48 protein-coding genes, 1 tRNA gene and 1 pseudogene (1 of these 50 running past the window's edge) are annotated in these 57,671 nt (G+C 56.4%); 15 read left to right on the top strand and 35 right to left on the bottom strand.

Annotation, left to right across the window (positions count from 1 at the left end; all coding sequences use genetic code 11):
• From BN1117_RS12770 to BN1117_RS19105, 3 genes are all read right to left on the bottom strand, one after another.
• Positions 1 to 1,134, bottom strand: partial view of a D-amino acid dehydrogenase gene (locus BN1117_RS12770; protein ID WP_280136004.1) — the 5' portion only. Its footprint begins 174 nt before the window's first position; only the first 1,134 of its 1,308 coding nucleotides appear in the window; the start codon lies at positions 1,132 to 1,134; its stop codon lies beyond the left edge, outside the window.
• A 157-nt stretch (positions 1,135 to 1,291) separates the two neighbouring features.
• A complete protein-coding gene (locus BN1117_RS12765; protein ID WP_040097911.1) occupies positions 1,292 to 2,812 on the bottom strand; it encodes a cryptochrome/photolyase family protein in 1,521 nt (506 codons plus the stop codon).
• Positions 2,812 to 2,976, bottom strand: coding sequence for a DUF2256 domain-containing protein (locus BN1117_RS19105; protein ID WP_082032602.1), 165 nt, complete (start codon positions 2,974 to 2,976; stop codon positions 2,812 to 2,814). The genes BN1117_RS12765 and BN1117_RS19105 overlap by 1 nt, the downstream gene beginning before the upstream one ends.
• Before the next feature lie 474 nt (positions 2,977 to 3,450).
• On the opposite strand from BN1117_RS19105, the gene BN1117_RS12760 reads away from it, so the two are divergent.
• A complete protein-coding gene (locus tag BN1117_RS12760) occupies positions 3,451 to 4,836 on the top strand; it encodes a tryptophanase (RefSeq protein ID WP_040097909.1) in 1,386 nt (461 codons plus the stop codon).
• 131 nt (positions 4,837 to 4,967) lie between these two features.
• Here BN1117_RS12760 and cdd read toward each other — a convergent pair whose 3' ends face one another.
• The 3 genes from cdd to BN1117_RS12745 form a co-directional block, all read right to left on the bottom strand.
• Complete coding sequence (cdd, locus tag BN1117_RS12755) at positions 4,968 to 5,852, bottom strand: cytidine deaminase (protein ID WP_040097908.1); 885 nt, start codon at positions 5,850 to 5,852, stop codon at positions 4,968 to 4,970.
• 185 nt (positions 5,853 to 6,037) lie between these two features.
• Positions 6,038 to 6,724, bottom strand: a complete 687-nt coding sequence (locus BN1117_RS12750) for an LrgB family protein (RefSeq protein ID WP_040097906.1) — start codon at positions 6,722 to 6,724, stop codon at positions 6,038 to 6,040.
• A complete protein-coding gene (locus BN1117_RS12745; RefSeq protein WP_040097905.1) occupies positions 6,721 to 7,077 on the bottom strand; it encodes a CidA/LrgA family protein in 357 nt (118 codons plus the stop codon). The genes BN1117_RS12750 and BN1117_RS12745 overlap by 4 nt, the downstream gene beginning before the upstream one ends.
• 176 nt (positions 7,078 to 7,253) lie before the next feature.
• On the opposite strand from BN1117_RS12745, the gene BN1117_RS12740 reads away from it, so the two are divergent.
• The gene (locus BN1117_RS12740; RefSeq protein ID WP_040097903.1) at positions 7,254 to 8,963 is read left to right on the top strand and encodes a glycoside hydrolase family 36 protein; all 1,710 of its coding nucleotides are present in this window, start codon (positions 7,254 to 7,256) and stop codon (positions 8,961 to 8,963) included.
• 90 nt (positions 8,964 to 9,053) lie between these two features.
• Here the strand turns inward: BN1117_RS12740 and BN1117_RS12735 are convergent, their stop codons facing one another.
• Together BN1117_RS12735 and sbcB are read right to left on the bottom strand one after the other, a co-directional pair.
• Positions 9,054 to 9,554: a hypothetical protein gene (locus tag BN1117_RS12735; RefSeq protein ID WP_040097929.1), complete on the bottom strand. Its 501-nt coding sequence runs from the start codon at positions 9,552 to 9,554 to the stop codon at positions 9,054 to 9,056.
• Between the two features lie 155 nt (positions 9,555 to 9,709).
• Complete coding sequence (sbcB, locus tag BN1117_RS12730) at positions 9,710 to 11,137, bottom strand: exodeoxyribonuclease I (RefSeq protein ID WP_040097927.1); 1,428 nt, start codon at positions 11,135 to 11,137, stop codon at positions 9,710 to 9,712.
• 262 nt (positions 11,138 to 11,399) lie between these two features.
• Between sbcB and BN1117_RS12725 the strand changes: the two genes are divergently transcribed.
• The 3 genes from BN1117_RS12725 to BN1117_RS19880 all read left to right on the top strand — a co-directional run bounded on the left by BN1117_RS12725 (position 11,400) and on the right by BN1117_RS19880 (position 14,483).
• Complete coding sequence (locus BN1117_RS12725) at positions 11,400 to 11,846, top strand: phage virion morphogenesis protein (protein WP_040097901.1); 447 nt, start codon at positions 11,400 to 11,402, stop codon at positions 11,844 to 11,846.
• Positions 11,847 to 12,871: 1,025 nt separating this feature from the next.
• A complete protein-coding gene (locus tag BN1117_RS19100) occupies positions 12,872 to 13,837 on the top strand; it encodes a reverse transcriptase family protein (RefSeq protein ID WP_082032601.1) in 966 nt (321 codons plus the stop codon).
• Positions 13,838 to 14,351: 514 nt separating this feature from the next.
• The gene (locus tag BN1117_RS19880; RefSeq protein ID WP_244463547.1) at positions 14,352 to 14,483 is read left to right on the top strand and encodes a hypothetical protein; all 132 of its coding nucleotides are present in this window, start codon (positions 14,352 to 14,354) and stop codon (positions 14,481 to 14,483) included.
• Positions 14,484 to 14,555: 72 nt separating this feature from the next.
• Here BN1117_RS19880 and BN1117_RS12710 read toward each other — a convergent pair whose 3' ends face one another.
• Positions 14,556 to 15,476: a BrxR family helix-turn-helix transcriptional regulator gene (locus BN1117_RS12710; protein ID WP_040097897.1), complete on the bottom strand. Its 921-nt coding sequence runs from the start codon at positions 15,474 to 15,476 to the stop codon at positions 14,556 to 14,558.
• Between the two features lie 100 nt (positions 15,477 to 15,576).
• Here BN1117_RS12710 and BN1117_RS12705 point away from each other — a divergent pair, with 100 nt between their 5' ends.
• On the top strand, positions 15,577 to 15,867 hold the full coding sequence (locus tag BN1117_RS12705; RefSeq protein ID WP_040097896.1) for a hypothetical protein: 291 nt from the start codon (positions 15,577 to 15,579) through the stop codon (positions 15,865 to 15,867).
• Positions 15,868 to 15,873: 6 nt separating this feature from the next.
• Positions 15,874 to 16,512, top strand: coding sequence for an ADP-ribosylglycohydrolase (locus BN1117_RS19875; RefSeq protein WP_244463546.1), 639 nt, complete (start codon positions 15,874 to 15,876; stop codon positions 16,510 to 16,512).
• Between the two features lie 39 nt (positions 16,513 to 16,551).
• On the opposite strand, the gene BN1117_RS12695 is transcribed toward BN1117_RS19875, so the two are convergent.
• Positions 16,552 to 17,208 (bottom strand): HEPN domain-containing protein, encoded by a 657-nt coding sequence (locus tag BN1117_RS12695; protein ID WP_040097894.1) that lies wholly within the window; start codon positions 17,206 to 17,208, stop codon positions 16,552 to 16,554.
• A 120-nt stretch (positions 17,209 to 17,328) separates the two neighbouring features.
• Positions 17,329 to 17,532 carry a hypothetical protein gene (locus tag BN1117_RS19505; RefSeq protein ID WP_156129983.1) on the bottom strand — a complete coding sequence of 68 codons (204 nt, stop codon included), beginning with the start codon at positions 17,530 to 17,532 and terminating at the stop codon, positions 17,329 to 17,331.
• A 229-nt stretch (positions 17,533 to 17,761) separates the two neighbouring features.
• Here BN1117_RS19505 and BN1117_RS12690 point away from each other — a divergent pair, with 229 nt between their 5' ends.
• From BN1117_RS12690 to hhe, 4 genes are all read left to right on the top strand, one after another.
• Positions 17,762 to 18,169 (top strand): hypothetical protein, encoded by a 408-nt coding sequence (locus BN1117_RS12690; protein ID WP_052441518.1) that lies wholly within the window; start codon positions 17,762 to 17,764, stop codon positions 18,167 to 18,169.
• Positions 18,170 to 18,455: 286 nt separating this feature from the next.
• Positions 18,456 to 19,907: a DUF262 domain-containing protein gene (locus tag BN1117_RS12685; protein ID WP_040097892.1), complete on the top strand. Its 1,452-nt coding sequence runs from the start codon at positions 18,456 to 18,458 to the stop codon at positions 19,905 to 19,907.
• Positions 19,900 to 21,942: a DUF262 domain-containing protein gene (locus tag BN1117_RS12680; protein WP_040097890.1), complete on the top strand. Its 2,043-nt coding sequence runs from the start codon at positions 19,900 to 19,902 to the stop codon at positions 21,940 to 21,942. The genes BN1117_RS12685 and BN1117_RS12680 overlap by 8 nt, the downstream gene beginning before the upstream one ends.
• Before the next feature lie 182 nt (positions 21,943 to 22,124).
• Entirely contained in the window at positions 22,125 to 27,860 is a 5,736-nt protein-coding gene (gene hhe / locus BN1117_RS12675) for a DUF4011 domain-containing anti-phage protein Hhe (protein WP_040097888.1), read from the top strand.
• 162 nt (positions 27,861 to 28,022) lie between these two features.
• On the opposite strand, the gene BN1117_RS12670 is transcribed toward hhe, so the two are convergent.
• The 3 genes from BN1117_RS12670 to selD are packed head-to-tail and all read right to left on the bottom strand — an operon-like array spanning position 28,023 to position 30,841.
• Positions 28,023 to 28,667 carry an MBL fold metallo-hydrolase gene (locus tag BN1117_RS12670; RefSeq protein WP_040097886.1) on the bottom strand — a complete coding sequence of 215 codons (645 nt, stop codon included), beginning with the start codon at positions 28,665 to 28,667 and terminating at the stop codon, positions 28,023 to 28,025.
• 21 nt (positions 28,668 to 28,688) lie between these two features.
• Entirely contained in the window at positions 28,689 to 29,804 is a 1,116-nt protein-coding gene (mnmH, locus tag BN1117_RS12665) for a tRNA 2-selenouridine(34) synthase MnmH (RefSeq protein ID WP_040097884.1), read from the bottom strand.
• Positions 29,801 to 30,841, bottom strand: a complete 1,041-nt coding sequence (gene selD / locus BN1117_RS12660) for a selenide, water dikinase SelD (protein ID WP_280136003.1) — start codon at positions 30,839 to 30,841, stop codon at positions 29,801 to 29,803. Before selD ends, mnmH begins: the two co-directional genes overlap by 4 nt.
• A gap of 205 nt (positions 30,842 to 31,046) precedes the next feature.
• Between selD and BN1117_RS12655 the strand changes: the two genes are divergently transcribed.
• On the top strand, positions 31,047 to 31,766 hold the full coding sequence (locus BN1117_RS12655; protein WP_040097881.1) for a transporter substrate-binding domain-containing protein: 720 nt from the start codon (positions 31,047 to 31,049) through the stop codon (positions 31,764 to 31,766).
• A gap of 130 nt (positions 31,767 to 31,896) precedes the next feature.
• On the opposite strand, the gene BN1117_RS12650 is transcribed toward BN1117_RS12655, so the two are convergent.
• Both BN1117_RS12650 and BN1117_RS12645 read right to left on the bottom strand, forming a co-directional pair.
• Positions 31,897 to 33,090 carry a class I SAM-dependent methyltransferase gene (locus tag BN1117_RS12650; protein ID WP_040097880.1) on the bottom strand — a complete coding sequence of 398 codons (1,194 nt, stop codon included), beginning with the start codon at positions 33,088 to 33,090 and terminating at the stop codon, positions 31,897 to 31,899.
• A gap of 109 nt (positions 33,091 to 33,199) precedes the next feature.
• The gene (locus BN1117_RS12645; protein ID WP_040097878.1) at positions 33,200 to 34,630 is read right to left on the bottom strand and encodes a methyl-accepting chemotaxis protein; all 1,431 of its coding nucleotides are present in this window, start codon (positions 34,628 to 34,630) and stop codon (positions 33,200 to 33,202) included.
• A gap of 82 nt (positions 34,631 to 34,712) precedes the next feature.
• Here BN1117_RS12645 and BN1117_RS12640 point away from each other — a divergent pair, with 82 nt between their 5' ends.
• A complete protein-coding gene (locus tag BN1117_RS12640; RefSeq protein ID WP_040097876.1) occupies positions 34,713 to 34,985 on the top strand; it encodes an acylphosphatase in 273 nt (90 codons plus the stop codon).
• A 27-nt stretch (positions 34,986 to 35,012) separates the two neighbouring features.
• A complete protein-coding gene (locus BN1117_RS12635) occupies positions 35,013 to 35,288 on the top strand; it encodes a hypothetical protein (protein ID WP_244463545.1) in 276 nt (91 codons plus the stop codon).
• A gap of 11 nt (positions 35,289 to 35,299) precedes the next feature.
• On the opposite strand, the pseudogene BN1117_RS19500 reads toward BN1117_RS12635, so the two are convergent.
• From BN1117_RS19500 to BN1117_RS12595, 8 genes and pseudogenes are all read right to left on the bottom strand, one after another.
• Positions 35,300 to 35,491: pseudogene (locus BN1117_RS19500) on the bottom strand (IS4 family transposase); the annotation flags it as partial.
• Positions 35,492 to 35,778: 287 nt separating this feature from the next.
• Positions 35,779 to 36,348 (bottom strand): Lcl C-terminal domain-containing protein, encoded by a 570-nt coding sequence (locus tag BN1117_RS12630; RefSeq protein WP_040097872.1) that lies wholly within the window; start codon positions 36,346 to 36,348, stop codon positions 35,779 to 35,781.
• Positions 36,349 to 36,361: 13 nt separating this feature from the next.
• Positions 36,362 to 37,801, bottom strand: coding sequence for an Lcl C-terminal domain-containing protein (locus BN1117_RS12625; protein WP_040097870.1), 1,440 nt, complete (start codon positions 37,799 to 37,801; stop codon positions 36,362 to 36,364).
• Between the two features lie 59 nt (positions 37,802 to 37,860).
• Positions 37,861 to 40,308 carry a proprotein convertase P-domain-containing protein gene (locus tag BN1117_RS12620; RefSeq protein ID WP_082032599.1) on the bottom strand — a complete coding sequence of 816 codons (2,448 nt, stop codon included), beginning with the start codon at positions 40,306 to 40,308 and terminating at the stop codon, positions 37,861 to 37,863.
• Positions 40,305 to 42,311 carry a prolyl oligopeptidase family serine peptidase gene (locus tag BN1117_RS12615; RefSeq protein ID WP_040097867.1) on the bottom strand — a complete coding sequence of 669 codons (2,007 nt, stop codon included), beginning with the start codon at positions 42,309 to 42,311 and terminating at the stop codon, positions 40,305 to 40,307. Before BN1117_RS12615 ends, BN1117_RS12620 begins: the two co-directional genes overlap by 4 nt.
• On the bottom strand, positions 42,311 to 44,449 hold the full coding sequence (locus BN1117_RS12610; protein ID WP_040097865.1) for a TonB-dependent hemoglobin/transferrin/lactoferrin family receptor: 2,139 nt from the start codon (positions 44,447 to 44,449) through the stop codon (positions 42,311 to 42,313). Before BN1117_RS12610 ends, BN1117_RS12615 begins: the two co-directional genes overlap by 1 nt.
• 883 nt (positions 44,450 to 45,332) lie before the next feature.
• The gene (locus BN1117_RS12600) at positions 45,333 to 46,787 is read right to left on the bottom strand and encodes a UvrD-helicase domain-containing protein (protein ID WP_040097862.1); all 1,455 of its coding nucleotides are present in this window, start codon (positions 46,785 to 46,787) and stop codon (positions 45,333 to 45,335) included.
• Positions 46,784 to 47,389: a TOPRIM nucleotidyl transferase/hydrolase domain-containing protein gene (locus tag BN1117_RS12595; protein WP_209435242.1), complete on the bottom strand. Its 606-nt coding sequence runs from the start codon at positions 47,387 to 47,389 to the stop codon at positions 46,784 to 46,786. The genes BN1117_RS12600 and BN1117_RS12595 overlap by 4 nt, the downstream gene beginning before the upstream one ends.
• Before the next feature lie 132 nt (positions 47,390 to 47,521).
• Between BN1117_RS12595 and BN1117_RS12585 the strand changes: the two genes are divergently transcribed.
• A protein-coding gene (locus tag BN1117_RS12585; protein WP_156129982.1) for an IS3 family transposase occupies positions 47,522 to 48,609 on the top strand; the annotation gives its coding sequence in 2 pieces (ribosomal slippage) (positions 47,522 to 47,774 and positions 47,774 to 48,609; 1,089 coding nt in all).
• A gap of 3 nt (positions 48,610 to 48,612) precedes the next feature.
• Here BN1117_RS12585 and BN1117_RS12580 read toward each other — a convergent pair.
• From BN1117_RS12580 to BN1117_RS12530, 11 genes are all read right to left on the bottom strand, one after another.
• Positions 48,613 to 49,695, bottom strand: coding sequence for an AAA family ATPase (locus BN1117_RS12580; RefSeq protein ID WP_209435241.1), 1,083 nt, complete (start codon positions 49,693 to 49,695; stop codon positions 48,613 to 48,615).
• A 108-nt stretch (positions 49,696 to 49,803) separates the two neighbouring features.
• Positions 49,804 to 50,313 (bottom strand): IS200/IS605 family transposase, encoded by a 510-nt coding sequence (gene tnpA, locus BN1117_RS18760; RefSeq protein ID WP_052441516.1) that lies wholly within the window; start codon positions 50,311 to 50,313, stop codon positions 49,804 to 49,806.
• 823 nt (positions 50,314 to 51,136) lie between these two features.
• The gene (locus BN1117_RS12570) at positions 51,137 to 51,376 is read right to left on the bottom strand and encodes a hypothetical protein (protein WP_040097854.1); all 240 of its coding nucleotides are present in this window, start codon (positions 51,374 to 51,376) and stop codon (positions 51,137 to 51,139) included.
• A 580-nt stretch (positions 51,377 to 51,956) separates the two neighbouring features.
• Positions 51,957 to 52,044 (bottom strand) — tRNA-Ser (locus tag BN1117_RS12565).
• A gap of 268 nt (positions 52,045 to 52,312) precedes the next feature.
• Positions 52,313 to 52,930 carry a TPM domain-containing protein gene (locus BN1117_RS12560; protein ID WP_005337196.1) on the bottom strand — a complete coding sequence of 206 codons (618 nt, stop codon included), beginning with the start codon at positions 52,928 to 52,930 and terminating at the stop codon, positions 52,313 to 52,315.
• A 20-nt stretch (positions 52,931 to 52,950) separates the two neighbouring features.
• Positions 52,951 to 53,676 carry a TPM domain-containing protein gene (locus tag BN1117_RS12555; protein WP_040097852.1) on the bottom strand — a complete coding sequence of 242 codons (726 nt, stop codon included), beginning with the start codon at positions 53,674 to 53,676 and terminating at the stop codon, positions 52,951 to 52,953.
• Positions 53,673 to 54,263 (bottom strand): LemA family protein, encoded by a 591-nt coding sequence (locus BN1117_RS12550; protein WP_005351129.1) that lies wholly within the window; start codon positions 54,261 to 54,263, stop codon positions 53,673 to 53,675. Before BN1117_RS12550 ends, BN1117_RS12555 begins: the two co-directional genes overlap by 4 nt.
• 85 nt (positions 54,264 to 54,348) lie before the next feature.
• A complete protein-coding gene (gene mepA / locus BN1117_RS12545) occupies positions 54,349 to 55,086 on the bottom strand; it encodes a penicillin-insensitive murein endopeptidase (protein WP_040097850.1) in 738 nt (245 codons plus the stop codon).
• Entirely contained in the window at positions 55,086 to 55,985 is a 900-nt protein-coding gene (locus BN1117_RS12540) for an amino acid ABC transporter permease (RefSeq protein ID WP_052441514.1), read from the bottom strand. The genes mepA and BN1117_RS12540 overlap by 1 nt, the downstream gene beginning before the upstream one ends.
• Positions 55,985 to 56,806 carry a transporter substrate-binding domain-containing protein gene (locus BN1117_RS12535; protein ID WP_040097848.1) on the bottom strand — a complete coding sequence of 274 codons (822 nt, stop codon included), beginning with the start codon at positions 56,804 to 56,806 and terminating at the stop codon, positions 55,985 to 55,987. The genes BN1117_RS12540 and BN1117_RS12535 overlap by 1 nt, the downstream gene beginning before the upstream one ends.
• A 2-nt stretch (positions 56,807 to 56,808) precedes the next feature.
• On the bottom strand, positions 56,809 to 57,606 hold the full coding sequence (locus BN1117_RS12530; protein ID WP_040097847.1) for an amino acid ABC transporter permease: 798 nt from the start codon (positions 57,604 to 57,606) through the stop codon (positions 56,809 to 56,811).
• Between the last annotated feature and the right edge of the window lie 65 nt (positions 57,607 to 57,671).

Genomic DNA, 57,671 nt, shown 5'->3' with positions numbered 1-57,671 from the left:
CGGCGTCATGGGGCGCAGGCCGGTCCAGAACTGGGCCTGGCTGATATCGCCCCCTTGGGGGAAGAGATCCCCCACCACCATCGCCAGGGTGTCGTGACGTCTCGGATTCAAGGCGAGGTTGTAGCCCGACAGCTCCGCCATGCCGCCGACCCGGATCCGCTCATCAAAGCGGGTGATGGCCACCTTGTAGGTCTCGTCGAGCACGGTGCTGCGCGGTGCGGCCTCGGCGTTGATCATCGGCAGGGTGAGGGAGTAGCCCTTGACCGGATAGACCGGCAGCTCCAGCCCGAGCGGGCGCAGCAGCGGCCGTAAAAAACCGGTGGCATAGCTGCCGAGCGCACAGACGATGGCATCGGCGCGATAGCGTTGCTCGCCCGCCCGCACCGCCACGGCGCGGCCGCGGGCTTGCTCAATCTCGTCGATATCGCAGTTGAAGACAAACTTGACCCCGAGCTTCTCGGCTGCAAGAGCAAGGGCTTTGGTGAAGCGGAAGCAGTCGCCGGTCTCGTCGCCGGGTAGACGCAAGCCGCCGACGATTTTGCCGCGCACCCTTGCCAGCGCAGGCTCTGCCCCTTCGCAGCCGCTGGCATCCAGCGACTGGTAGGGGACGCCATACTCCTCCAGCACCTCGATATCGCGCTGACTGGCATCGAGTTGGGACTGGCTGCGAAACAGCTGCAGAGTGCCGAGCTGGCGCCCTTCGTAATCTATGTTCAGCTCATCGCGCAGTACTTTCATACAGTCCCGGCTGTATTCGGCCAGGCGCACCATGCGCCCCTTGTTGGTGGCATAGGCGCTCGGGGTGCAGTTGGCCAGCATCTTCAGCATCCAGCGCAGCTGGAAGGGGTCGGCGGTGGGGCAGACGGTGAAGGGGGCATGTTTTTGCAACATCCACTTGGCGGCCTTGAGGGGAATGCCGGGGGCCGCCCAGGGGGCCGCATAGCCGGGGGATATCTGCCCGGCGTTGGCATGGCTGGTTTCAAGGGCAACGCCCCCTTGCCGCTCCAGCAGGGTCACCTGGTGACCCGCTTTGGCCAGATACCAGGCGCTGGTTACCCCAATTACGCCGCCCCCGAGAACCACTATCTCCATATCGTCTTTCCTTGACTGATCTCCTGATGTGGCCACCACCATAATCAGCCGCCACAGGATATTCAACCGCTCTGCACAGGATTGGGATCTCCGTCTGCCTGCCGGTCACAGGCTGGTGTTTGGTGCGATGGTGAGCCTGATTGCCAGCGTAAATCGCTGCGCTGTTGTCAGTGTGAATGCGCCTGGGGACATGGCCCGCTTACAACTGCTCCAGCTTGATCAGGTACTGCTCCGCCGTCGCCAGAATGGCCTGCTGCTGCGCTGCGGCTTGGCCATCCCAGTTGGCATAGGGGAGGGCGAGGCGAGGGTTGTTGCCGAGCTTGTCCCGATTGCGCCAGAGAAAGTGCCAGTAGAGGCTGTTGAAGGGACAGCTCCCGTTGCCGTGGCGGGCTTTGACCTGATAGTGACACCCCTTGCAGTAGTGGCCCATCCGCTCGAGATAGGCGCCGCTGCTGGCGTAGGGCTTGCTGCCCATCAGGCCGCCATCGGCAAACTGGCTCATGCCGCGGGTGTTGGGCAGCTCCACCCACTCGATGGCATCCACATAGATGCCGAGATACCAGGCATCCACCTCGTCAGGATCGATCCCCGCCAGCAGGGCAAAGTTGCCAGTCACCATCAGCCGCTGGATATGGTGGGCGTAACCATGCTCAAGAGATTGCTTTATGGCGTGGCGCACGCAGGCCATCCTGGTTTCTCCACTCCAGAAGAAGCCGGGCAGCGGCCGGTTGGCCCCGAGAAAATTGCTCTGCTGGTAGTCGGGCATCTTCTCCCAGTAAAGGGCGCGCACAAACTCGCGCCAGCCGAGGATCTGGCGAATAAACCCCTCCACCTGCGCCAGCGTGATGGTGGCCTGATTGGCCTGCCAGTGGGCTTCGGCGGCCCGGATCAGCTCAAGGGGATGAAGCATCTTGCTGTTGAGGGAAAACGACAGGCGGCTGTGAAACAGGCTCCAGCCCCGCTCGCTCAGGGCATCCTGATAGCGGCCAAAGTGAGGCAGACAGTGGGTCAGAAAATGGACCAGCAGCTCGCGGCTCTGGCGCCTTGTGATGGGCCACGGCAGTCTGCTGGCATCCGCCTCGCCGATGGTACTGACCCCATGGCGGGTCAGCATGGCATCAATCTCGCTCACCTCGTTGGCAAAGGTGAGGGGTGCCGGAATTGGCTGGCTCGCCGGCAGCTTGGCGCGGTTCTCGCCATCAAAATTCCAGCGCCCGCCAAGGGGTTGGCCGCGCTCATCGAGCAGCACTTGGTATTGCTTGCGCAGGGCGCGGTAGAAGAACTCCATCCGGCTGTGGGGGTAGCGCTGCCAGCCATCGCGGGGAGTGAGAAAATGCTCGCTCTCCACCTCGGTGGCAGGGATGGCAAGGCCCGCTGCCCAGCTTTTCAACTGGCTGGCGAGGCGCCACTCGTCCGGGCTCTGCCAGGCAACGCTGTCGGCCTGATGTGCTTCGAGCTGAGCCTCCAGCAAGCCGGGTAAATCGGGCCAGCGGGTGCTCTCATCAAGAGTCAGGTAACAGACGCGGTGGCCCGCTTGGGTGAGGGCCGCTGCGAAGGCGCGCATGGCGGCAAAGAAGGCCAGCACCTTCTGGCGATGGTGGCGGCAGTAATCGGTCTCCTGGCGCAGCTCCGCCATCAGATAGCAGATTGCCGGATCCGGGGTGCGAAACCAGCAGTGACCGGCGTTCAGCTGATCGCCGAGAATCAGGCGCAGCTCCATCAGACTGGCTCCCAGTTATGTTGGCAGCTGCGCTGACGAGCGTGGCGACAGCGCTCGCTACAGTAGCGAACCTCCTCCCAGCTTCGTGCCCACTTGCGCCGCCAGCTGAAGGGGCGTTGGCAGACGGGGCAGATCTTCTCGGGCAGATGGGGTTTGCGATGCATGATAGCTTCCGGCCCTGGCTGATGGGGGATGTGGCGTGTGGGTAGGGAGAATAACGAACCGGGGGCGCGGGCGGATCAACCTCACTGCCGGTTTGCCGCGCAGATGCGCGCTTTGTGAGCGGGCGCACAGCCCGCCGCTGCGCCCCTTGTTTGCAAATTAACCTGCCGTTAACGTGGCCCGGCTGCCCGCTGGCAGCATCCATCTATGGACATGGTTTCATCGACATAGTTGGCCACCGACTGTTTACAACCGATATGGAGGGGAGTGATGCCAATCATGACAGCCATGCCCCGGGCAGCTTGCCTGCTCGCCCACTGGTATACCCGGGATCCCATTCTTACCTTCGACTTTCCTCACCGCTGATTGGCGGCAGCCGCCGTTTGAATTTGTCAGCCGGACGCCCCTGAGCGCCCCGGCCTCTTTGCCAATTCCAATTTCAAACACACTGGCCTTGCGCCGGTGAGGAGTCTTTTATGCGTCGTATACCCGAGCCGTTTCGTATCAAGATGGTCGAGCCCATCAAACAGACCACTGGCGCCGAGCGTCGCGCCGCCCTCGAGGCCGCTGGCTGGAACCCCTTCCTGCTGCTGGCCGAAGATGTCTATATCGACCTGCTGACCGACAGCGGTACCGGTGCCATGTCCGACCGTCAGTGGGCCGGCATCATGATGGGAGATGAGGCCTATGCGGGCAGCCGCAACTTCGTCGAGCTGGAGCGCACGGTGCGCGAGATTTTTGGTTACCAGCATGTGATGCCCACCCACCAGGGGCGCGGGGCCGAGCAGATCCTCTTCCCCGAGCTGGTCAAGCGCTGCAAGGGCAAGGCGCCGGTGTTTATCTCAAACTACCACTTCGACACCACCAAGGCCCATGTGGAGTTGGCTGGCGCGCGGGCCATCAACCTGCTCACCCCGAAAGCCCTCGACACCACGGCCCCTTATGCCTGGAAGGGTGATTTTGATCTCCCTCGCCTGAGCGACACCATCGAGACCCTGGGGGCCGACAACGTGGCCGGCATCATCATCACGGTCACCTGCAACAGCGCCGGCGGCCAGCCGGTCTCCATGGCCAATATGGAGGCGGTCTCCGAGCTGGCCCGTCGTCACCAGATTCCGGTGGTGATCGACGCCGCCCGTTTCGCCGAGAACGCCTGGTTTATCAAGGAGCGGGATCCGGCTTATGCCAAGTGCAGCATCAAGGAGATAGTGCGCCAGATGTTTGCGCTGGGGGACATCTTCACCATGTCGGCCAAGAAAGACGGGCTGGTCAATATCGGTGGGCTCTGCTGCTTTAAAGAGGATCTCGACCTGTTCCGCGCCGTGCAGGTGCGCTGTGTGGCGATGGAGGGATTTGTCACCTACGGTGGCCTTGCCGGACGGGACATGGCGGCGCTCGCCATCGGCCTGCGGGAGGGGATGGATGAGGAGTATCTCACCTACCGCATCAGTCAGGTGGCTTATCTGGGCGAGCGGCTGGCCGAGGCGGGTATTCCGATCCAGACCCCCACCGGCGGCCATGCGGTCTTTGTCGATGCCAAGAAGCTGCTGCCCCATATTCCGGCCGAGCAGTTCCCCGCCCATGCGCTCGCCTGCGAGCTCTATCTGGAAGGGGGCGTGCGCGGGGTGGAGATTGGCTCCCTGTTGCTGGGGCGTGATCCCGCCACCGGCAAGCAGGAGGCGGCGGACTTTGAGCTGTTGCGTCTCACCATTCCGCGCCGGGTCTACACCCGGGATCACATGGACTATGTGGCCGACTGCCTGATCGCGGTGAAAGCGCGGGCCAGCGACATTCGCGGGCTCACCTTTGCCTACGAGCCGCCGCTGCTGCGCCACTTCACGGCGCGGCTGAAACCGGTTTGATCAGCAACCGGTCAGACGGGGTGATCAACAGCGCCAAACCCTGAGGATCACCGGCGATTCCCGGTTAATGGCCAAGTAAAAAAGCCCCCGCACCAAGGTGCGGGGGCTTTCGTTTATCGAAGCAAACCGGGTCAGACCGCCTGATACTCCAGCTCGACCGAGCCCAGCGCCTTGAGGGTGGACTGGGCGGAATCACGCTGGCTGATCTGGCCGTTTTTATTCTCCAGCAGCACGGCGCGGCGGATGGTGGCGAGATCTTCGCCATTAAGCACCGCATGGGCGCAGGCCATCTGCATCGGCGGCAGGCTGGGGTTGAAGGCGGCGTTCTCGGCGTAGCGGCCAGAGAAGATGCGGCCATCGGCAAACTGCAGCGCCACCGCGGCATAGCCCTGACTGTAGGGGGCGTAGCTTTGACGGGCGGCGGCGAGCGCGGCCTGCCACAGTGGGTCTTCGCTTTGAAGCGTGAGCTCGGCGTGATCCTGCGGGCTCATCAGCGCATCTGTGATCTCGAGATCCGCCGGGCCAAATGAGTGAGGCAGGAAGGATTGCAGGGTGCTCAAGTCATCTGGCAGGGAGACTTTGAGGATCTTGGCGGTGCTCAACTCGTTCATAAACTGACGGCAGTGGCCGCAGGGGGTGTAGTTGACGGTGATTTCGCTGATCCCGGTCTCGCCACCCAGCCAGGCGTTGGAGATGGCGGACTGCTCGGCGTGAACCGAGTGGAACAACCCTTGCCCCGCAAACTCCATATTGGCGCCGAAGTACCAGCTGCCGCTCAGGCCACAGGCGATGGCACCGACATAAAACTTGGAGATGGGGGCCACCGAGCAGGCGGCTGCCAGCGGCAGCAGGGCGAGGCGCAGGGCGCGATCATCGAGACCGGTGGCGGCTTTCAGGGTGGCGACTTGCTCCGGCGTGAAGCGGGCGTTGAAGTCGGCACTATCCAGCATGGGCTGCACGGCTGCTTTGAGCGGGGCAGAGAGGCTATCGAATGGCTTGGCAAAACGGGGATGCATAGTGTGTCCTCAAAGGCCAATTGGGGGGCCATTGTAGGGAGCAAGCTCGGGTAAATGTGTGAGCAGGCTCACGCCCTGACGGGCAAACGGAGAAGGATGGTAATGGAAACGTTTGTCTTGTGCAAATTGTGCGGCAGGTCGCACCCGGAGCGACCTGCAGGCCACTCCGGGTGGTGCATTGGTGATCAGATCAGCCAGTGATAGATGGCAAACAGCAGCGGGGCGACGGCGGCGGTGAGGATGCCGCACACCACCATGGCGAGCGAGGAAAAAGCCCCCTGGGTGATCCCCTTCTCGGCGGAAGTCGCAGTGCCGATGGCGTGGGCACAGGCGCCCATGGCGAGCCCTTGCGCTTCCGGATCGGTCACTTTCAGCAATCTGAGCAGCGGGTAGCCGATCAGGGCGCCGACAATTCCTACTACCACCACCACAGCAGCGGCAATGGCGGGAATGCCGCCAATGGACTGGCTGACGCTCATGGCGAGCGGGGTGGTGATGGATTTGGTCGCCAATGAGGCGAGCAGCGCCGGATCTGTGCCCATAAAGTGACCGATCAGCAAGGTTGTGCACACCGAGATCAAGACGGAGGCGAGGGTACAGATTAGGATGGGCTTGAGCTTGGCCTGGATCTGGCGCGCCTGCTGATAGAGCGGCAGCGCGAGCGCCACCACGGCGGGCTCCAGCAGCATGGTAATGGGGCTGCTGCCACGCTCGTACTGCTCAAGGGGCAGGTCGAACCAGAGCAGCAGGCCGATGATCACTGCGGTCGGCACCAGCACCGGGTTGATAATGGGCCAGGGCAGGCGGCGATAGAGGGCGCGGGTGGCGAAATAGAGCGCCAGGGTCAGGGGGATGGCGAGCCAGAATATCATTTGTTCATCCTCTGGTAGAGCCGACCGACGGTGGCGAGGATCAGCACGATCCCGAGCACGATACAGAGCATTATCACACCGAAGGATTGGCGCAGGGGCTCAAGCCAGGCCACCAGCCCGACCGCGACCGGCACGAACAAGACGCCCATGTGGCGCAGCAGCAAGCCTGCGCCCAGCTCGACCCAGTGCAGCTTGATCAGCTGCAAAGAGAGCAACACAAACAGCAGCAGCATACCGATGATGCTGCCGGGAAAGGTGAAGGGCAGGATGGCTGCCACGGTTTTGCCTGCCAGCAGGCAGGCGACGATGACCAAAAAGTCACGAAGGTAAAGCAAGGCGCGTTGCGCGATCACGTGAGCCTCATCGACTGGGAACAAAAATCACAGTTTATCAGAGAGGCCGGATTGCGGCATTAAAACAATAACAACTGAAATCAGTTCATTTGAAGCCGACTGGTATGACAATGAGCTGTTGAACAAGCTATAGAAGATCGTCTGATAGCACCCTTTTCGAACTACAAGGAGTAGTGATGACATCCCTCTTGTCCCGCGTTCGCCAACTGGCGAGCGATAATGCGTTGCCATCCCATCTGCTGCAAACCCGCCAGTGGGAAGGCCCCCTGTGCCGGGTGCGGCTCGACAACACCGGGTCTGATGCCACCCCGGTTGAGCGCTGGGTACTGTTTGACGGCAAGCTTGGCCTGCCGCTGGAGAGCGCCATCTATGGCGAAGGATTCCAGATGCTGGCCCAGACCATGGGCAGTTGGCAATCACCGCAACATGTCGGCCGTTGCCCCGATGCCAGCGTCTATCACATCACAGATGACAACGGCTACCACACCATTCACAACCTGCTGCTGGTGGAGCACAACAAGGGGTGGCTGCTGCTCGCTTTTGCCAGCTGTCACCGTTTTGGCGGGGAGTTTCGCCTCTATCCCGATGGTCGCCTGCAGATCCTGATGAACTGCGAAGGGCGAAAACTTGCGGCCGGTGAGCACTGGCAGAGCGAGGCGCTGATCTGTCTTGAAGGGGCGGAGCGCGAAGATCTGCTGGCCGAGCTGGCACGGCTGATCGAGGCTGAGCACGGCTCGCTGATCGGCCAGGTGAGTGATCGCCCGAGCGGCTGGTGCTCCTGGTATCACTACTACGCCGAGGTGAGCGCTGCCGATATTCGCGAAAATCTGCAGGTGCGTGCCGAGCGCTTCCCGGCGCTGCGCTATGTGCAGATCGACGACGGCTATCAGGCCAAGATGGGCGACTGGTTCACTCCGTCGGCCAAGTTCGAGCAAGGGGTGGCCTCGCTGGCCGCAGAGATCAAAGGGGCTGGCTGCGAGCCCGCTCTCTGGGTCGCCCCCTTTATTGCTGAACCCGGTTCGCAAGTGTTTCAGGAGCACCCCGACTGGTTTGTGAAGGGGGATGACGGTCTGCCGCTCCCTTCCGAGCGGGTCACCTATGGCGGTTGGCGCTGTACCCCCTGGTATGTGCTGGACGGCACCCACCCCGAGGTGCAGGCGCACCTTGAGCAGGTGTTCCGTACCCTGCGCGAGCAGTGGGGCATCCACTACTTCAAGCTCGATGCCAATTTCTGGGGCGCTATCCACAGTGGGCGTTTCCACGATCCGGCTGCCACCCGGGTCGAGGCCTATCGGCGCGGCATGGCGGCCATTTTGCGTGGTGCAGGCGAGGGTGCCTTCCTGCTCGGTTGCAACGCACCTATCTGGCCAAGCCTTGGTCTGGTGCACGGCATGCGGGTGAGTGATGATGTGGAGCGCAACGGCCACCGCTATCGCCAGATCGCCCGCGAGGCCTTCTGCCGAGCCTGGCAGAACGACAAGCTCTGGGCCCTCGACCCCGACTGCATCTGTTTGCGGGATCTGCCGAGTCAGCAGGCAAGCAAAGCTGATTACCGCTTCCATCTGGCCGCCCTGGTGGCGAGCGGCGGTATGATGCTGGCAGGGGACAGGCTGCAAGATCTCGATGAGGCGCAGGCTGGGCAACTGCGCAAGCTGCTTGAGCTCTGTGCGGCCCGAGCCCCTTCTGCCCGTTTCGAGGCGATGGACTTTGCCTGTGGTGAAGTGACCCTGCCTGAGGGCGGCACTCTGCTCTGCCTGTTCAACTGGGAGGCGCAACCACAGGAGTTTCTGTTGCCGCAAGGGGGACGTGATTTCTGGGATGAGAGGGAGGTCACTACGGCCGTGACCCTGCAAGGGGGTGAGGGGCGGGTGATCCGCTACCCCTGATCACAGCCTCACCACATACAATTCAGGCTCCATTACGGAGCCTGAATTGTTTCAACCAGCGGTTATCAGCCACGATTTTCAGTAACGCCGTCAGTAACGCCACTCAAAACCGACGGCGTATTGGGCCGAACCATAGCCCGGAATATCGTTACTGGAAGCGATTGCCTTGAGGGTCAATAGCGAGGTAATGGGCACCCCCAGACCCACACCGATGGCCAGCTGATCGTTGGGATTCCCCATCAGATCGACCCGCATCACCCGATAGAGGGACATATCCTCGCTCAGGTGCATATAGGCTTGCGAAGCGTGGTTATAGGCCTGACCAAATAGCTCCAGCTGGAAGCCGGACTGGGCGCTGATGGCCAGCGGCACCCCGACAAACTTGTAGAGATGGGAGCCGTTAAAGTAGCTGTTGGTGACCTGTGGGGTGAAGTCAGTCTGCTGATAAAGGGTATTGAAGTTCTGCTCGACGATGCGATAGGTCTGCTCAGGCAGGCGAGCAAGGTAATCCGGTACATCGAAGCGGTATGCCGCGTTGGCTACCAGTGGCAGCAGGGCCAGTAATCCGAGTTGTACGTGGTAACGAGGCATCAGCAAATGGCTTCCGTTCGGCCAAAGAGATCGCTTGCTTGGGAGACATCCGCTCAGGATGTTGCAAGATATTGGTTTTTGGGGAAATCCCCTTCGTCATTATGACCTGAAGAAGGGGATGGGCGGGAAGGATTTATTGTGAAACTACTCACAACTTATAACGCTTCCAGATAGTGATAGAGACTCTTAAGAATCGCAAAGTTCCGTTCGTTACTCTGGTTCTGCTCGGCCAGCGCCTCAAGACGAGGGACATAATCGGGCAGACGGCGGCTGAAGTAGTCGCTGCAGTGCAGGCGCCAGCGCTTCTGCTCCGCTTCGCTCAAGGTGTGGGGCCAGTTGCGGGCGCGGTAGCGAAACAGCATCTCTGGCAGGCGCGGGTCACTAAAGGCAAATTCCCGCTCACCCAGCAGGTCCGCCGGGGTTGCGCGCACCAGATCCATGGTGGACTTGTCGCCGTGGCCAAAGAATCCGGCGTAGAGCTGGGTATCGGGGTCGCTGTCACTGCTGCCAGCAAACTCCTGATTGAACACTTCCACCAGTTTTTCCCGCACCTCCGGGTGGGCGCGCAGCAGATCCAGGCTCTTGCGACACTGCTCCCGGTCGACACCCAGCTCATCGGCCCGCTCCGCCGTCAGGGTGGCGGCCGGCGCCAGCACCGGGCATTTGTTGATATGCACCAGTTTGACCGGAATGCCGGCCAGATCCCCCAGCTCCTCTTTTTTGGTGTAGAGACGCTCGCGGATCTCCTCGCTGGTGAGTTCGATAAGCGGGGTGGGGTCGCGGGTGAGATCCACCATGATCACCGCATTCTGATTGGTGGGGTGCCAGGCGAGCGGCGAGACCCAGCTCACGCACCCCTGCCAGGGAGAGAACATGCCGGAAACGTGCACCAGCGGTTTCATGGTCACCACGTCGATCAGCGCCTTCACCTTGTTTTTGTTACGCAGATCAAACAGATAACCAAACAGCTTGGGTTGGGCCTTTTTCACCCGCTTGGCCATCTCGATGGTGGCCAGCACGTCCGAGAGGGCATCGTGGGCATTGGCGTGAGTCACGCCGTTGGTGACCGTCAGTTTTTCAAGTTTGAAACTCGGCTTGCCCTCATCGTCAAAGGCCCACTCTATCCCCTCCGGGCGCAGGGCATAGCAGGCCCGCAGCATATCGAGAATGTCCCAGCGGGAGTTGCCGTTTTGCCACGCGTAGCCATAGGGGTCATAGAAGTTGCGATAGAGGGTGTAGCGGGTCACCTCATCATCGAAACGAATGCTGTTGTAGCCAAGCACGCAAGTATTCGGGGTGGCGAACTGTTCGTGGATCTGGGCAATGAAATCCGCCTCGCACAGCCCATCCTTCATCGCCTTTTGTGGCGTGATGCCGGTAATGAGGCACGCCTCCGGATCCGGCAGATAATCAGCCGGCGGCTTGCAATAAATCACCAGCGGCTCGCCAATGAGGTTGAAATCCGCATCGGTACGAATACCGGCAAACTGCGACGGCCTGTCCTTGGCGGGGCTGATGCCGAAGGTCTCGTAGTCGTGGAAATAGAATGTTGGCTCATTGCCCGGTTGTGCTGTTTTGCTCATGTTGCTTGCGATGAGGTATCCGATGATGGCGGCCAGCGCCAGGGTGGGCGGTGCCAGGCACCACAATTGCCTGCATGGTAAACCATAGCGCAGGCAGAACGAAGGGCGAGCCGCGCAGGTGGTGGTTTATTGGGCGAAAGTGCGCAGTGGAGGTGGTTGTGGTCTGGAATGAGTGACTTTATCAAGCAGCGTTGGGTGCCGCGATGGCTAATGCAGATGAAGAAGCGCTGCACTATATGACCACCTTTGAGGATGAGTTCTGATGGCCGGTAGCTTTATCGCCATCAGCCACCACGGGGTGGATGATGCCTTTGAGCTGCTGGCCAAGCTCTATCAGAAAACCGGTGACCTGAGCGAACCGCTGGCAGATATAGGGGAAGGGCTGCGGCTGTCGCACCGGGATCGCTGGGATGCCCAAGAGAGCCCGGAAGGGGAGCCCTGGGCCCCGCTCTCGGATAAGTACCGTGCCCGCAAGCCCCACCATGCTGATGAGGTGCTGCGCCTGAACGATGATCTGCGCGATACCCTCGACTATCAGGCCGAGCCCCAGACCCTCTACTTCGGTACCCTGTTGGGGGATGGCGCCGCCCACCAGTTCGGCCGTCCCGAGATCAACCTGCCAGAGCACCGCGCTTTGGGGCTGTCAGAAGGGGATAAACAGAGCGTGTTGGAGACGCTGGAGGGGTATCTCAGCCCCGAGCGATTGTGAAGCCTTATAGTACGATGATGACCCTAGGCTAAAGGGATGGCGCAGAAGGGAGGTCTGGAGTTCTTTATGGAGAGATTTAAACAGTTTTAAACACCATATCTAGTGAGTGTTGCCCATCTTGATGAGATTGTTCTGGATGATTAATGACCAAACTCAAATTTAAAATGTGATGTTTATCAATAATTTTGGTGAGGATTAGTGAAAGGTCTATTTTTCGATTGGAACTGTAGTTATAGTGCGCGGGCATTCACGGCCACGTTGTGGTTTGAACGAGAACATCACGGGTTAGCGAAAGCTAAAGATAGGAGCGAAAGCTCTGTGGAGTGCAATGTGCTCTGACTGATCCGGTGAGGCGCCCACGCGAACTGTCGCCACGGCGCCCGGATCGCCCCGCTGTGAGCGGGGCAGGTTAGTTCCACAGGTAAAACCCCTTATATCTCGTAAGTGTGGACTTAGTTAATACACTGTGAGCATCTCAATTTCGGGGTGCGTATTGCTAAGGAGTCCAATTTGAAACAATTGCAGAAACACTTGAATGCTCTTAAGGGGCGACTGATTAGGATGTTGGGTGGTCTCTTAGGCCATCCAAAGGTGGTAAGCTTAGTAACCTGGCTTGTTGGCCAACTCATACTGTGGGGGGCGAAATGCGCCATCGCGATACTACTTTCCAAAGTAGGGATTATCCTTCCTATCTTGTAACACCTAGTGTTATCGGGGTCACCTGTGGGGCGCACAACCTATGAGTTCATATCATATATTGAAACAAATTCGTCTGATTTGCGGTTTACCTTATGATAAGGTCTCAATGGAGACAGGTTTGCTTGTTAGCCATCTACAAGAGATTGAGGATGGTTCATGCAGCATTTCTCCAAAGTTGACTCCATATTATGCAGCTCAGATGCGAGTTAGTTCATCTCTTCTTAATGCAATTTTAGATGCAAGCGATGGCAGACTAGGTTTTTTTTGCCAGAGACTATCACGATTTTATTCTTTTTACTTATCATGTGTTTTGAAACTACGAGGAAATGATGAGTAGAGTAAATAACAAGTCATATCCGTTGAACCAGAGCCCTCTTTTTAAGATAAACTCTCCTGCAAGGCTAGCGAAGATATTGCTTGTTAGTGATGCATCTGTTCTTATCAAGCTAAAAGAAAAGGGGGAGAAAAACTACTATTTTGGCTCTACAGATAAGGGACGGGACATTGAAGTCCCATTGTCTCAGTTAAGTCGTATTCATAGTCGGATAAATAAACTTTTATCGAATATTACGCCGCCTGACTATCTTTACTCTGGCGTAAAAAAACGTTCTAATGTGAAAAATGCCGCAGTTCATGCTGGTAATAAAAAACTACTAAAGATTGATATTGCAAAATATTATCAATCAATAAGCGAAGAGCAAGTTTTTAGGTGTTTCAGAAAAGTGTTTCAATGCGCACCAGAGGTGGCGTCGCTAATAGCCTCGCTTTGTTGTGTAAAAGGGCATTTACCAACAGGCAGCACTATTAGTCAGTCTCTTTCATTTGCAGTGAACAGACCAGTATTTGATAATATAAATATATATTCTCACAGTAAAGGTATTAAATTCACTTGTTATGTAGACGACCTTACATTTTCAGGTGATGAGATTCCATCAGGATTTTGTGACTACATTGTCGGTTATATAAAAAAGAATAGAGGATACAAGTGTCATAAAATTAGACGATATAACGCAGAGACTGATAAAAGAGTTACTGGTGTTATTATATCTGATGGAAAACTAAAGGTTATGAATCGACATGTAAGGGAAATTAACTATCTTTACAAGAATGTAAATAGCATGCTTAAAAAGCATGCGGCTACAGACAAAGAGTTGATTCATTTTTTCCAACGCCTTCAAGGCCATCTCTTTTCTGCAGGGCAAGTAAATTTAAGATACCGTAGGTTAGGTGCATCTGTGGTTCAAATTCGTAAATCGTCAGCAGTTCCTGCTTTGAATCAAAATACCATGTAAAATGAAGCCCTTTAGCTTAAAGGGCTTTTAGTTCATTGTTAGGGGGAGGCTAGCTCTTGGCCGGTGCGTTACCCCGGCCTCCACCAGAGACGTTTCCTGTTGTGCTTGGCCAGTTACCACCGGGGCCAGGATGGCTAGAGGGACCACGCCCGCTGCTACCGTTACCTTTTGCAGCACTACTTTTCCCACCACCGCTGTTACTACCACCTTTCGCCATATTGTCCTCCTATGCGTGATGATGGCCCAGCAACAGCTGCTGAGCTCAGTAAGCCTAGTCAAACTGCTAAGCATTAACCCACCATAAACCCCATCCCCCTTTATGCCGCCGCACTATGGCGGCATGAACATATCCAAGACCCCATACTCAGTGCCTTTCGTGGCCATCCTCCAAGCCAACCCCGTCAGCGGGGAGCGGCTGGCGGTGCTCGATGCGCAGCTCACCCCTCAAGGCGATGGCTGATACCAACTGCTGCCGGTCGGCCCGTTCAAGGCTCGTGATGGTCGCCCGTTCGATGTGGCGAGTGCTCACTGGCAACTGGACGGGCAGATCGCTGCAGCCCTGATTGCCCGTGCCAACGCCTTTGGGCAAGGGTTCCTCAACGATTACAACCGCCAGACCCTATTGCTGATCAGCATGGTCAGCTAGCGCTGCTGTGGTGGGCAACTGTCAGGTGAATAGCTGCTTTATCTCCACCACTTGATCGGGCCATACTTTTTGCTACCGCATCACCTGCAAATCCGCACTCTTGAGCTTGAAGGTACAGCCTTGCTGGATAAGCTCCTCCCGGTTGGCCAGCACCAGCGGGTAGAGCAGGGGATGTTGTTGGTGTTCGCCGTTATAACTCACCTGCATCCGCTCCAGTGCATAGTGCATCAAGGGGATGCGCTGGCTCAGCAACAGCTTGCCATCGGGCATGGCGTAGTCGTTGGCAATGATGGCCTGTTGTCCTTCACTGAGGCTCGGGTTAGGGATAACCACGGCGGTCACCTGGGTGTTCCACTCCCGATCCTGATCCCGGCCGTGAGGGGAGGCATCCAGCAGATCCGGTTCGCCGCGAAAACGGCTCATCACAAAATCCAGATATTCCCCCTTCTTCTCGCAGTAGGCGCGTACGTGCCAGCGGATCCCGTCATAGACCAGCGTATGGGGCACGATATTGCGGCCACTCTGCTCCTCTGAGCTCAGTGATACGTAATCGACATCGACCCGCAGTTGGCCACGCGCCGCCTGCACCAAACCGCGCACGATGTTCGGGTCGATATGGCGGTTTGGCACATCCAGGATCTCGATGTGGCCGTAGCGCAGATCCATCAGCGGCAGGGTCAACAGGCCCGCTTCATGTTGGCGCTGGTGCTGCTTTTCACGGTGTAGCAGCATCAGGTACTCATCGACTTTTCCTTCACTAAAGCGCGGCACAAACTGCGCTGTGGGTTTGTATCCCTTCAGGCTTCTGTCATAGACCAGCCCTTGCGGCGAGTAGTGGGTCAGGTAGTGGTTGATATCCCGTGACGCCTGTTGACGGCCGATATTGAAAGCGGTCATCAGGTGGTTGGTGGTCAGCCGTCCCTCCCACTGCAAGACGATCTCCAGCAGACGAAAACGCAGGGTTTGATCCCAGGTGAGCTCTTTGGGTGCCATACGTGCTCCAAAATGCGACATGTTTATGTAACCAGTATCGGCATGAGTATACAGGCTACATATAATGAGTCCATCGAAACGAGCGCCAAAGGAGCAGGTTATGAACGGGAAGCTGGACAGTGCATACAGCCATCATGCCGCGTGCCGGATGCAGCAGCGCGGTATTGCACCCGAGCTGGTGGATCTGCTGCTGAGCATCGGGCGCTCGGCTTATCACCAGGGGCGCGAACTGGTTTATCTCGACCGTAAAGGTGTGGCCATGCTGCAAGCCGGAGGCGGATTGCCAGCGGAATGTTGCCAGCGTCTGCGCCGTCACTATCTGGTTCTGCAAGACGGCGAGATTGTCACCGTTGGTCATAAAACCACTCACTTCAAACGGGATCGTCACTGAGGCGCTATGAATTCAACTCTGTTATTGGATCAGGCGGCCACGCCCCTGATCAGGGGGATCTATTGCCTGCTGTCAGCCGAGCGAGCTGGGGAGCTGACCGCTCTGCTTGCCAAAGGTCCGTGTCACCAAGAGGGTGAGACTTCAGTGCTGGCGGTGGTGACGGCATTGGCTATCCATGTCGAGCAACATCGGCTGGATTGCACGCCACAGCCTATCTATCTGGGGCGTGAACAACTGATGACCGGTGCAGCCGATTTACTGGGGGAGGCTGCTTGCTTTGAAGATCAGGATGCGTTGCGCCTGTTGGCGCTGCTACTCGACAAATTGCTGCGAGGGGGGCGTGGCAGCCGTCAGGCCAAGCTGGATGGACTCACCCCAAGTGTGATGGAGCAGCGGGCGCTGGCGGCCAGATCCCCGAATACCGGTGCTGTGGTGCGTGGCAGCTGGCGGCGCAAGGCACGCAATCAGCTGGGCCATGCCAGCTGGCTGGATGTGGTGGAAGCGGCCCTCTGGTGCTTCTGGCATGGTGACGATTTAGCAAGCGGCGAAGTGCTACTCGGTGTGCTGCTGGGTCGGGATGAGCGAGTACGGCTTGTTTATGGTCTGCTGGCCGGGGCTTTCTATCTGCCAGAACGGGCGGCGTGAAGAGGCAGGGCTGTCATGACACCGCCATCTTGCTCGCAGTTAACCCGCCATTTCTACCACCGGATAACAGGCATCTCCCCACAGGGTATCGGGATGGGCCATCATCAGTTCGATGATCACCGGCACCAGTTTGCCGAGCAGGTTGGCACAATCCTTCAGTTGTTTGCGATTGACCGAGCTGTTCCAGGTCGCACCACCATGGATTAACTGGTTGCGCAAGGTATAGAGGCGGTTAAACACCACGCCCAGCAACTGCGGGGTGTTGCCGCTGGCGAGTGCCTGGTTTGCCATCTTCTTGCCTTGTGTCAGCCGCTCCTTCCACTGGGATTCGCTTATTTTGCCGCTGTGATAATCCCAGAAGCCTTGTAGTACAAACGGGGTGTCCAGCAGGATGCGGATACTGCCAGAGAACTCCTGCCAGACCAGATGTTCGATCTTTTTGTGCTCATCCAGGTCGCACAGTTTCTCCAGAAAGCCTTTGAAGGTCTCCTGTTCCGAGAGGCGACGATCGTCATCGATTTCAGTGGCATAAGCCGCATTGAACGCAATCCAGAGAAAGATAAAGCGGCCATCTTCATCTTCGGCCATTTCAGCGCGTTGCAGCCAGCTTAAGGCTCGATGCACTCGCAGGTTGAGGTTGCTGGGGGCGTGTTCACGCAGTGTCCGGTGACGGGTTTTCAACTGTTCAAAATTCAACGACGATCTCCTTCTCAATCAGATGAATAGCCAGTTTCGGCAACCATGCCCGCTCTCTTGTGGCTTGATCATCTGGTGGGTGGCCAACTGGCTGGAATAGCAATGTGGTGATAGCAGCGGCTACTTGCGGATGACACCCTTCAGGGTTGCAATGGCCAGCTCCACCATGGTGGCCGATGATTGTTCCAGTGGGGCATGGTGGCACTCGGGACAGGTCTCAAACCAGGTATGGCCACGTACCATAACATCGCTCTTGGGAACAACCGTCTTGTGCCAGCCACAGGTTGGACAGCGATAAGTAGAAGGGGGTGGTTGTATCGGCATGATATCCCTCAGGCAAGTTCCATTTGGCCTAGAGTAACACGGCTCAAATTATTGCAGTGAGCTCCTTGTTCACACTCTTTAGAGTCAAAGTTGTATCCGCCTGAAAACACGACATGTGCAAAACCCCAGTATCGAAGCTGTGCGGCTGGCCCGGTATAGTCAGCCGAGTTCACATCAGAGGGGATATGCGATGAGTAACCAACCCGGCTTTTGGTTAGTGACACGCCCATTGTCATTAATCGCCCTGTTGCTGGGCCTAACGCCGCAGATCGTGTTTGCTGCAGACTGCACCTATCGGGAGAATGCGCTGGGCAATACTATTTACCAGTGTGATGATGGCAAACAGGGCACTCTGCGTGAGGATGCACTGGGCAACATCAAAGACTCGGGTACCGGCATCACCTGGCGCACCGATCCGTTGGGCAACCTCAAGGGCAGCGATGGCACCACCTACCGCAAAGACGCACTGGGCCATGTGCGCGACAGCAATGCCAAAACCGGCGAACGGGTGACGTGGCGTGAGGATAGTCTCGGTAACCTGCGTGCCTCTGATGGCACCGTCTGCCGAACCAACGCGCTGGGGCAACTCAAATGCCGTGGCGAGAGTACACCGCCAGCCTTGCTTGAAGGCAAATGATGGCTTTTGCAGCAAACGGTCGGCGCATCACCCTCTGATGTGATATCGGGCATGGTTGCAACAGGGCCAAGTGGGTAAACTCGTCTGCAATATTTGGCACCGCAACCGGTAAGGTTGTGAATCTCTGCCTCTTTTCGTTTTCCCTGCGCTCTTGGCGCAAACTGACTCTCATCGGAATACCATGACTCATGGCTATCAAGAAGAACGAACTCTACTCATCCCTCCTGAAACAGGGGATGATGCAGCGGTTGTTGACCGGCTGCATCCGCCTACCGCAGGAGGCGTGATGGAGAGCATTAATAATCAGGTGCGGTCGGTACGCCAGTTGCTGGCCATTCCCCAACTGGCCATCCCAAGCTATCAGCGACCTTACCGCTGGGGTGCCAAGAATATCTCTGATCTCTTCACCGATCTGGCGACTCATCAGGACAAGAGCGCCTACCGGCTGGGCTCGGTGGTGTTTCATCAACATGCCGATAGCAAGCGGGGCGAGATGCTCGACATCGTCGATGGCCAGCAACGCACCCTGACCCTGATGTTGACCGTCAAGGCGCTGATCGAGGTACTGGATAACGAAACTCGCAGTGGCAAAGAGAAGAGTATCCGGTTTCAACGTCAGGATCTGCGTGAGCTATTGCAGGCCTTGCGTGGACCTATCGATGCGTTTATGCAGCGTCAGCACTTCCCCAGCCGGGATTCGGAGTTCAACCTCAGACGCAACTATCTGGAGTTGCGTCGGCTGGTGGCCCGCCCTGAGTTTGACGAGCAGCAAATCGACTTTCTGCTCAACCGCTGTCAGGTAGTCTGCTTTGTGCTGCAGGATATCTCGGAGGCGTTCCAGTTCTTCGATTCGCAAAATGCCCGGGGGCGCGATCTGGCTCCTCACGATCTGCTCAAGGCATTTCACCTGCGCGAGTTTGCCGACCATGAGGCCAACCTCAAGGCCGAGGCCGTCGCCCATTGGGAGCGCTTGCCAAGCGACGAGCTGGCCAATCTGTTTGCTCTCTATCTCTATCGGGTACGCCAGTGGGCCGAGGGCAAGTCGGCCCGCTACTTTGGCAAGGGGGAGGTGGATCTCTTCAAGGGGGTCAACCTAGATCGGGTAGGGCACTTCCCTTACGTGGAGTCGCTGCGTATCGCCCACCACTTTGTCGATGAGTACAACAGCCAGTACCAGCGCAAGATTGACGGCCAGCGCATGACGTTTCCCTTTCATCTCGACCAGATGATCATCAATGGTCGGCGCTTTTTCGAGATGGCCGAGTACTACCAGACGCGGGTCGCCGCCATCGTGGCCGAGGAGTCTGATTCCGGCAAAACGCAATCAGCCACCCTGCTCGGCGAAACGCTGACGCCGATGGCCAGCAAGGTGCTCTCGACCCTGGGCAGCTACGAGCGTCGCCACCGCACCGGGGATCGTTATGTGAGGGCCATGTTCGACTGCGCCCTGATCTTCTATATCGACAAGTTCGGCAGCCAGGGGCTGTCACTGGCCATCGAGAAGTGCTTTATCTGGGCCTATCGCTGCCGTATTCGCCAGCAGGTGGTGCAACTGGCGACCATGGATAACTACGTGCTGGAGCACAATCTGATCCGTGCCATTCGTGATGCCCGTCTGCCGGGAGACCTGCACGGCTTCCCTTTGCCTAGCATGAGCAGTCGAGAGAACAAGAACAATCGCAACGGCGCCGAAGATGAACTGGTCGGGCTGTTTCGGGAGATGAAATATTATGAGTGATGCAGGCGTCCACCCCTTTTCCATTCGTGCACTGCTTGAAGATCGCGCCCGCTATCTGGTGCCCATGTACCAGCGCAACTACGCCTGGGGCGAGGGAGAGATCACCCAGCTGCTGCAGGATGTGCTGGATTATCAGCAAAAATCGGTCGGAGCCAAGGAACAGCAAACCTACTATATCGGCACCTTGGTGGTATTTGCCCGGGACGATGGCAGTTTCGAGGTAATCGATGGCCAGCAGCGCTTTACTACCCTCTCTCTGCTGGCCAATTGGCTCAAACATCACGCGATAGATTCGGTGGATATGAGCTGGTATCAGACCATCAACCTCGCTTTTGAGAGTCGCCCGATATCGAGCCATACCTTCGAGCGCTTATGGCAGGGTGTTGCCCCCCACGATTTGCGGGGGAGTACCTTCAATGAAGGTCTGGTGAACGGTTTTGAGCTGATTGGCAAGGCAATGGCGGATCTTGGTTTGGTGGGGGCTAAACTGACGGCCTTTTGCGACTACCTCTTCAAGCATGTGCAGATCTCTCGTATCGAAGTACCCAAGGATACCGATCTCAATCACTTCTTCGAGGCGATGAACAATCGCGGCGAGCAGTTGGAAAAGCATGAAGTGATCAAGGCGCGGCTGATGGAGACGCTGAACCAGATACCCGAGGAAGAGCATCGTCGCCAAAGTATTCATATCCTGACCCGGGTATGGGATGCCTGCGCCAATATGGAGCGCTATATCCAGTACGGCTTTACCCCGCAAGAGCGCCACCGTCTGTTTGGTGAGCGCGACTGGGGCCAGTTTGTGCCCCGTGATTTTGCCCATCTGCTTGATCTGCTAGGGTCCCCTAACACGGCCGACGCTGCCGATAAAAACGGGGCCACTGCCGGTAGCCAGGGGCGTACCTTGTTGGCCATTTTGCAGGATGACAAGCTCGATGGTGAGCAGACGTTGGAGGAGGAGAGCGCAGGCTCCGAACGCTTTAACAGCGTCATCAACTTCTCCAACTTCTTGCTCCATGTGCTGCGACTCGTTAGTCGCGACCCGGGTGATACGGAGGGGGTGCCGCTTGATGATAAACAACTGGTTGATCAGTTTGAGCTGCGAGTGATAAGGCAACCGGATCCAGTAGCGGCAGTTCAGCGTTTTATCTATGGGCTGTTAAAGAGCAAGTATCTGTTTGATCAGTTCATCATCAAGCGCGAGTTTGCCGATGGCAAGGATGGTTGGAGTCTGAAGCGGCTGCACTGGTATTCGGAAAAGAGCGTCAGTTACATCAATACCTTTGACAAGGATGAAAATGAGATTGGTTTCTCTGGTGTTAACCGGCGGATCCTGATGTTGCTGTCGGCGTTTCATGTGTCGACCCCGACCTTGGTTTACAAACATTGGCTGAATGGTGCACTGAGATATCTGTTCGACAATTGTCACCCTGATCAACCGGTAGAGGCAGGGGCTTATCTGTCCTATCTGGAGAGTCAGGCTCGCCGCTTTGTCTTCCAGCGCTTTTTGGCGCCGGGTGAAGGGGCTTCCTATTACCAGATGCTCTACCTTGATAATGCCCTGTTGCCCGCCATCAATGTGGATGAGAGCTGGCACAAGGTGATTACATCCAAACTTCGCTTCGGTCATATCGAGAACAACTTTGTCTTCAACTTCCTCGACTATCTGCTGTGGGTACGAGATCGGAATAGCGACAAAGTTGCTGGCCCCTTTGAGTTCACTTTCCGCAGTTCGGTGGAGCACTTCTCACCCCAGCATCCGATGGATGGCTATAAACCGGTTGAGCAGAGTGCACTCCATTCGTTTGGCAACCTTTGCCTTATCAGCCACAGCAAGAACTCGCGCTTGAGTAACTTCCAGCCGCAACAGAAGCAGGAGCACTTTGAAGCGAGCCTTGCCAACAACCAGATTGATAGCCTCAAGTTGCTCGCAATGATCAGGCTTATGAAAGAGAAGGGTCGCTGGCAGGAGGATGAGATAGCTGAGCATCAAAAGCAGATGTTGCAAGTGTTGTTATCCAGCCAGATTGTGCAATAACAGGCTGAATCTATTTATTAAATTTGGCCGACATCAACTAATGACAGTTAAGTTGATAGTATGATGAGTTGACAAGGAAGGGGGGCTAAACGCCCCCCTTCTTTACGGCAGTTTGCCGCTATCCTGTCGTGATACATCAGCGTAAAACGTTTCACTTGTTGACCCTAAGAATGGAGAAGATTATGTCGATTGTAGATACCTCTGCAGCAGAGACGCTCAATCAAGGAGAGGCAGATTTTGTTCTGACTTCCCTCGAGGCTATGCGTAAGAAGTTGCTGGATCTTACGTCTCGGAATCGACTACTGAACTTCCCAATCACACATAAAGGGTCTTCACTGCGCATTGTTGATGAATTACCTGACCAGCTCTATGAAACTCTCGGTTCGGAAACGCCGATGGAGTTTGCTCCTGTTCCAGATCCAACCAGGCAGCAACTGCTAGACCATGGCTATCTCAAAGTTGGGCCGGATGGTAAGGATGTACAGCTAAAGGCAAATCCAAGTGCCAAGGATTGGGCTCAGGTATTGGGGATATGCTCCGATTTTGACTTACCCAGTAGCCACAGAAACCCAGTTTCAGAGTCAAACAGGGGGCTGCTGGAGCAGGCTCATCAGTTTATTTGCCAATATGTGCAGAGGCAAAATGGTAAATTGACTGGGATCCGAACTGAGTATGCCAAGCAAGGCATCAATATATCTGTATTGACGACGGCCTGCCGCTTGGCGGGCTATGAAGGACTTGAGGATTTTGAGCGGCAGGCAAAAGCAGGGAATGAGCTCTCTATATCGTCTTCCAATCCCGGTCATGATGATAACCGGATACAGGTCCTGTTATATCCAAATGAACTTGAAGCTTGTTTGCGTGCCATTTACGGTAAGGCCCAAACTGCTTTGGAGGAGAGTGGTGCCAATATCCTGTATTTGGCGTTGGGTTTCCTCGAGTGGTATGAAAGTGACTCATCTGAAAAGGCTCGTTACGCCCCTTTATTCACGATTCCGGTGAGATGTGAGCGTGGCAAATTAGACCCCAAGGATGGGCTTTACAAATTTCAACTCCACTACACGGGCGAAGATATCTTGCCCAATCTCTCCTTGAAGGAGAAGCTACAAGCTGACTTTGGTCTAGCCCTTCCCCTATTCAATGAAGACGCTACACCCGAATCTTATCTCGCAGCGGTGAAGAAGGTAGTCGAGCTGCACAAACCCAAGTGGTCAGTGAAGCGTTATGGCTCACTGAGCTTACTCAATTTTGGCAAGATGATGATGTATCTTGACCTCGATCCGGCTCGTTGGCCTCAGGACAAACGTAACATCTTGTCTCATGACGTGATTCGTCGCTTTTTCACCAGTCAGGACGCTGCTGATAATAGTTCCGGTTCAACCGGCAGCTTCGGTCAGCATGAATATTGCATCGATAGTTATCCTGATATTCATGACAAGATCCCACTCATAGATGATGCTGACAGCTCGCAGCACAGCGCGCTGATCGATGCCATCCACGGTCATAATCTTGTCATTGAGGGGCCACCCGGTAGTGGCAAATCACAGACAATTACTAACCTGATTGCCGCGGCCCTGCTCAACGGCAAGAAGGTGTTGTTTGTAGCCGAGAAAATGGCTGCTTTGGAAGTCGTCAAACATCGCTTGGATCGTGCTGGCCTAGGTGATTTTTGCTTGGAGCTGCACAGCCACAAAACGCATAAGCGTAAGGTTCTGGAAGATATTGCTGCACGTATAGCTCACCAGTCCACAATTCCTACGACAGAAGAGATCGATGCCCGGATTTTGCGTTATGAAGATCTCAAGCAGAAGCTCAATGAATATGCCGTATTGATTAATACCCAATGGGAAAAAACCGGTAAAACGATCCATCAGATATTGAGTGGTGCAACCCGTTATCGTCACAAATTGGATATCGATGCAAACGCGCTCCATATCGAAAATTTTTCAGGTAAAAAACTGGATGCAGTTACCAGGTTACGGCTAAGCGAACAAGTTGTCGAGTTCAGTCGTATTTATAAGGAAGTAAGAGAGCAGGTTGGGCCTGATGCAGAAATTTATGATCATCCCTGGAGTGGTGTGAATAACACTAAAATACAGTTGTTTGACCGGGATCGAATAGTCGAACAGCTACAAGCTTGGCAGACATCAATTAGCGAGTTTAACGATGACTATCAAGGATATCTAGACAAGTGGTCTTTGAAAGATGAGAACCTTGATACGCTTCAGCATATTGAGCAACTTATAGAAGATCAGGCCCATCTGCCTGCACTCGACGGATCAGAGTTGTTTGCTGCGCTTCCTGAGTTGGATTCATCAGATGCCATCGTGCGGGTGCGTCATTACCTACATAGATTTGATTTGCTACAAGGGCATTATGAGGCCTTGAGCCAAGTCATCGAGCACCAGAAACTGCGTTTGTTAGAGCAAGGGCAGCAATGTGACTTTCCTCGAGACGAGTTGGCAAAATATGGTGTTGCGGAAGATTTCACCCTTCGTGACTTGGTGAGATGGCTTGAGTCCATTAAGTCTATTCACGCTGAGTTGTCAGCAATTTACGAGCAACTGAGCGAATTCAAAAGTGCCTTACCTAGTGATATCGCATCATACATTGATGCTTCACAGGCAGGATTGCTGTTCTGTGCAGAGTTGCTTTCCATTATTGGCGCCTTGCCGACAGAGCTTATCAAGGCTCGTGACCCACTCTTTGATGACGATGATATTGATGCAGTACTGCTTGAGTTAATGCATCAGATCGAAGCATTGCGCCCCTTAAGAGATAACTTATCTGACTTGTATCAACTGGACAGGTTGCCTTCCCATGAAACGCTCGCGCATGCTGTTACTGTTATCCAGCAAGGAGGCTTCTTTGCATGGTTCAAGAGTGATTGGCGTCATGCCAAGGCTTTGATCATGGGGCTATCTCGCCAACCTGGAACCAAGTTTGCCGAGTTGAAGCGTTGGGCGGCTAATTTGGTCAAGTACTCGGAATTACAGCAGCAGTTCGAGCAAAGGGCATTTGGTGATCACCTGGGTAATGCCTATCGTGGACTGGACACAGACTGTGGACAGCTAATGCAATTGCGTGATTGGTACAAGAAAGTCCGATCTTGTTATGGCATTGGCTTTGGCAAGCGAGTTGCAATAGGAACGGGATTATTTGGTCTGGATGGCGAGATTGTAAAAGGTGTACATATTTTCGAGAAATCTCAGGTCAGCTCGAGATTAAGGGCCTTGGTAAATCAAGCTGAGTGCGAGGCCAAATTGCTGCCGCGTATTTACAGCCTTCTGAGTGAGCCTGCTTCTTGGTTAGGTGAGCAAGGTGTATTGAGTCAAGCATGCCAGCAGGTGCAAGACACATTGATCGCTTTGCAAGGGTGGTTTGTCAGCCCAGAGATGTCATTGGGGCAGATGACACACTTTGCCGATCTTTTGCAGAAAATAAATGTATTGCAGGCATCCCTTGAAAATGACAAACCTCATTTGGGGGTATTGTCACAATTAAAGCCCTTGGCTTTCGGGATACATAAAGACAATCAACAAACCTTGAGTATTATCAACAGTACGTTGGAGTTTGCTGGGAAACTGGTTGAGCAGATAAGTTGTGCAGCCTTGGCTACCAGGATCAGGGCACTGGAGAGTGGTAGCGACTACGAATTACTCCGTCGTGATGGTGCGCAAATAGCTATGGTGTGGAGTGAGCAGGTCCAGCATGCTGCGTCATATGCGCAAGAAACGATGCTGGATATAACTCAATGGAGCAAGTCGACAGATGGTTCCCTTCGGACATTATTAGAGAGAAATGCAAGGGCAATACAACAGCCTCTCTGGTTGAATGGATGGGTAAACTTTATCCGTTGTTACGAGCAAATGCATGAAAATGGCTTGCAGCGTATCTGGTCTGCCGTGCTTTCTGGAACACTCCCTATTGAAAAAGTCGAGCTAGGTTTGGCATTGGCACTTTATGACCAATTGGCCCGAGAAGTTATTACTGCTCATCCAGAATTGACGCAGGTTTCAGGCTCCCAGCGTAATGCATTGCAAGAGTCTTTCAAAGAATACGATAAAAAACTGATTGAATTGCAGCGTCTGCGAATTGCAGCAAAGATTGCTTGCCGTCATATACCAGAAGGGAATGCTGGGGGTAAGAAAAGTGAATATACGGAACTTGCCTTGATCAGAAACGAACTGGGTAAAAAGGCCAGACACATTCCAATCAGACAATTGGTTAATCGAGCCTGTAATGCTCTGGTTGCTATTAAGCCTTGTTTTATGATGGGGCCAATGTCAGCTGCTCATTACCTCGAACCTGGACGGATGGAATTTGACTTGGTTGTGATGGATGAAGCATCTCAGGTGAAACCAGAGGATGCGTTGGGCGTCATTGCAAGAGGAAAGCAATTGGTTGTCGTTGGGGACCCTAAGCAGTTGCCGCCAACCAGCTTCTTTGACCGTAGTGCTGATGGTGAAGATGACGATGATGCTGCAGCTTTGAGTGATACCGACAGCATCCTTGATGCGGCCTTACCGCTGTTCCCTATGAGGCGTTTGCGTTGGCATTATCGTTCACGGCACGAAAAGCTGATTGCTTACTCTAACCGACATTTCTATAACAGTGATTTGGTGATATTCCCCTCCCCAAATGCTGAGTCGCCGGAGTATGGGATAAAATTTACTTACGTGTCGAAAGGGCGTTTCTCTAACCAACACAATATCGAAGAAGCCCAGGCAGTTGCTGAAGCGGTACTTCATCATGCGCAACACAGACCCGGTGAGTCACTAGGGGTTGTTGCTATGAGCTCCAAGCAACGCGATCAGATTGAGCGAGCGATCGATGAACTGCGCCGCAACAGGCCTGAATTCAACGATGCAATCGATGGCTTATATGCCATGGAAGAACCGTTGTTTGTTAAAAACCTCGAGAACGTTCAGGGGGATGAGCGTGATGTAATCTTTATTTCGTTTACCTATGGACCTTCTGAACATGGAGGAAAGGTTTATCAACGCTTTGGCCCAATCAATTCTGATGTCGGTTGGCGTCGTTTGAATGTGCTCTTTACTCGTTCGAAGAAGCGGATGCATGTGTTTAGCTCAATGCGCTCTGAGGATGTCGTAACTAGTGAAAGCAGCAAACTCGGGGTTGTTTCGTTGAAAGGCTTCCTTCAGTTTGCCGAAAATGGCAAATTGGATTCAGTAGTTACCCATACAGGGAGAGCTCCTGATAGCGACTTTGAAGTTGCTGTAATGGAGGCACTCAAGCGTGCAGGGTTTGAATGTGAGCCACAGGTGGGAGTTGCCGGATTCTTTATTGACCTGGCAGTAAAAGATCCTGGTTGCCCAGGTCGGTACCTAATGGGCATCGAGTGTGACGGTGCGTCCTATCATTCTGCTAAATCTGCCCGTGACCGTGACCGCTTGCGCCAAGAGGTGTTGGAGCGTTTGGGTTGGAAAATTAGCCGTATCTGGTCCACAGACTGGTTCATTAACCCTGACGAGGTTCTGTCACCGATCATCCGCAAACTCCATGAGCTTAAGACCTTGGCTCCCGAAGTGGCCCTACCTTCATACGAGTATGTTGGGACGAGTGAGCAGAACGATGAAGATGCATCTGAGTCAATCGATTCCTTTATGCCAGGCTTGGGACTGAAGGATCAACTCAGACATTTTGCCAAGCATGTGATTGAGGTTTCGTTCCCCGATGTCGATGAGGATCGTCGTTTATTGCGGCCAGCCATGCTTGAGGCTTTGCTAGAGCATCAGCCTCTATCACGTTCTGAGTTTGTTGAACGCATCCCTCACTATCTGCGGCAAGCGACAGATGTAGATGAAGCGCAGCGTTTTCTTGATCGGGTACTGGCATTAATTGATGGTGCAGAGGCGGAAGCGCAAGATGCTGAGTTTGAACCTGAATTGGCATAATCAGAGGTAATAAGAACAGTGACAACTGTCGGCCAACGCTGAAACCGATGTTAACAGACTCCCACTTGGTATATGGTCCGAAGAAGGCCGTAGTGAGAGATGTACAGGGGGACGATAGCGTAACAACTAAAAAGGCAGCGGCTAACACCGCTGCCTTTTTGATCACCAGATGGGCTGGGTCAGGTAGGGATTGCTTACCTTCTCGCGACCGAAGGTGGAGCTGGGGCCGTGGCCCGGGATAAAGACGATCTCGTCACCCAGCGGCAGCAGGGTCTCGGTGATCGACTTGATCAGCGTTCCGTGATCACCACGGGGGAAGTCGGTGCGGCCGATGCTGCCGGCAAATAGTACATCGCCAACCCAGGCGAGTTTTTCGGCCTGACTCAGCAGCACGATATGGCCCGGGGTGTGGCCGGGGCAGAAGTAGACCTCCAGTTCGCACTGACCCACTTGTACCTTGTCACCCTGCTCAAGCCAGCGATCCGGCGTGAAGGCGGGGGTATGGGCGAAGCCGAACATCTGGCTCTGCTGGGGCAGCATATCGAGCCAGAAGGCGTCCTCCTTGTGGGGACCGGTAATGGCGACGCCGGTTTTTTCCCGCAGCTCGGCGGCGGCGCCGACGTGATCCAGATGACCGTGGGTCAGCAGGATGCGGGTCAGGGTCAGGCCGCGCTTGGCGATGGCCGCCAGCAGTTTGTCCGCTTCGCCACCCGGATCGATCAGCGCCGCCTGATGGGTCTCGTCACACCAGATAAGGGAGCAGTTCTGGGCGAACTGGGTGACCGGGATCACCTCGAATTTCAACATAGAGTTCCTCTCTTGGGATGGTCAGCCGCGCAGCGCGTTGGCATGTTGCTCGGCGAAGTAGTCGAGACAGGCCTGCTTGTCACCGCGAAATACGATGCGCTCCTGCTTGTTGCCAAGCTGATAGAGATACATGGGGTCGTAGTAGCGGGTCAGCAGCAAGGTGATCCAGGCCAGATGCAGCCCGCTATCGCCGCTCTTCTCCTGCTCGGTGAGAGCGGTCTGCATCAGGGCATCCAGTTCGCGGTGGGCCTGATCGCCAAGACGGCGCTTGAGACGGGCCAGTGCATCGGTGAGGTAGGCGGCAAACAGCGGCCAACCGGCCTCCTGGCCATACATGGCCTGATAGCGCAGCCAGAGATCGTGCACGTAATCTTCACGGATCTGCTCGGCGCGCTCGCTTTGCGGAACATCCACCACCACCAGCGGTGCCTGACTCATGGCCTCATGGAGGGAGAGGGGCAGGCAGCAGCGACCAATCAGGCGGCTCTCGTCCTCGACCACGAAGGCCTGCTCGCCCTGATGGCGGCGCTTGAGCAGCTCGATGGCGAGGTTATTTTCGAAATTGATATTGCTGGGCTGGCCGCCGGGCAGTTGACCAAAGGAGGATCCCCTGTGATGGGCGTGTCCTTCCAGATCGAGCGCCTGGGCCACGTGGTCCAGCATATGGGTCTTGCCGGAACCGGTCATGCCGGTCAGCACACTCCAGTGACACTCGGCAGAGGCCTGATCCTGGGTGTCGATCAAAAAGCGACGCAGCTCCTTGTAGCCACCGGCGACGCGGGGGCGCGTCACCCTCGCATCTGCCAGCCACTGTTGTACGGTTTGCGAGCGCAGGCCGCCGCGAAAGCAGTAGAGCACGGCATCGGGCTGCTGGCGCAACTGCGCCAGCCAGCCTTCGAGTCGCTCGGCACGTACGGCTCCTCCCACCAGCTTGTGTCCAAGCTCAATGGCGGCGGCCTGACCCTGCTTCTTGAAGCAGGTCCCCACCTGGGCGCGCTCATCGTCTGTCATCAAGGGCAGATTGGTCGAGCAGGGGAAGGCCCCCTCCTTGAACTCGATGGGGGCGCGCACATCAATCAAGGGCACATCGCCTAAAAAAATCTGGGCGTAGTCCGTGGCCAGTGGCAATTCACTCATTGGACAATCTCGATAAAGCGGGCCCCCTCAAGGGGCTTGATCTGGCCGATGGGCGACAGTTCTAGCCCAGCTTCGCGCGCGATGGCGAGCAGCTCGGCTTCGCTCTCTTTGCCCACGGCGACCAGCAGGCCGCCGCTGGTTTGCGGATCGCACATGATGTTGCGGGTGCGATCGTCCATGGCATCGAGCTTATGGCCGTAGGAGTCGTGGTTGCGCAGGGTGCCGCCCGGTACGCAGCCCTCGGCGAGGTAGTAATCCACCTCGTCCAGCAGCGGCAGCGCCTTGAAGTCGAGGCGGGCGCTGACATTGGATCCTTCGCACATCTCCAGCAGATGGCCCGCCAGACCAAAGCCGGTCACGTCGGTCATGGCGTGGACACCCGGCAGCTCGGCAAAACGCTGGCCAATCTTGTTGAGGGTGCACATGGCGTTGGGGGCCAGCTGCTCGTGCTCAGGTTTGAGCTTGCTCTTCTTCTGGGCGGTGGTGAGGATACCGATCCCCAGCGGTTTGGTCAGATAGAGGGTATCACCCACTTTAGCGGTGTCGTTCTGCTTGATGGCATCCAGAGGCACGATACCGGTCACCGCGAGGCCGAAGATGGGCTCGGGGGCATCGATGCTGTGGCCACCGGCCAGTGAAATGCCCGCTTCATGGCACACCTGACGGCCGCCGTCGATCACCTGCTGGGCCACGTCGGCGGGCAGGGTATTGATGGGCCAGCCCAGAATGGCGATGGCGACGATAGGTTTGCCACCCATGGCGTAGATGTCGCTGATGGCGTTGGTGGCGGCGATGCGGCCAAAGGTGAAGGGGTCATCGACGATGGGCATGAAGAAGTCGGTGGTGGAGACAATGCCCTGACCGTTGCCGATATCGACCACGGCCGCGTCATCCTTGCTGCTGTTGCCAACCACCAGGGTCGGGTCGTTGAAGCCCGGGATCTGGCTCTTGAGAATGGTGTCGAGCACCTTGGGAGAAATTTTGCAGCCGCAGCCAGCGCCGTGGCTGTATTGGGTCAGACGAATGGAAGACATGATTACCCCTTGTTTGGCTCTCTCTTGGGATGAAGCCGCGTAGATCAGGTAAAAGGAGATGACCCTGGCGGGCCATTTGACGGCACATTATGCCACAAGGCGGCTATGGGTTCGAATCTCAATGGTTTGTCATCCTTGCCACCTTGACAAAGGCGGTTGTCCTCTTCTTATCTCAAAGGGTTTACTTCACACAGGCAGAGGTATTGAGATGAAAACATGGATGATCGGATTGCTGCTGGCGCTGTCGAGCATGGGGGCTCACGCAGCCACGGTAACGGCGGCGCAAGATCCCTGGCCACCCTTTGTCATTGATGCCAATAAAGGCATCTCGGTTGAGTTGGTCAAGCAGGCGTTGGCGACTCAGGGGTATGAGCTCGATATGCGGATCATGCCGTGGGCCCGCGCCTTGTCAGAAGTTGAAGAGGGGAATATCGATATTCTGGTGGGGGCCTGGTTTACGGAAGCGCGAACCAAAACGCTGCGATTTAGTGATGAGTATCTGAAGAATCAGGTGAAGTTTATCCAGTTGGTGGGGGGCAGTTTCGAGCTGGATGGATTGGCCAGTCTCAAAGGAAAGAGCATAGGTATCGTGCGTGGTTATGGTTATGGCGATGAGTTTATGCAGGCAGATTTGAATCGCCAGGAGGCCAGTGACTTGCAGACCAATTTGAAGAAACTGCTTGATGGGCGTATCGATCTTACGCTGGAGGATGAGGTGGTGGCGAAGGCTATCATGGCTCAGCAGGGGATGGATGTCAGCAAGTTTGCCTTTACCGCCAATGCACTTTCAACCAATCCGTTACACATCGCCAGCGGAGTGAAAAATCCGCGTAGCCAGGAGTTGCTTGATGCCTTCAACAAGGGGTTGGCCGTCATCACTGCAGATGGCACCCTGGACAAGATCCTGACCAGTTACGGTGTGAAATAAAGCCAACAGCGGTGAGCCATATCATGGCTCAACCCGCGTTCAAGGGGCCACCTTATGAAGGTGGCCCCTTTTTCAGGTGATTGGGGGAGGCAAGGGGCCTGAGTGATCACCAGGGGAGGGTAGTTGTCGATCAGCGGGCCCGTACCACCAGACCCTTGAGGTAGAAGCCTTCCGGATAGGCGGTACCGATGGGGTGATCGGAGGCCTGGGAGAGCAGCTCCAGGATCTGGGCATCGCGACCGGCATCGAGCGCCGCATCGGCAACGATCTTCTGGAACAGGCTCTGCTCCATCAGGCCGGAGCAGGAGTAGGTCAAGAGCACGCCACCCGGCGCCAGCAACTGGAACGCCAGCATGTTGATGTCCTTGTAGCCACGGCAGGCACCCAGCAGCTGGGCCTTGCTCTCGGCAAACTTGGGCGGATCCAGCACGATGACATCGAACTTCTCGCCCTTCTCGCGATATTCACGCAGCAGCTTGAACACGTCGTGACGGACGAACTGGGTGTTGCTGGTATCCAGCCCGTTCAGCTCGGCATTCTGGCGGGCGATATCCAGCGCATTTTGGGAGAGATCGACGTTGACCACTTCCTTAGCGCCGCCCTTGAGGGCATAAACGCCAAACCCGCCGGTGTAGCAGAAGCAGTTGAGCACCCGCTTGCCTTCGGTGTACTTGGCTGCCGCCTGACGGTTATCCCGCTGATCCAGATAGAAACCGGTTTTATGGCCGTTGCGAATGTCTACCAGGATCTTGACGCCACCGTTCTCTTCGATGACCACCGGCTCGTTCGGGGTCTCGCCATAGATGACGCCGGTGCGCTCTTTCAGCCCTTCCTTCTTGCGCACTGCCACGTCGGAGCGCTCATAGATGCTGCACTCTGGGTAGAGGGTACGCAGTGCTTGGGTGATCAGCTCGCGCTGGAACTCGGCACCGGCGGAGAGAATTTGGCACACCAGAAAATCGGCATAACGGTCGATGGTCAGACCCGGCAGGCCGTCAGATTCGGCGGCGCAGAGGCGATAGCCGGTGAGGCCCTGACGCTTGATCAGCGGATCGCGAGACTCCTGCGCATATTTGAGACGACGGATAAAGAAGTCGAGATCGACACTCTCATCCTTGTCGAAGGTCCAGACCCGGGCACGGATCTGGGAGCTGCCTGACCAGGCGCCACGGGCGAGCCACTTGCCATCGTTGGCATAGATCTCGACGGTATCGCCGTCAATGGGGTTGCCCTGAACCCGCTCAATCCCCTTGGAGAAGATCCAGGGGTGGCGACGCAGCAGGGATTTTTCGCGGCCTTTGACGAGATAGATGGAAGCGCTCATGGATGTTTGCCGATGGTAGAAAGAAAAGGGGCCACATTCTATGTGGCCCGCAGGTAAAACTCAAACAACCCGGTGCATCAGCGTACCCGAGCCGGCAGTGACTGATGGATCAGATCCTGATTCCCTCAAGTGCCTGGGTCAGCTCGCTGGCGGTGGCTTTCAGCCCTTGTGTGCCGGCTACCGAGGCGCTGGCAGACTCTTCCACCTGCGCCGCCTCATGGCGCACCTGATCGAGATTGTGGGTGATTTCGGCGGCGACCGAGCTCTGCTCTTCGCTCGAGGTGGCGATCTGGGTGCTCATCTCCAGTACCGCATCGCTGTGGTTGCTGAGCTTCTCGATATCGAGCCCCACCTCGCTGATGAGCTGCTGGCTACTGGCGGCGCGACCAACAGTCTTCTCCATGATGTCGTTAAGGGCGCCGGTGCCGGCCTGCAGCTCTTCGATCATCTGCTGGATCTCCACCGTCGCCTGTTGGGTACGGCTGGCGAGGGTACGCACTTCATCTGCCACCACTGCAAAGCCGCGACCCTGCTCACCGGCACGGGCCGCTTCGATGGCGGCGTTGAGGGCCAGCAGGTTGGTCTGCTGGGAGATGGCGTTGATGACGTTGACCACCTCGTTGATCCGGTTGGCGTTGTGGGTCAGCCGCTCGACCGCGCCGGAGGCGTTGCCAATCTCGTCGGCCAGGGTACGGATCGCCTCGATAGTGCGGGCTACCCGGTTGGCGCCATTGGCCGCCTCTTCGCTCGACTGGCGGGTCTGCTGCAGGGTGTCGTTGGCATTGCGCGCCACTTCGCGGATCGCTGCCGACATCTGCTCCATGGCAGTAGCCAGTGAATCCATGTGCTGGCGCTGGGAACGCGCCATGGTCTCGCCTTCGCGGGCGTGATCACGAAACTCATCGGCGGCCATGGTCAGTGCTTCGGCAGACTCTTCGACCAGTTTGACGATCTGGTGCTGGCGGTCGGTAAAGCGGTCGATGCTGCCCGCCAGGGTGGAGAACTCGTCGCGCACCGGGAAGAAGTTGAGGCGGAAGGTGAGATCTCCGTCCGCCACGGTTTGCAGCGCCTTGTTGGTGGAGTAGAGCGCACCGGAGACAAAGGTCATCATATAGTGGATCACCAGTGCCATCAGGGCCGCCAGCGCGCCGATCAGGAGCAGGGTCGAGCCCTGACCCTGCCACATGGAGAGGTTGCCCGTATCCAGTTCGCCGGTGATATAACCGGCCTGACCCGCAGAGGCGGTGAAACGATAGCGATCCCCTTGCTGTTCAAGGCCGTTTATCCCCTGAGGCTGCTGGCGCAGATCAGCAGGCAACACCAGAGTGGGCTGCTGGCTGACCAGTTGTGCCGTGGTCTCGACTCGTTGCTGCAACTGCGCCACCCGCAGGGAGATCTCCTGCTGATGGCTGGCAGCCAGCAGATACCAGCTGAGAAAGGCGATGATGAAGAGAGGTAACCAGAACGCGATATGGAATTTTTCACTGATGGTGAGGTGAATGAGATAGCGGTCAACCCAGCGGAATTTAACTTCTTTCATAATGGTGCTGCATCCTGCAAAGATAGAGTGTCGGGCACATTATCGTCGCGGGACATTTTTTCTTAAGTGGAAGGTGCGAGAAATGGGAGAGCGATCGTTTGTCATTCGGGTGTGGGGGCAGGTGCAGGGGGTGGGATTTCGCTATTTCACCCGTGAGCGGGCGCTGCAACTGGGTTTGCGCGGCCATGCCTACAACCTGGAGGATGGCTCGGTGGAGATCCTCATCAGCGGCCCTGCGCAGGGGGTGCAGATGATGCTGGGGTGGCTGGAGCATGGCCCGCGCACCGCCAGGGTGACCCGGATGGAGTATGAAGAGGCGCTGCCGCCCACCGGTCAGGGCTTTCACACTAACTGAGCTGCCGGGGAGCTCATGATTGCCGATATGCGTGATCCCTTGCTGGCGCAGGCCCGGGTACCGGTTGCCAGCTTTCGTCAGCAACAGTTGCGACGCTGGTATCGGCTGCCCCTCGAGATCAAGCAGGCCTGTTATGGCGTGGGACGGTTGCTTGATCTGGGAAGTGGCGATCCCGGCTGGCTGAGCAGCCTGCAACTGGCAGGAGCGACTTGGCCAGTTGCAGGGGTGGTGTCAATGGCGGCGCAGGTTGTGAGCAGAGCAGGGGCTCCCCCACCAGCAGACGAAACTGCGGCTGCAGCTTAAGGGGAAGATGGCCCCGCCAGCTTGTCCAGTGCTGCCACCCGCTTCGGGAGAGTCCCCGCTGACAGGTACGCTATGCGGCTCAACTCACGGATGAGCTAAACCAACGCTATGTGAGAACTCAGCTGACTCGCTGTCTATCCCCTCATGCTCGTCGCCATCTTCACCATCTGACTGCGCAGCAGGTTGTACGCCAACAGCACGCCATCGACGGTGCCGGGTAGCAACGTCCTCTTCGTCGAGCAGGGGGGGAACTCGGGGGAGTGGGGGCAAGAGTGACTCAAACCGGGCGGCATAACGGGCATGGAGGAGGTCGAGAGCCCGCTCGCAACGCATAAAAAAATCCGAAACCAAGCAACAGGTTTCGGATTTTCATACCGACGAAGGTTCGGTCAATGGATCCTTAACTGGTCAACATTCGCCAATCTGGCCGGTTTTTCACTATATGACGATGGCTAGCCTCTGGGCCTGTGTATCAGCTCGCAGTCCACTCTCAGGGGTGGCTGGCAACCAGCAAGACCTGATCCGGGTAGGCGCCAACGACGCGAAGACCGATATCCCCCGAGGTGATATCGAGATACGCCCGCTGGCCATTGGCGGAGGTCACCGTGCTGCTCATCAGATAGACATAGCCCTCATTGACCTCTTTACCGTCCCCCGCCATGGCGCGCGGGAAGATGGCTTCATTGAGGGAGGGCTTGTAGCAGGCATGCTCGACCAGAGTCGCCAGCTCCTTGATGTCGGGCAGACGCCACTGGCTGATACCGCCGAAGTGATAGAGCGCATGGCTGCTGTCACTGCGGATCCGCTCCGCCACTTGCAGCCCCTGCTGCCAGTAGTAAACGGTCGGTTCCCCCAGGCAATTGCTGCCACTCCATCTCTGACCCAGTTTGCAGCGCATCCAGGTGAGGCCGGTGTGTTGGTCGGTGACGGTGCCGTTGCCATGGTCAAGAAACCGGGCAGAGGGGGCGGTGCGATCCATGGTGTCATCACAAATGGCCGAGCCGTGGGCAAGGGGGGCCAGCAGTGCCAGCATGGCGAACGAAAAACGATAAAGGCTCATGATATTCCTCGGATTATTGGGGAGTGGCGACCAGTCGTACCTGCATCAGCTCGATATAGGTATCTTGCTGCACCAGCGCGGGATAGGTGGTGCCCGCATCTTCTCCCAGGAGCAGGACTGTGCGTTTGCTGATAGGGCCACCGGAGAAGCGCTGGGCGGTGGTGCTGGTAGCGCTCCAGTAGTAGCCATGGTAGGTGCCATCTTCCGAGGGGGCGATATCCGGGAAGTAACGGGTATCCACGATGATGCGCTGACCCAGCGGATCCTTGGCCAGGCTACCGTAGTGCAGCAGTGACATCAGCTCACCCATGGTGGGCAGCCGCCACTGGCTGATGCCGCAGCGCTGCTCGCCATTGAGCCACTGCTGATAGGCGCGGGTGGTCAGCATGGTGGTCAGCGCCTGTGCCCGGGCGAGGGCCGCCAGATCTCCTTCGGCGGTGAGCTGTTCGATCCTCTTATGAATATGCTGGTAGGCCTCTTGCTGCTCGCCTGCGGTTGCGGTGAGTTGCTCATCCTCATAGGCAAAGGGTCTGCTTTTCCAGGCCGGACTCAAGGGATCGTCCGATTTGACCTCCCACACCAGACCGGTATTGAGATCCTTGACGCACTGCCAGTTCGGCGCGTTGTCGGGCAGCACCTGACCGCGATCATCAAGCTTGCGATAGGCAAGCTGGGGACGAGTGCGATTCCAGCTGGCATCTTGTCCCGGATAATCGGCAGGTTCCCGTTCCAGCAGCGGATCGTTGCCATCACTGAAGGTGGTGACGCCGCTGACGGTCAGCAGGTTGCGTGGCTGTTGTTGCGCCAGCAGGGTCAGCAGCTCGCTTTGGGTCTCTTCGGTAAATCGGCCGTGGCGCTGCCACTCCTGAGCCAATTGCCCCAGCATCAGGCTGATGGCGCGATAGCTGGTGGTAAGCAACTGGGTCTCTTTGGCGTTGGCAAGGCGGGTTCTGGCCTGTTGCTGCAAGCTGATCGCTATCTGCTGCAGCCCCTGATCAAACTGGCCGAGACTTGCGAGGGCGGCGCGGTCGCTGCCCGGTTGCAGCGGCGCGAGATCGGTCAGCAGCTGGGTCAGTGCGCGATCGGCGGCCATCCCTTCGGCAATACGGCTCTGCCACAGGGTGCTGAGCAGGGTCGGTTGCAGCCGTTGTGGATCCCCTTTGGCAGCCGGATGCGCCAGCAGCAGGCCTCCGCTCCTCGGTACGAACAGCAGGGGCGAGTTGACGATGTTCGCCGAACCGCTGATAAGGGCCACAGCGCCTTCGCCGCTGACGGCTGGGTCGGCAGGATCACATTGCCAGTTCTGATCCAGATCGGCGCACAGGGTGCCGGCTGCAGGTAGGGCGACATCGACCCGGTAGTCCGGGATCGCCAGTGGTGCGCTATCTTCCCCGCCGCCACAGGCGCTAAGCAGAGCTGAGAGGGTTGCAATAACCAGTACGGATGGTTTCACTTCACATTCCTTGATTCGGTCACAGGTTCACGGGGGCGGTGACCCCCGTGGTACAGGGTTCAACGGCGCAGGGGGATCCGGCGCCAGAGGCGGGGCCACAAGGCCAGCAACAGCAGCAGAGGAGAAGTGCTGCCGCCGCCCCCCTCATCTTGCTCAAGGGGGATGATGCCGGTGTTGGGCAAGGCTTCATCCTTGCTGCAGCGAGCCCCTACCTGCTGGGCGACCCGCCAGCTGCGCAGTTGGCCGCTCTCCTCTGGTTTGGTGTCGTTGATTTCCAAGAGCCAGCGGCCGGCGAGTGGTTCGCCGTGCAGCTTATCCAGCGATTCGAACGGTACTAATTCATGGGGGTACTCACCTTTCAGCCGGGTATGGTTGGCAAAGCCCTTGTTCCACAGGCTGATCCGGGTGCCGTAAGGGGAGGTGAGCCAGATCTCCAGCTGCTCCAGCTTGCTGTGCTCCAGATCGAGTGCCACAGAGAAGCCGTTATCGATGGTTGCGTTACTTTCGGGCAGGGTGAGCGTGAACCGGGAGAGCCCATGGCGCACATCACTTGCTGCATCCTTGATCTGGCCCCCCTGACCGATGGCCCGCTGCCAGCGTGGTTCGCCGATCGGCAGTTGCAGATCGAGGCGGGTCTGGCGTTCGGTGGGGCTGGGCAGGGTGAGCTGGAACTGCAGCGGCAAGGTGACTGCCTCACCACAGGTAAGGTTGCTGGCCGCTTCCAGTGGCAGGATCCAGCGACCGCTGCCATCCGTTTTGAGCTCTCCCTGCCAGTGGCCATCCGCGATGATCCCCTTGGTCGGCAGCAGGCTTGCCTCCGCCACGGTCAGCAGGCGACCGCTCTGGTTGGTTAGTTCGATGGCGAGGCTCTTTTTCTCCCCGGGCAGCAGGTAGCTGTCATCGGCAAGGCGGGCCGCGATGGGGGTGGGCAGCAGGGCGTGGTGGCGGAAGGCCTGCTCCAGCAGCTTGCCATAGCTGCGCTCCGGATAGAGGCGGTTGGCGGTATCCACGGTGACCCGCGCCAGCTGGGGCATCCGCACCTCTGGGCCGAGGCCGAAGTGGGATTCAATCAGCAGGATATCGAACTCGTCACGGGCTACCTCGCCATACTGTTCAACGGCCTGGCGCAGCGCGGTGAAGAGCGGGGTGCCCCACAGCTGGTCGCCGTTGCTGCCGTTGATGGTGAGGTGAGCCGGATAGAGGAAGCCCGGGTGATAGCGCGCCCGCAGATCATCGAGCTGACGGGGCGTCCGGCCGCTGATCCTGGCATCCCAGTTGAAGACCATGAAAGGCTCGAACTGACGGGCTTCGGGACTACGCTGGCGCCAGCTGGCGGCCAGATAGTCGCTAAAGCCCTCGCCGATGGCCCCCCAGTCCCCCTCGTCTCCCATGTCGGGCAGGATATGGTGCTGCACCGCATGGCCAAACTCGTGCCAGATCACCATGGGATCTTCTGCATCGGGCACCCCGACCCGGCCAATCTCCAACCGGCGCAGGAAGGGGTCATAGAGGGAGTTATCCTGGGTCCCTGCGTCGGTATCGATGGTAATGGGGCCGCCCATCAGCGTCGGGTAGCCAAGGGATTCCACATGGCGTTGGGCCAGATCCAGATGATAGTAAGCGTTGATATCGAGGAAAGCCGCTTGTTGATGATCCAGCTGGAAGCCCTCGGGACTGTTGCTGACAAAGGGGGCCGTATCAGGTGCCGTGCCGTTGACCACGCGGGCGCGGGGGCCACTCAGTTGGTAAACCCCTGCTTCCTTGGTGACCGGTAACGACACGGTGCGATAGGCCCCGTTGTCCAGCACCAGATCATGGCGCCACAGCAGGTTGCCATCTTGCAGCTGGGTGCGGGGGTCGAGGGCAAAGACACGGGCCTGCACCGTGGCCGCTTCCCCTGCCAGCGGGACCGCTTCGGCACGGGTGTTGGCCTCTTGCAGTGTGCGCCCCAGCAAGGCGCTGCCATCGCAGGTGACAAACAGCTGCCAGTGGCTGCTTTTGCTGTTGTCCGGCTGGCTTTCCACCGCCAGCAGGCGCCAGGCGGGGGTCAGGGTGTCGCCATTCAGCCAGTACCAGGGCTGGGCCTCGTCGCTGCCGGCGAATTGCCACACAGTACCATCCAGCGTGGCGGTATAGGCATCCACCCCGGCGCGGCTTGTTTCCTCACAAGGGGCAGCGGTGCTGCCTGGCTGGCGGGTATTGTGATAGAGACGCCAGGGGCGACCCTGATCATCGAGACTGACCGCGGCCATCAGACCGGCAATCGGTGCGCCATTGAGCTGTTGGCGATAATGCAGATAGTGTCCCAGCTTGCTTTGGCGCTGATAAGCCGGGTCATTACTCAGGGTGACGCCGAGCTGCTGTTCGAGCCAGAGGCGGGGATCGGCCGGGGCGTCCTGTTCGACAAAACGCAGTTCGGCGGCCTCGGTGGCAAAGCCAGCCAGCCCCAGCAAGAGGGCGGGCAACAGGGGTTTCATAGTGGTACTCCCAATCAATGGCTGGATCATTGGTTGATCCCCGCCAGGTGCAACAAGAAGGCAAATTCACGAGCCCGATCACCACCACCGGCGCGGTGGCCTCCCTCCAGCTCGGTTAGCAGCAGATAGGGACCGGAGCCGGTGCTGTGCTCCCGCAGGCGGGCCAGCCACTTGACCGGCTCCCAGTAGGGCACCTGACTGTCATGCAAGGCAGTGGTGACCAGCAGGGGCGGATAGGGGGCGCGGTGCAGGTTGTCGTAGGGGCTGATGCGGCGCATCGCCTGATATTCGGCGGGCTTGGCCGGATTGCCCCACTCCTGATACTCCTGACGGGTCAAGGGGAGGGCGGGATCGCTCATGGTGCCGAGCATATCGACGAAGGGAACCTGCAACACGGCGCCGCTAAAGAGGGTCGGTTGCTGGTTGAGGGCTGCAGCAACCAGCGTGCCTCCCGCGCTGCCCCCCATGGCAAACAGGGGCAGGGGGGCTGAGTCGGGCGACCAGTGGCGCAGGGTGTTACCGGCGGCGATAAAGTCGCTGATGCCGTTCTGCTTGTGGATGCCGCGGCCATCGCGGGTCCACTGCTCCCCCAACATGCCGCCGCCGCGCACATGGGCGATGGCGTAGACAAAGCCCCGATCCAGCAGGCTTAACAGCTCTTTCTGATAGTAGGGGCGCATCGGCGTGCCATAGGCGCCATAGCCGTAGAGCAGTACGGCGCGGGGGGCCAGATCCTTGCGCCACACCAGCGAGACAGGCACCCGGGTGCCATCGGCAGAGGTGATCCAGCGCCGCTCGCTCTGATAGGGCTCTGCCTTGTCGTCACCGGTGTGCCGGTCGTTGATCCACTGGCCGCTGTTTAAATCCAGCCAGCGTTGGCCGGGGGGCTGGCTCAAGCCCTGACTGCGCACCAGAATACGGTCGCTGGCCGGGTCATGTTCTCCTTGCAGCCAGCCGGTACCGGCGCCACTGGCCAGCGGCAGGCGCTGGCGTTCATGGCCGTTGCGATCGAGCAGGGCGAGCCAATCCTCCCCCTGCTGGCGAAACTGCACCACCAGATGGCGATCAAACAGTCGCCACTTCTCGGGATCGCCGAGATCCTCCTCTTTGGCGGGCCACAGGCGCTGCCACTCACCGAGCGGCGTGCTGGCTGAGTAGAGGGCAAACGCCCCCTCCCGGTTGCTCTTGATCACCCAGCCGGATTGGCTGTCGAGATAATATTCCACCCCGCGTTGGCGGGGTTTGACCTGCTGCGGCTTGCCCGAGTCGAGCAGGTACTGATCCGAGCTGTCGTGGTTGTTGCCCTGCAACACCAGATGCTGGCCATCCGTGGTGCGATAGAGGCTGAGCAGCCAGGCGGGATCCTGCTCCTCATAGAGGGTCTGCTCCTGGCCATCCTGCCAGCCGCGCAGCTGCCAGGGGCGCAGGGTGTCGCGCTCGTTGGCGATGGTATAGAGGGTGCGACCATCTTGTGACCAGGCGAGATCAGCGCTGCGCTGCGCCAAACTGGCCAGCGCCGTGCCGCTCTGGAGATCGAGCAGGGTGATCTGATAGTCGAGATCGCCGCGCCTGTCTTCGGCGATGGCCAGGGTGCGGTTATCCGGGCTCAGGGCCCAGCCACCCGCGTCGTAATAGCCCTCACCCGCTCTGGCGGGAAGTCGTTGTTGTACCTTGCTCCCGTGGCGTTGCCAGAGTGAGCCATCCGCGCGCAGTTGCCATGCCTGATCGCCGCGGACAAGCCAGTTGTCCGGTACGGCTTCACCTGCCGGATGACGGGCAAACTCGGCCCGCAAGGTTGCTTCCAGCGGCTGCTGGGCGGCGAGTTGCTGCTCGCTCCAGCGATTTTGCTGCTTGAGCAGGTCGAGTATGGCCGGGTTGCTGCGGCTCTCGTCCCGTAACCAGAAGTAGGGATCCTGACGTACGGGATTGCCTGAAATCAGGTGTGGCTGGGACGGGATGGGCGGTGGCAGGGCCTCTTGCCCCCATGCCAACGGGGCGGCCAACAGGGCCGCCATGATTGCATGATGTTTCATCACATCCCCACGAAACGGTAGCTGAGGCTGGCGGACAGGTAGCGGCCACTCTGGCTGTAGAGGGAGGTGTCGCTGCCAGCCGGCAGTCCGGCTACATCCTGATAGCGGACATAGCGGGTATCGAGCAGGTTGCCGATGGTGGCATTGACCTTGAGCGCCTCGGTGATCTGCCAGTCGCCGGTGAGATCCAGGCTGAACCAGCCCGCGCTGCTCTGGCAGGCGCCGCTGTAGCCAGTCTGCCCATTGGCGCACTGGGGCACCTTGGTCATGGCGGCGGCATAGTTGCCACTGAGCTCAACCCCCCAGTCGAGCTGTTGCCAGCGCAGGGTGGTGTTGCCCTCCAGCGGTGTCTGGGTGCGCAGCGGTTCGCCGCGGTGATCCTTGCCATCCATCCAGGCCAGATTGGTCGACAGTTCCCACTCGTCGCTCAGCCAGAGGCTGGTGGCCAGTTCGGCGCCCCAGGTTTCTGCTTTGGCGACGTTGCGATACTGGCGCAGGAAGACACCGTCATCGAGGCGAAAACCGATCTGGCGCCAGTCGATGAAGTTGTAGTAGCGGTTGTAGAAAACGGCCGGTTTGACGCTCCAGTTGTCGCTTTGGCCATTCACTCCCCACTCCAGGCTGTGGCTGGTCTCCTCCTTGAGGTTGGGGTTGGCAATGATCTCGAACGGCGGCATGGCAAAGTAGTGAGGAATGTTGCCGTACACCTGGTCGTAAGCGGGGGCGCGGAAGCCGTTGGCATAGCTGAGCCAGCTGCGCCATGTTTCGTTGAAGCGGTAACTGGCCGCCACACTGGGGGAGAGGTGGTCGCTGTGGTTCTCGGCCAGATTGCTGTCCGGTGCGCGCAGGTGCTGGCGGTCAAAGCGCAGGGTCGGGGTAAACTGCCAGCTGCCCAGATCGATCACATCGCTTAGCCAGATGCCATCGCGGCGGGTCTCTGCCTTGCTGAAGGGGGCCTTCTGTCCCTGGGTGGTGATGCCATTCTCCAGGGTCAGATTGCTCACCGGCCGCTCGTGGTTTGCCTGCTCCAGCTCCACACCGTAGCTGAAGGTGTGATCCAGCGAGCCGGTGGTCAGCTTGCTCTGCAACTCCAGCTCACTGCCAAGGCGCAGCTCCTCGAATGTAGAGAGGGTGCGCTGGCTGCGATATCTGGGATAACCGCTCAGGGCATCGTTGCGCAGCAGCTGGCGCTGGTTGGCTTCGTTGCGTGACTGGTTGCCAAACAGGCTCCAGTTGAGGGTATCGATCATGCCCAGATCGTTGGCTTCCCAGCTGAACTTGCCGCCCTGGGTGCGCTGCTCACCATCTTCCTGAAAACCGACCACGTCCCAGCTGCCATCGGGTTGGGGTACCGCCTTTGGGCCCATCTGCCGTTTGGCGTGATCCTCGTAGTAGTCCAGCTCCAGCCTCAGAGCGTGATGGGCATTGAGGGGGAAGCGGCTGCTGGTGGAGGCACTCATACCATTCAGATCAGCCGGAATACGGTTCTCCTCAAAGTTGGCGGTTTCGTTGCCGCGCCAGCCGGAGAGGCGCAACAGATGTTCGCTCTCCAGCGCCCGTACCGCGCCGGTCATGCTGAGCTTCTTCTTGTTGCTGTCGCCCCCGTAGAGGGTCTTGGCCGCCAGATAGCTATCCTGCTGTTGCAGATAATCTTCCGGTTGCTTGGTATTCATCACCACGGTGCCGCCGATGGCATCGGAGCCATGCAGGGAGGAGCCGGCCCCCTTGGCCACCTCAATCTGCTTGATGTCATCGAGATCGAAGTTAAAGCGACCCACCTTGTCATTGATGTTGTCGGCGCCAAAGCCATCGCTGACGCGCACTCCATCCTTGATCAGCAGGATGCGGTTGCCACCGATGCCGCGCACGCTGATGTTCTGCGGTCGCCCGGCAGAGCCGGTGACCGAGACCCCTGGGATCTTGCGAAACACATGGGTCAGCTCGCTGGCGACCTGACGGTCCAGCTCTTCCTGGGTGATAACGGTGATGGAGCCGGAAACATCGGAGAGTTTCTGTTGTACCCGTTGCCCGGTGACAATGATGGTGTCGTCGCTGCGCGCCTTCTCCACAGGGGGAAGATCGGCCGCGCCAGCGGAGGCACACAGGAGTGCCGGCCATGCCTGAAGCAGTTTGTTCATAATGATAATTGTTTTTATTTAAGCCTGAGGAGCGGCATTATTGCAGAGGCCCGACCACTTGACAATGAATGGAAATCGTTATCATTAAGATTTTATGGTGTTGATATTACTGACTTATTTGTTTTTAAAGGGGCTGCCACCCAAGGTGGCTGGAGAGGCGCAGGGTTTGCGCAGTTGCAGCGACTCTTTTGCTGCTTTGCTTGTGAGAGAGGGGGATATCGATCCGGATATTGGCCTGATGATGTTCGGGGGGGCATTGGCAACCCGGGCTGGTAGCCACTTCTGGTGCTGCTGACAGCGATCACGATAAGACGTGCTGACAGCCAGTTCAATGTGTGTCAGCTTGAAAGCAAAAAACCATCAGGGTTTTGCAAGATAGGGTGGCAAGAGCGTAGATGAGCAGCAGTGCCTGGCTCGGCACAGATGTTTTGTTTTTCAGATAGCAAAAAACCGACCCTGAGGTCGGTTTTTCTAGATTTGGCGGTGAGGGACGGATTCGAACCCTCACTTTTGTATATCACAGCACAAATATAATCTTTATATTCAATGGCTTACGATAATAATGTCGTTCATAAAAGCAGCGCAATTGACTCACGCTATTGCCATGAGATTTTTACATCTTTTATAAATAGAAACTCTGGAATGTCAAAAACATGAACATGCTTTCTGACTATCGGAATAATTTTGTCGTTTCCTCTAAATGACAAATCGACTCACGTTCTCGTGAACTCCTACTTTGCGTTAACGCCCGTAACACCGGAAAATTTGTAGCGAAGCGGAAAATTGTTCCGAGTGCTTGCGCTTGTTATACGTAATCTTCACCATCATCTTCATGTCCAAATCCAGCCCAAAGAGGATGTTTGCCAATAATCTTTGGATGATACTATGCTTTCTCCAATTTATCTTCGGCATTGTGACTTGGATGATTTGGGTTTAGCGCTTTAAACCCAATAGATTCAAGGCTCTCAACAATGTCATCATGCTTATATTCTTTACCAAGTAATTCCATGTCTACAGCAACAACTAGTTCAGATTCTGCGCGAGTTAACGCGACATAGACCATATTCCAAGTCTTGTTGTATTTAGTTACGCCATCTTGCATCAAGTACTTGAAAATCGCTGGCGTTAAGACTAAGACACACACCTTCGACTCTAAGCCCTTAGTTCTTTGGATACTGCTGATTGTGTACCTGGCTGAATTATCCTTGGATGAACTGAATTGCTCTGCTGTTCGACAAAGCTTCTTGAACAGTTCTTTCTCGTAGGGAATCTCTAGCTTACTAATAAATTTTCGTATTGATGTGTTGTTATCATTGCTGGATAACAAGGAGGAAAAATAGCGCTGCAATGCGTATATGACCACGTCTTCTTCGTATTCCGGGAATTCCTTCATAAGGCGTTCTTCTACTTCTGGATCGAACTCTGGTAGTGATCCCGCCTGCTTGGTTGAGTAGTTACCCTCTTTTCTGAAAATACTAACTAAGCTTCCATTCTCAATGTGATGACAGAGAACTTGGTCGTAATGGTCATCTTCTGAAGTGACGTATGTTAGGCGTCCTTCAACTTCAGACAAACTAGTTTGCTCTTGGCCTTTGGGGCAGAAGGTGTTTGAGAGGTCAAGAATTCTCTGTGGAACCCTACGAGAAGTCGTTATATTCGGTAGTACTTTAAATTTTTCGTTGGTTTTGTTCGCAGCTAACCAGTCTTTGAAAGATTTTGGATAATCTATTGCCTGCTTGGGGTCTCCCACCATGTAGATACCAACCGAATTCTCGCCAATTTGTTGAAAAGCCTTAAGAGCAATTGCATCAAGATCCTGAGCTTCGTCGAGAAAAATTTTATCAATTGCACTACTTAGTAGTTTGTGAACCTTCCTGACTTTGGACTTCTTCTTCAGGCTGCTGTGTTTAGAGTAGTTTTCATCCACAACCCTCCATGCAGCGGCATATGTTTCGTCAACGTGTATAATACCCTTCTTCTTTAGCCTGCTGATGGTATTCGCAGATTCTCGTTTCTTTTGTTCGTCAGTCTTTCCTGGAGGGAAATTTGAATACGTTTTGCAGCGAGAGGAATTTACATGCACTTCATTTAAAACGAACGGCGAGTAAGGGTAAATGATCTCATTCAGTAGAAACTTGTGAACGGTGCAAACCACAATATTATCAGGTAAGTATCCGAGTTGTTTTATGATTGCTTTGGATATATTCTTCGCTGCGTTGTTGGTATAAGTGATAGCAAAGATCTTCTTATATGATGAAGCATCATAATGCTTGATGATCTTCTCAGCTAGGCCATGAGTCTTACCTGCGCCAGCTCCGGCTATTTGAACCTCAATCATTTCATGAAATCCAAGGCTTCTTGAATGTGCTTGGGTAGCTTGATCGGATTTTTGTTTTCTTCATCTAAGATGGAGTCAGCTATCTTGAGCATCCTTTCGGCTTTACTCTTTTTCAGAAACGCAGCCATTTCATCAGAGGTTTGGCACTGCTTATTAAACAGTGTGTTTAAGCGGTCAAGGTTCCCATCCGCCTCTGCAAGATCATCTTCGAGCGTATATTTGGTAGTGGTTCTTACTCGAATATTGTCGTTATCGGTATCGTATTTTTCATGGATTTTCTTGGTAGTGTCATTCTCATCATAATCTCGAATGATACTTAGTCTCTTCTTAGTATTACCTTTATTGACTTGTAACCAGACGTCCATGAATGTTGTAAAGCCTGTTTGCTCAATAGATATTACGTCAAGACTGCTTACGTTTTTATTGTCACGGTAGAGTATAGCGTTGATCAGCATTTCTTCGGTGGTACCTTCAACGAGCACGGTCTTGTTGCTCAGCAAGAGCTTGAGTATGTCAAAGTTTGGTCGTTTACGAAGGTAGTTAGTGAGATTCTTATTACTATCAGTTAGGTGGATGGCAGCATTTCCAGATACAACGATCACGTTGGTTAGCTCAAGTTTATTTATGACCTGTGGGCTATGGGAGCTAATTAACGTTTGAAGAGGTAATCCCCCCGAAAAACTGGGGTGCTCATAAGTAGAATTTTCTCGTATCTTGAACGCAGGAGGTTCTACATGAAAACATCACGCTTTAGCGATGCCCAAATCATCGCCATTCTCAAGCAAGCCGAGTCCGGTTCACCCGTCCCCGAGCTGTGCCGTGAGCATGGCATCAGCTCCGCCACTTTCTACAAGTGGCGCTCCAAATTCGGTGGCATGGATGCCTCCCTCATGGCTCGCCTCAAAGAGCTGGAAGAGGAAAATCGTCGCCTCAAGAAAATGTATGCCGAGGAGCGCCTCAAGGCCGAGATCATCGCCGAGGCCATGGCAAAAAAGTGGTAACGCCATCTGCCCGCAGGGAGATGGCTACCAAAGCGATTTCACACTTTGCCATCTCAATCAGGCTAGCCTGCAACATCTTCAAGGTCAGCGAAGGCTGTTATCGCTATCAACCCGTGCTTGCCGATGAAAACCTGCTTATTGCGGATTGGTTGCTGCGTATCACCGACAGCCAGCGTAATTGGGGCTTTGGCCTCTGCTTCCTCTATCTACGCAATGTCAAAGGGTTTGGCTGGAACCATAAGCGGGTCTACCGGATTTATCGGGAGCTTGAACTGAACATGCGGATCAAACCCAAGAAGCGATTGGTGCGTGAAAAGCCGGACGCATTGGCCGTGCCAGACAAGCCCAATCAGTGCTGGTCGATGGATTTTATGCATGACCAGCTCAGTGATGGTCGGTCGGTGCGACTGTTTAATGTGATCGATGACTTTAATCGCGAGGCGCTGTGCATAGAGGTTGATTTTTCATTGCCTGCCTCGCGGGTCAAGCGAGCCCTGGAGCAGGTGATCGAGTGGCGTGGCAAACCAGCGATGATCCGGTGTGATAATGGCCCGGAATATATCAGCGAGGAGCTCAAGGAGTGGGCGATGAAACAGGGGCTCACCTTGGGGTATATCCAACCTGGCAATCCCCAGCAGAACGCGTACATAGAGCGGTTTAACAGAACGGTGCGTTACGATTGGTTGGCTCATCACCTGTTTGGCACACTGGAGGAACTACAAGAATTTGCAACGCAATGGCTGTGGGTTTATAACCATGAACGGCCCAATATGGCGCTAGATGGCTACACACCGAAACAGCATCTGGCAAAGGCTGCATGACCTCTACTTTTGAATGCTCCTAAAAATGGGGGGATTACCAAGAGACGAACCTCCTTTTTGTGTGCTCTTATATATAAAGTCGGTTGCGAAGCGGAGGTTGTTCACGCTTAGATGTGCTTCAGGTTCTTCGATACAGCAAAGGTTGAGTGCGTTCTTGTTGCCTTTGAAAAATTCAAATAACAGATAGATATATACGAGGTTACGATAGCCAAGGCCACGCTGATATAGGTAGCTCTCACCAGATTTCAAAGTGATGTTGGATAAGATACTCTTTAAATTTGGCAGGTTGGGGATACATTCAAGTTTGTCGACGATTTCGTCGAAGAAGTTCTCAAAGTCTGGGTCAGGAGTAACGATCTTCTCGAATGCCTCGGTGTTTTCTATGGCGTCAAAGAATGACGTGTACGCACTGTTAATTTTGGCCTTGTCTGAATCCAAAAGTGACGAAATCAGCATTTTGGTCAGAATGTCGTTTGATTTCTGAGTATTACTCTCTGCAAAGTCGTCGCGCTCGGCGTTGATCGAGTTGATCGATATCAGTCTTAGATCAGAGTAGCTAACTTTTAACCCATTATTGCTTTGCGTTACGTCGTAGTCGTACAGCTCGATTGGCAGGTTGAACCACCGAGTCTCTTTAATGTCCTTGATGCCTTCGAGCAGCTCCTTGGCTGTCTTTAAAAAGTGCCCTACATCTTTGGGTCTGAAGTCGTAGCGAACCTTATAGCTATCGTCGGCTTCCTCTCCAATTATCCACTTTCCAACAACGCCTTCTTCAATTATGTTCTTTGGCTCAGTGAACTCGATCTCAATACGAACCTTTGGAATCAAAGCTTTGATTTCATCATCTTCTTTGTCGTCGATTATAGCTTGGTAAAAGTCTTTTATAGCTTCCCGATTGATATCTGATACTGAGAGACGTTTCTTATTGAAGCTAATATCGTTGTTGTTAAGAGGCAGGGTAAGTGCGCTAAAAAGGTTGGTTTTGCCTGCTTCATTTTCACCAATAATTAGGCTTAGCGGTGAAAGTTTAATCTCAAACTTTTTGAAGGCTCGGTAGTTTTCAATTTCGACCGTACGAATGTACATTTATATTCCATATGGTTATTGTTTAAGATCATCTTCACAAAGCGTCCTTACCAAGGAAATTAGGACATCCTCGTTAAGCGTAGCGCCGTTCATATTCCATCGGGCTTACTACTTCCACCGTATAATGCCAGGCTCACCAAGAAAATTTTTGATGGCGGCTTTAATGCGTGTTTTTTCATAAAAGGTGACAGCGGAAATTTTTCCGGTGCAGCCGATTATTAGGGCACACATGCGCGCATGCTTATTGATGTATGCAATTGTGTTTTCAAAGTGCTGTAAATCAGTAACTGATTTACATTGCCGCCCACCCCAAAAATGCTCAGCGTTAATTTCTTTCAAAGCTGGAAATTCTTTCCGCAGAACAAATGAGGCGTAACCAAAAAGCCTTTGGGCTATCTGGCTTGGCGAATCAAGAGACTCGATTAAAAAGTGCACATGGTCATTATCCACGGCCAATGCATGAATTTTCCATCCAAGTTCTTCCGACTTTTCCGCAATCAATTGTTCTAGGCGCACAGCAACAGAATCATTTAAAACAGCCATCCTGTACTTTGGTGAGGCATGAAAATGGTAGCTGTTGTTATAACCTGGAACGCCGCCTTCAATTTTTAATGCCATAGATAATCCTTAATATTACTCGGCCCTAACAGTGATTAGATAGAAGGCGGTACTAATCCGTTAACAGAGCCTTCCGTATAACTCCGCTTTGCCTTGATAGTCGCCACGGAAAAAATAAAATTAAATAAAAACATTACCAGTATTCATCTGATAATTGATCGGAAATGATAGGGGTCAGGTCTTTCATTTTGACTTTGGCAAAAAATCCTTACCACCTTCGGACGTGCGCACTACCCAAATCTATACCCACGTGCTCCAGCAGGGGGCGAACGGAGTTCGCAGCCCACTCTCCGACCTCTAGGTAAAACGACCGCACGCTGGCTCACCGCCCCAGTCCAGAGACCTTGGACACCCATCCTTTGGGTTCTGGCTGTGCTGCGCCTTGCTCAGAAATGTGGGTGTCCCAGATTTTGCTTCCCAGATTTTGGTGCTCGCTTACCTATCTCATCAGGCAAGGCTACCGCCCCTGAGTTACAGCCCTCAGCTCGCTGCTGTTAACCAACCTGGTGTCACGAATCGCTCCCATGACGCTTCCCTGAGAGATGGATTTTCGTTTGGCTATCTTATGGGAGTAGATCGAGAGATGGAAAGAGGATATTGATAAAAACATGAGCAGGCTCAATCAATTAGTGAGCGACTGCCGTGTTAAACTGGCAGTTTGGTTAGCAGGGGATACGGATATTTCCCTCACCCAGCCCCTTTGCTACAGGGAGAGGGAAATAAAGAAGGTTCTCCGATCCAAAGATCGGATAGTTGCAAACACTCTGGGGTGGTCAAAATTGGGCGCTAAAAACCCCGGAAACCTGGTCATTTTTTGCGCTTATCAACATTTACCTTTCCGAGATTGTTTGCTGCGCAGGCTGGCAAACAGTTGGGCCAGTTGAGGACGATGCCAGCGCACTCGCTCCTCATCCGCCCGTTTGTTCGGTCTTTTACCTGTCGTCAGCCCATCGAAAGGGTTACGACTGCAATAGTCCAGTGCCACGCACCAACGGAAGAACTGTTTCAGGGCGGCGAGGTAATCCCCTTTGGTTTTGAAACTGATGTCGCTCTTGCGCAGCAAGATGTTGCGATACTCCTGCGCCGGGTCGGTGCCACCTCATTGATCTTGATCCGTTCGGCCAGGTGACAAACGCGTTACTCCTAAGTCGGAGCTGGCCCACCGACCTATGCTGGATCCCCTCACTGGTTTTAGTCTCGATGAATCTCGCCAATGCGTGGCTGAGCGTGATCCCACTGCTGGGACAAGCTGAGGCATCAACAGAAAGTTCACGAGGTGTGGAAGGTGTTTGAGGAGGGAGGATGAACCCCGCTGCCTTGAACGCGTCAAGATCGGCGCGGATCCAGCGATAGAAACTGCGAGGGGAAGTATCAGCAGGGGTAGCCGCGATCAGTGCGCGAGTGCGAGCTGCCACAGCCAGGTTTCGGTCTACAGCGAGCTGCCTATCTTTGGTGCAAAGGGAAGTACGGATAGCGAAGGGCAAGCCAGGGTCACGTAGTGACTTAGGCAGCGGGAGACGAGTGTAGTAGGTGCCGGAGGCATTTTTACTCAGATACATGATTGTTCCACCCAGTTGATCCAGGAAAAAAATCACGTAAGTCTAGAAATGAAAAAAACCCGTTGAAATTCAACGGGTTATATTTGGCGGTGAGGGAGGGATTCGAACCCTCGATACGTTGCCGTATACACACTTTCCAGGCGTGCTCCTTCAGCCACTCGGACACCTCACCAAATTTTTTCTTCTTTGAAGTGGCTTTCGGAGCACGCCATGCGTGCTTTTTTACCGACTTCATCGGTGGGCAGCCACTCGGACACCTCACCAAATTTTTGTCTGTGGTTTAACGTGTTCAGCCAACACGGTGTTCGCTGCGCTGTTGCGCTGGAACGGGGCGTAATTTAGGGGAAAGGGCTGTGTGGGTCAACCTCTTTTCCCCTTATTTTTCATAATCTTTCCCGAATGCCTAACTCTTGCGCAGAGTGCCGGTTTTTTAAACCGGATCAGGGTTTGTCGAGAATGATCAGACTGTCCGGCAACTCGTTTTGATCCCGGGTGGCCGGGAAGGCGTCGGTCAGAATGGCGCTAACGCGCTCCACGCACTCCAGAAAACCCTGTTCGATCTCCTTGTTGCGCACGCGCGCCACGAAGTCGTCGATGATCTCCTGCCACTGGCCATTGTCGATATGCTGGGCGATGCCATCATCTACCAGTATTTCTACATAGTGCTCGGCGGCCGAGACGAAGATCAGCACCCCGAGCCGGTCGCGGGTGCGGTGCAGCCCCTGCTCGACAAATTGCAGGCGAGCCATCAGGGCCGCCCGGTGCTGGCGCACCTTCTTCGGGATCAGCCGCATCTTGATGGGGGTCCAGTGGAACAGCAGGCTCAGCAGCAGCCAGACCGACCACTGCACCAGCAGGATTTCGTACCAACCGAGCCAGAAGCCGAGCTGGAACACCAGCAGCGGGGTGAGCATCGCCAGCAGCGCCGCCCAGAGGGTGGGAATGTAGCGATAGCCATCGCTGGCCGGGGCCAGCACGGTGACCAGTTCAGCATCAGTCTCTAGCTCCGCTTCGCGCACCTTGGCCTGCAGCGTGTGGAAGAACTGTTTAGAAATCATGATTTGTCTCTTTACTCCTGTTACCAGCCACCGGAGGCTCCGCCGCCGCCAAAACTGCCGCCGCCACCGCTAAAGCTACCACCTGACGTGCCGCTGTCTCTACTGCCACTGTAATAGCGACTGGAGTGGCTGCTGTTACTCCCGAACTTGCCTTGTAACCGTCTCTGTAATCGTATCGCGATGATCCACAGGAACGGCACAATGATGATCCAGATGATGAACATCATGGCGCCGTTGTTACGCTCAACTGTGTTTCGGGGCTGATACTCCCCAGCCAGGGCCTTCATGATGCTCTGGCTGCCCGCCATGATCCCGGCCACCATATCGCCGCGCTTGAAGGCGGGCAGGATGCGGCCATGGATGATGTTGGCGGCGATGGCGTCGGGCAGGGCGCCTTCCAATCCATAGCCCACCTCGATGCGCACCTTGCGCTCATCCTGGGCGATCAGCAACAGCACGCCATTGTTTTTGCCTTTCTGGCCGATCCCCCAGTGGCGACCGAGCTGGTAGCCGTACTCCTCGATAGTCTCCCCACCGAGGCTGTCGACGGAGACCACCACCAGCTGGATGCCGCTGCGCTTTTCAAAGGCGGCCAGCTGTTGGGTCAGTTGATGGGCCTGTTTGCGGGACATCAGACTGGCTTCATCCACCACCCGTCCGCTCAGGGCCGGAAAGTTCGGCGCGGCCTGCAGCGCTGTCGTCCAGATCAGCAGACAGGGAAGAAACCAGCGCAGCATCATCTTCATTGGAAGCTGACCTTGGGCGCCTCATCGGCACCGGGTTTGGCACTGAAACTGGGTTTGGCTTCCAGATCCGAGTAGAGCAACTTGGACCAGATGACGCCGGGGAAGGTGCGGATCTCGGTATTAAACTGGCGCACCGCCTCGATATAGTCGCGGCGGGCCACCGAGATGCGGTTCTCGGTTCCTTCCAGCTGGGCCTGCAGGGCAAGGAACTGCTGATCCGCTTTCAGCTCGGGGTAGCGTTCTACCACTACCATCAGGCGGGAGAGGGCGCTGGAGAGCTGGTTTTGCGCCGCTTCAAACTCCTTGAGCTGGGCAGGATCGCTCACCTGCACGCTGCCGACCCGGGCACGGGCATCGGTGACCGCCTTGAGGGTCTCCTGTTCATGGCTGGCGTACCCCTTGACGGTTGCCACCAGATTGGGAATGAGATCGGCGCGGCGCTGATACTGGTTCTCCACCTGTCCCCAGCTCGCCTTGACCTGCTCATCCAGGGTCGGAATGTTGTTCATGCCGCAGCCGGTCAGGCTGAGCAGCAGGGTCAGGGTCAACAGGCTCTGCGTGGTTCTGCGCCAGAGTGATGTGGCCATCTTGTTGTTCTCCTTTGGTATATCGAGTCGATAGTGCGCCATTGATGGTGTACGACCAAGCGTGCATCACCATACCAGCTTGGGGTCAGTTGCCACAACGCGCAGGTAGCGCGGGTCGCTTGTTGATGCCGGAGACCTTGGGCAGCTGGGGCTTGTCCTTGAGCCAGGAGGCCAACTCCTCCCCACAGCCGTTACCGGGTGGGATGGGGGGTTGCGGCTCGCAATCCGGGCTGCCGACCGGGCAGTGCAACCGCACGTGAAAGTGGCTGAAGTGGCCCACCCAGGGGCGCAGTTTGGCCACCCAGGGTTCGTTACCAGCCTGCTGGCAGACTGCGGATTTGATCACCGGATTGACAAAAATCCGGGCCACCTCGGGCTTGCTGGCCGCCAGCCGCAGCAGGGTGAGCTGCTGGGGGCCAAAGCGACCCGGCAACATCTTGTAGCTGGGTTCGTCGATCAGTGCCCACTCCTTGGGGGCATCCTGCTCCCACTTGCTGATGGGGCGGTCGGCCATGCGAAACCAGATATCGGCATCGAGTCCGGTCTGGTGGCTGCGATGACCGGAGGTAAAGGGGCCACCATGGGCCATCGCCAGATCGGCAATGTAGAGATCCGGTAGCCCGGCCATGCGGGTCTGATTGGCCAGCGCCTGCAGGTAGTGGATAAGGTCGGGGTGACCGTAGTAGCGCAGCCGCTTGGTGCGGATCACCTGATAACCCGGCCCTTCCAGTGGCAATGCCATGCCGTTTTGCAGGCAACCGGCGGCATAACCGCCGATGGCTTCCGCTTGCAACACGGTTGCCAGTAACAGAGACGTCAGCATCAATGCACTCCTTTTCTCGCCTCGAGTCGGCTCAGTAGCACGAACAGACTCAAACATATCAATAAATAGGCAGTGGCCACCAGCAGCCAGATCTCGTAGACCAGCCCGCTGGAGTTGGCCATCTCGGTACCAACGAAGGTGAGCTCCTGTACCGAGATAAGGGAAACGATGGCGGTATCCTTCACCAGCGCAATGAGCTGGCCGGTGAGGGGGGGCAGCATCAACAGCATGGCTTGCGGCAGGATCACATGGCGCAGGCGCACCCAGGGGGAGAGCCCGAGGCTCTGCGCTGCCTCCCACTGGCCGCGAGGGATAGCAGCCAGCCCGGCGCGGACTATCTCGGCGACGAAGGCGGCGCTGATCATCCCGACACAAAGGGTGCCCGAGATGAGGTTTTCCCAGCGGGCTGGTGGGCCAAACAGCGCGGCTTGCCACGGGGAGAGTGATACGGTGCCGAGCCAGCGGGAGAGGCCGCTCGCAGGCAGCAGCTGGTTGGCGATAAAGAAGTAGAAGATGAAGATAAAAACCAGTGGCGGCAGATTGCGGATCAGCTGAATAAACAGGGTTGCGGGCATCACCAGCCAGGGGCGGCGGCTGAAGGCGGCTACCCCCAGCGCAGTGCCGAGCAGCAGCGCCAGTACCATGCCCAGCAGGGCGATGCGCAAAGTGGTCAGCAGACCGCTGAAAAAGTAGGGCAACTCGCCGTGAGGGCCAGGGGTGAACAGCAGCTCGAAGGCCTCATGCCAGCGCCACTGATAGGCCACCCCGATGTGCAAGCGGCTGGCCAGCCAGAGGCCTGCCAGCAGCAGGATCAGGGCGATCGCCCCATCCAGCCAGTTGATACGCCGACATGGCTTCTGGACGATGCGCCGGATGGTCTCTTTTAGAGCAATCAGCATCAGGGGTTGGCGACCTGCGCTTCCCACGCCAGCGACTTGAACCAGTAGTCATGGCGCGCCTTGAGCCAGCCATCGGCCTGACGGGCGGCGATCCACTCGTTGAACAGTTCGGCCAGGGCATCATCCCCCTTGCGCAGGGCAAACCCTTCACTCCCCTCTGCCAGCGGTTTGGCAAACGGCATAAAGAGGGCATCCGGGTGGCGCAGCGCTTCTTGTTCGGGTTTCGGGGAAGAGGAGAGGGCGCCGTGGGCGCGGCCGTTCAGCACCTCCTGAAATACCTGTGACTCGTCATCGAACTGGCGCAGGGTGGCCTTGGGGAAGTGCGCTTTGGCCACCTGTACCGGTGAGGCGCCACGGCGTACCGCCAGGATCACCCCGCGCTGGTTGAAGTCCGCCACGGTTTTTTTCTCTTTAGCCATGGCGCTGGAGGCGGCCAGTTGCACCCCGGAGTGGGAGTAGGCCTGGGTGAAGCGCACGCTCTTCTCCCGCTCGGGGGTAATGGTGAGGCCGCCGATGATGACGTCATACTTTTTCGCCAACAGGGAGGGGATGATGCCATCCCAGGCGGTGGGGACGAACTCCACCTGCCAGCCGTTGTCGATGGCAAGGCGATGGGCCACGTCAATCTCGAAACCGATCAGGGCACCCTGCTTGTCCCGCATCGCCCAGGGGGCGAAGGTGGACATGCCGACCCGCAGGGTGCCGCTCTGCTCGATCTGCGCCTGGGTATCGGAGGGAGAGGTTTGCGCCAGTGCCGGAGTGAGCAGGCTTGTCAGCAGCAGGGCAGCGCCCAAGAGGGGGGTCTTGAATGACAGATTCATGGTTAGCGTCCTTGTTGATCCGGATCCAGGTGACGGGCCAGCGCCCGCGAACAGGCTGATAACGTCAGGGTTAACAGCAAATAGAGGGCAGCTACGGTAAACCACACCTCAAAGGTCAGAAACGTATCGGCAACCAGAGTACGCCCTTCGTTGGTCAGATCGAAGATGGCGATCACACTCACCAGCGCCGAGTGTTTGATAAGGGAGACCAGCTCGTTGGTCAGTGGCGGCAAGGTGATACGTACCAGCTGGGGCAGGATCACCTTGCGCAGGGTGATGGTTCGTGACAAGCCAAGGGAGTGGGCCGCCTCCCACTGTCCTTTGGGAATGGCCTGTACGCCTGCACGCAGCACTTCGGCGGTGAAGGCCCCCTGATAGAGGGAGAGGCTCAACACGGCGCAGGCAAGGGGGGCCAATCCCAGCATGGGGCCCAGCAAGAAATAGAGAATATAGAGCTGCACCAACTGGGGCGTGGTGCGCACCAGCGCCAGATAGACGATGGCGAGCCAGGGGGCGAGCCGGGAGGGGAGCAGCCGCAGGCTGACCACGCACACCCCGACCGCCAGGGTGCCCAACAGGCTGAGCAGCGCCACCTGCAAAGTGACCAACAGGCCGTTTAGCAGGGGGCCGGCATAAAAGGTTCCCTCATCCCATTCACCGAGAAAGGGCAACACCCGCGGCCACTGCCACTCATAACCCATCTGGCGAGCGCCGCTATAGAGCGCCCAACCGAGCAACACAGAGAGCATCACAGTGCCTGACAACCAGCCAAGCAGGCGGGGGCGATTGAGACTAGCCATGATAGCTGAGCACCTGTTCGAGGAAGGCCCGGGTGCGCGGGTGCCGGGGGGCGCTGAACAGCTGG

It is taken from the genome of Aeromonas australiensis, from assembly GCF_000819725.1.
Taxonomy (GTDB): Bacteria; Pseudomonadota; Gammaproteobacteria; order Enterobacterales; family Aeromonadaceae; genus Aeromonas; species Aeromonas australiensis.
Note: the sequence above shows the minus strand (reverse complement) of the source record. Positions and strands in the feature narration are given on the sequence as shown.

What these genes read in the sequence shown, in the direction of transcription:
- hhe (WP_040097888.1), top strand. Translation starts at nt 22,125, where the DNA reads ATGTCGATTGTAGATACCTCTGCAGCAGAGACGCTCAATCAAGGAGAG.
- mnmH (WP_040097884.1), bottom strand. Translation starts at nt 29,804, where the DNA reads ATGAGTGAATTGCCACTGGCCACGGACTACGCCCAGATTTTTTTAGGC.
- BN1117_RS12600 (WP_040097862.1), bottom strand. Translation starts at nt 46,787, where the DNA reads ATGATTGAGGTTCAAATAGCCGGAGCTGGCGCAGGTAAGACTCATGGC.
- BN1117_RS12725 (WP_040097901.1), top strand. Translation starts at nt 11,400, where the DNA reads ATGGCCGGTAGCTTTATCGCCATCAGCCACCACGGGGTGGATGATGCC.
- BN1117_RS12550 (WP_005351129.1), bottom strand. Translation starts at nt 54,263, where the DNA reads ATGGCCACATCACTCTGGCGCAGAACCACGCAGAGCCTGTTGACCCTG.
- BN1117_RS12750 (WP_040097906.1), bottom strand. Translation starts at nt 6,724, where the DNA reads ATGATATTCTGGCTCGCCATCCCCCTGACCCTGGCGCTCTATTTCGCC.
- BN1117_RS12610 (WP_040097865.1), bottom strand. Translation starts at nt 44,449, where the DNA reads ATGAACAAACTGCTTCAGGCATGGCCGGCACTCCTGTGTGCCTCCGCT.
- BN1117_RS19100 (WP_082032601.1), top strand. Translation starts at nt 12,872, where the DNA reads ATGATGAGTAGAGTAAATAACAAGTCATATCCGTTGAACCAGAGCCCT.
- BN1117_RS12765 (WP_040097911.1), bottom strand. Translation starts at nt 2,812, where the DNA reads ATGGAGCTGCGCCTGATTCTCGGCGATCAGCTGAACGCCGGTCACTGC.
- BN1117_RS12620 (WP_082032599.1), bottom strand. Translation starts at nt 40,308, where the DNA reads ATGATCCAGCCATTGATTGGGAGTACCACTATGAAACCCCTGTTGCCC.
- BN1117_RS12540 (WP_052441514.1), bottom strand. Translation starts at nt 55,985, where the DNA reads ATGCTGATTGCTCTAAAAGAGACCATCCGGCGCATCGTCCAGAAGCCA.
- BN1117_RS12670 (WP_040097886.1), bottom strand. Translation starts at nt 28,667, where the DNA reads ATGTTGAAATTCGAGGTGATCCCGGTCACCCAGTTCGCCCAGAACTGC.
- BN1117_RS19505 (WP_156129983.1), bottom strand. Translation starts at nt 17,532, where the DNA reads ATGCCGATACAACCACCCCCTTCTACTTATCGCTGTCCAACCTGTGGC.
- mepA (WP_040097850.1), bottom strand. Translation starts at nt 55,086, where the DNA reads ATGCTGACGTCTCTGTTACTGGCAACCGTGTTGCAAGCGGAAGCCATC.
- BN1117_RS12560 (WP_005337196.1), bottom strand. Translation starts at nt 52,930, where the DNA reads ATGATTTCTAAACAGTTCTTCCACACGCTGCAGGCCAAGGTGCGCGAA.
- BN1117_RS12655 (WP_040097881.1), top strand. Translation starts at nt 31,047, where the DNA reads ATGAAAACATGGATGATCGGATTGCTGCTGGCGCTGTCGAGCATGGGG.
- BN1117_RS12630 (WP_040097872.1), bottom strand. Translation starts at nt 36,348, where the DNA reads ATGAGCCTTTATCGTTTTTCGTTCGCCATGCTGGCACTGCTGGCCCCC.
- BN1117_RS12535 (WP_040097848.1), bottom strand. Translation starts at nt 56,806, where the DNA reads ATGAATCTGTCATTCAAGACCCCCCTCTTGGGCGCTGCCCTGCTGCTG.
- BN1117_RS12650 (WP_040097880.1), bottom strand. Translation starts at nt 33,090, where the DNA reads ATGAGCGCTTCCATCTATCTCGTCAAAGGCCGCGAAAAATCCCTGCTG.
- BN1117_RS12760 (WP_040097909.1), top strand. Translation starts at nt 3,451, where the DNA reads ATGCGTCGTATACCCGAGCCGTTTCGTATCAAGATGGTCGAGCCCATC.
- BN1117_RS12530 (WP_040097847.1), bottom strand. Translation starts at nt 57,606, where the DNA reads ATGGCTAGTCTCAATCGCCCCCGCCTGCTTGGCTGGTTGTCAGGCACT.
- BN1117_RS12710 (WP_040097897.1), bottom strand. Translation starts at nt 15,476, where the DNA reads ATGGCACCCAAAGAGCTCACCTGGGATCAAACCCTGCGTTTTCGTCTG.
- BN1117_RS12680 (WP_040097890.1), top strand. Translation starts at nt 19,900, where the DNA reads ATGAGTGATGCAGGCGTCCACCCCTTTTCCATTCGTGCACTGCTTGAA.
- sbcB (WP_040097927.1), bottom strand. Translation starts at nt 11,137, where the DNA reads ATGAGCAAAACAGCACAACCGGGCAATGAGCCAACATTCTATTTCCAC.
- cdd (WP_040097908.1), bottom strand. Translation starts at nt 5,852, where the DNA reads ATGCATCCCCGTTTTGCCAAGCCATTCGATAGCCTCTCTGCCCCGCTC.
- BN1117_RS12615 (WP_040097867.1), bottom strand. Translation starts at nt 42,311, where the DNA reads ATGAAACATCATGCAATCATGGCGGCCCTGTTGGCCGCCCCGTTGGCA.
- BN1117_RS12645 (WP_040097878.1), bottom strand. Translation starts at nt 34,630, where the DNA reads ATGAAAGAAGTTAAATTCCGCTGGGTTGACCGCTATCTCATTCACCTC.
- BN1117_RS19875 (WP_244463546.1), top strand. Translation starts at nt 15,874, where the DNA reads ATGAATTCAACTCTGTTATTGGATCAGGCGGCCACGCCCCTGATCAGG.
- BN1117_RS12735 (WP_040097929.1), bottom strand. Translation starts at nt 9,554, where the DNA reads ATGCCTCGTTACCACGTACAACTCGGATTACTGGCCCTGCTGCCACTG.
- BN1117_RS12635 (WP_244463545.1), top strand. Translation starts at nt 35,013, where the DNA reads ATGCGTGATCCCTTGCTGGCGCAGGCCCGGGTACCGGTTGCCAGCTTT.
- BN1117_RS12580 (WP_209435241.1), bottom strand. Translation starts at nt 49,695, where the DNA reads ATGTACATTCGTACGGTCGAAATTGAAAACTACCGAGCCTTCAAAAAG.
- BN1117_RS12705 (WP_040097896.1), top strand. Translation starts at nt 15,577, where the DNA reads ATGAACGGGAAGCTGGACAGTGCATACAGCCATCATGCCGCGTGCCGG.
- BN1117_RS12555 (WP_040097852.1), bottom strand. Translation starts at nt 53,676, where the DNA reads ATGAAGATGATGCTGCGCTGGTTTCTTCCCTGTCTGCTGATCTGGACG.
- BN1117_RS12740 (WP_040097903.1), top strand. Translation starts at nt 7,254, where the DNA reads ATGACATCCCTCTTGTCCCGCGTTCGCCAACTGGCGAGCGATAATGCG.
- BN1117_RS19105 (WP_082032602.1), bottom strand. Translation starts at nt 2,976, where the DNA reads ATGCATCGCAAACCCCATCTGCCCGAGAAGATCTGCCCCGTCTGCCAA.
- BN1117_RS12640 (WP_040097876.1), top strand. Translation starts at nt 34,713, where the DNA reads ATGGGAGAGCGATCGTTTGTCATTCGGGTGTGGGGGCAGGTGCAGGGG.
- tnpA (WP_052441516.1), bottom strand. Translation starts at nt 50,313, where the DNA reads ATGGCATTAAAAATTGAAGGCGGCGTTCCAGGTTATAACAACAGCTAC.
- BN1117_RS12685 (WP_040097892.1), top strand. Translation starts at nt 18,456, where the DNA reads ATGGAGAGCATTAATAATCAGGTGCGGTCGGTACGCCAGTTGCTGGCC.